We start from the raw sequence: 55,394 nt of genomic DNA, 5'->3' as shown, positions 1-55,394 counted from the left end.
GAGACGGCACGCTGTTCGAGGTTGGTCTTCACGCGGTTCTCGTAGCCGGCGTAGGTGTGGATGACGTACCACTCGCCGGGCAGGGAGCGCAGTTCCTCGCGCAGGGCGGTGACGGGGTCGACCGGCTCCGGCTCCTCCGCGGGCTCCTCGGCTTCGGCCTCGTCGGAGGCGGCCAGGTCGGCGGCGTCGGTGTCTTCGCCGGACTCGTCCTCGGCGTCCTCGCCGGACTCGTCCTCCGCGTGGAGGGCGGTCTCCTCGGCGGGCTCACCCGGTTCGGCTTCCGCAGCCTCGAACTCGTCTGCCTCGTCCGCGCCCTCGACGATGTCGAGTTCGTCATCCACGGACTCGTCCGGCTCGACGGCCTCGTTCACGTTCGGGTCAGACACGGTGGCTGCTTCTTCCTCGTTACATGGGGGTGGAACACGCGAAAGGGGCGCCGGTGACGGCGCCCTTCGCTTCTGGCTCAGCCGAAGACGTACTTGGCGGCGTGATTGAGCCCATAGTCGATCACGGTGACCAGGCCGATCATGATGACGACGAAGACGATCACCACGGTCGTGTACGTCGTCAGCTGATTGCGCGTGGGCCATACGACCTTGCGGAGCTCCGCGACCACCTGACGGTAGAAGAGCGCGAGGCGCTTCAGCGGGCCCTTCTTCGCGCGCTTGCCGCCCTTGCGAGTCTTCTTCGACTCCGGCGCCTCATCCTGGGCATCAGGCATGTCGATGGAGCCCACGGCGTCCGTCACTCGTCCTCACCTGATTCCGGGTCGTGGCCGTGCCGCGCCCGGTCAGAGCCGCACGGCGGTGCATTACTGTACGTGCATGCGCACACATCCTGGCGGAGGAGTGTGTGTAGCAGGGCCGGAGGGACTTGAACCCCCAACCGCTGGTTTTGGAGACCAGTGCTCTACCAATTGAGCTACGACCCTTTGTGTGTCCACCAACGTACCGCATCCGACCGGGTGCACGGTGTGCACCGGCTGAGCGCAGCCCGCTGAAGGCCAACGAGGTGAGAGTGTACGTGGTCCGGGGCCGGGCGTCGAACAGAAAGCGCCCGTACGGGCCTTGCTCGCGGAAGATCGCCCAGCACGGGCGGCGAATCCGGACGGTTGTTCAGTTGTTGTTCAGTCTGTGAAACCCGCGTGCCGTGGGTGTTTCCGGTCTGAAACGATGGGCCCATGAGCGCTGCAACCCCTCCCACCGAGCGCCGGGTCTCCGCCCGAGTCGGCGCGATCTCCGAGTCCGCCACTCTCGCCGTGGATGCCAAGGCCAAGGCCCTGAAGGCCGCCGGGCGGCCGGTGATCGGCTTCGGCGCCGGTGAACCGGACTTCCCGACCCCGGACTACATCGTCGAAGCGGCGATCGAGGCCTGCAAGAACCCCAAGTACCACCGCTACACCCCGGCCGGTGGTCTGCCCGAGCTGAAGGCCGCGATCGCCGCGAAGACCCTGCGCGACTCGGACTACGAGGTCGACCCGGCGCAGATCCTCGTCACCAACGGCGGCAAGCAGGCCATCTACGAGGCGTTCGCCGCGATCCTCGACCCGGGCGACGAGGTCATCGTCCCGGCGCCGTACTGGACGACGTACCCGGAGTCGATCCGGCTGGCCGGCGGCGTGCCCGTCGAGGTCGTCGCGGACGAGACGACCGGCTACCGCGTCTCGGTGGAGCAGCTGGAGGCGGCCCGCACGGACAAGACGAAGGTCGTCCTGTTCGTCTCCCCCTCCAACCCGACCGGCGCGGTCTACAGCGCCGAGGACGCCGAGGCGCTCGGCCGCTGGGCCGTCGAGCACGGCCTGTGGGTGCTGACCGACGAGATCTACGAGCACCTGGTCTACGGCGACGCCACGTTCACCTCGCTGCCCGCGATCCTGCCGGAGCTGCGGGACAAGTGCATCGTGGTCAACGGCGTCGCGAAGACGTACGCCATGACCGGCTGGCGGGTCGGCTGGATCATCGGCCCGAAGGACGTCGTCAAGGCGGCGACGAACCTGCAGTCGCACGCCACCTCGAACGTCTCCAACGTGGCGCAGGCGGCCGCCATCGCCGCGGTCTCCGGCGACCTGGAGGCGGTCGCGACGATGCGTGAGGCCTTCGACCGCCGCCGCAAGACGATCGTGCGCATGCTCAACGAGATCGAGGGCGTGCTGTGCCCGGTCCCCGAGGGCGCGTTCTACGCCTACCCCTCGGTGAAGGCGCTGATCGGCAAGGAGATCAGGGGCAGGCGTCCGCAGAACACGGTGGAACTCGCCGCGCTGATCCTCGAGGAGGTCGAGGTCGCGGTCGTCCCGGGTGAGGCGTTCGGCACGCCGGGCTACCTGCGGCTGTCGTACGCCCTGGGTGACGAGGACCTCGTCGAGGGCGTGAGCCGGATCCAGAAGCTGCTGGCGGAGGCCACGGACTGAGGCCGCGCACCGCGCCCGGAGAGCGGGCCGCCTCCCTCGGGAGGCGGCCCGCTTCTTCGTGTCTTCGTGCGAGCAAGACCACGATCGGGGAAAGCGCTACCGGGACGGCGGGCCGGTACGGCAGGATTCCGGAATGGAGCGTGTACGTGAACGTGATGTCTCTGAGCTGCCCAAAGCCCATCTGCACCTGCACTTCACCGGGTCGATGCGTGCCACCACCGTGCTGGAACTGGCCGACAAACACGGTGTGCGCCTGCCCGACGCCCTGACCGGGGCGCTGACCAGCGGGGAGCCACCGAAGCTGCGGGCGACGGACGAGCGGGGCTGGTTCCGCTTCCAGCGCCTGTACGACGCGGCCCGTTCGTGCGTGCGGGAGCCGGACGACATCCGGCGCCTGGTGCGCGAGGCCGCGGAGGAGGACGTCAGGGACGGCTCCGGCTGGCTGGAGATCCAGGTGGACCCGACGTCGTACGCGCCGCGTCTGGGCGGTCTGATCCCGGCGCTGGAGATCATCCTGGACGCGGTGCGGACCACGTCCCGCGAGACGGGCCTCGGGATGCGGGTGGTGGTCGCCGCGAACCGTATGAAGCACCCGCTGGACGCCCGGACCCTGGCCCGCCTCGCCGTCCGCTACGCCGATCAGGGAGTGGTCGGCTTCGGCCTGTCGAACGACGAACGCCGGGGCATGGCGAGGGACTTCGACCGTGCCTTCGCCATCGCCCGCGAGGCCGGCCTGCTGTCGGCGCCGCACGGCGGTGAGCTGAACGGTCCGGCGTCCGTGCGGGACTGCCTGGACGACCTGGGCGCGGACCGGCTGGGCCACGGCGTACGGGCGGCGGAGGATCCACGCCTCCTGAAGCGGCTGGCTGACCGGGGTGTGACCTGCGAGGTCTGCCCGGCCTCGAACGTGGCCCTCGGCGTGTACGAGAAGCCGGCCGACGTTCCCCTGCGGACGTTGTTCGACGCCGGGGTGCCGATGGCGCTCGGCGCCGACGACCCGCTGCTGTTCGGCTCCCGCCTGGCGGCCCAGTACGAGATCGCCCGCCACCATCACGCGTTCACGGATGCGGAACTCGCGGAGCTGGCCCGTCAGTCGATCCGGGCGTCGGCCGCGCCGAAGGAGACGCGGGAGAAGCTGCTGGCGGGCGTGGACGACTGGCTGGCCTCGTAGGGCCTCACCGGCTAGAGGCTGACGCCGACCGTCACCGGCTCGTTGACCAGCGTGATGCCGAAAGCCTCGCGCACCCCGGCGACGACCTCGCGGGCCAGCGCGAGCAGGTCCTCGGTGCTGGCCGCGCCGCGGTTGGTGAGGGCGAGGGTGTGCTTGGTGGAGATGCGGGCGGGTCCGGTGCCGTAGCCCTTGGTGAAGCCGGCCTTGTCGATCAGCCAGGCCGCGGAGGTCTTGGTGCGGCCCTCCCCCGCCGGGTACGCCGGCGGCTGCGTCTCCGCGCCGAGCCGCTCCCGCACGCGCGCGCGGAAGGCGGCGAACTCCTCGTCGCTGAGGACCGGGTTGGTGAAGAAGGACCCCGCCGACCAGGTGTCGTGGTCCTCCGGGTCGAGGACCATGCCCTTCCCGGAGCGCAGTTTCAGGACGGTCTCGCGGGCCTTGTCGAGGGGCACGCGGTCGCCGGGCTCCACGCCGAGGGCGCGGGCGGTCTCGGCGTACTTGAGCGGGGCCGACAGTCCGTCCGCGTCCGCCAGTTCGAAGCGGACCCGCAGGACGACGTACCGCTCGGGGTGGGCCTTGAAGCGGCTGTGGCGGTAGGAGAAGGCGCACTCGGCGTTCGTGAGGGTGACCGTGTCGCGGGCCGCGCGGTCGTAGGCGACGACCTCGGTGATCGTCGACGCGACCTCCTGGCCGTACGCCCCCACGTTCTGGATGGGGGTCGCGCCCGCCGAGCCCGGGATGCCGGCCAGGCACTCCAGGCCCGCGAGCCCGGCCTCCACGGTGCGGGCGACGGCGTCGGTCCACACCTCGCCGGCGGCCAGCTCCAGCCGCGTGCCGTCCAGGGCGAAGCCCGTGGTGGCGATCACGAGCGCGGTGCCCTGGAAGCCCTTGTCCCCGATGACCAGGTTGGAACCACCGCCGATGAGCAGCAGCGGGGTGCCGCTGTCGTCGGCCTCGCGGACGGCGGCGATCACCTCGGCGTCGGTCCGCGCGGTGACCAGCCGGGTGGCGGGGCCGCCCAGCCGGAAGGTGGTCAGCGGGGCGAGGGGAGCGTCGTGGAGTTCCAGCACGGGCCCAAGACTACGAGACGGCACCGACAGCGCGGCTCCCACGGACCACGCCGAACGGCCCGGCCACGGGGGCCGAGCCGTTTCGGTGGGGTGCGGGCGGTGGGGCGGGGGCTGTGGGCGGTGGGGCGGGGGCTGTGGTCGGTGGGGGTGGGGGCTGTGGTCGGTGGGGGTGGGGTGTGCGGGGTGGGGGGTGCCGGTGGCTCCGTGTCCGGTGGCTCCGTGTCCGGGGGTGGTGCCGGGTCAGTGGGAGACGGTTTCGGGGACCGGGGCCGAGTCCCGCACCGCGGTCGGCTTCCCGGCCGGGTCACCGGGACGGCGGGCCGGAATGAGCAGCGCCGCGAGTCCACCGAGTGCCACGACCGCGGAACCGGTCATCAGCGCGGGGCGCAGTCCGTCGACGAAGGACTGGCCGCTCTCGTAGCCGCCCTGCGCGGAGAAGATGGAGGACATGACGGCGATGCCGAGCGCGCCGCCCACCTCGCGCAGCGCGTTGTTGGCGCCGGAGGCGATGCCCTGCTCCTTGGGCAGCACGCTGGACATCACCAGGTTGGCGGCCGGGGCGAAGTAGAGGCCCATTCCGACACCGCTGATGATCAGACCGGGGAGCTGGATCGCGTAGGAGGCGTCGGCGGTGACCACGGCGGCCATGTAGCCGAGGCCGACGGCCTGGAGGAAGAGCCCGGTGGCGACGACGGGACGGCCACCGACGCGGTCGGAGAGGATGCCGGCGACCGGCGCGACGAGCATCGGCATGCCCGTCCAGGGCAGCATCCGCAGGCCCGCCTCGGTGGGCGAGTAGCCGAGCACGCCCTGCATGTACTGGCTGAGCAGGAAGATGGAGCCGAACATCCCGAGGAACATCAGCAGGCTCGCCACGTTGATCCCGGTGAAGGCCCGCGAGCGGAACAGCCGCATCGGCAGCATGGGGTTCTTGGCGCGGACGCTGTAGAGCACGAAGCCGACGAGCAGCGCCGCTCCGGCGAACAGGCCGGTCAGCACCATGGGGCTGGTCCAGCCGTCGGCGGGCCCGCGGACCAGGCCGTAGACGATGCCGAAGAGGCCGCCGCTGGCGAGCAGGGTGCCCGGGACGTCGAGCCGGGCACCGGTGCCGTAGGACTCGGCGAGACGCAGCCGGGCCAGCGGCAGCAGGGCGAGGCCCAGCGGAACGTTCAGCCAGAAGATCCAGTGCCAGGAGACGTGTTCGGTGAGCGTGCCGCCGATCAGCGGTCCGGAGGCCACCGCGAGTCCGTTGACGGCACCCCAGATGCCGTACGCCATCCCGCGCTTGGCGGCGGGCACGGCCGCCGTCAGGAGGGTCAGCGTCAACGGCATCATGATCGCGGCGCCGACGCCCTGGACCGCACGGGCGACGATGAGTGCGTCGATTCCGGTCGCCATGGCCGCGGCGGCGGAGGCGCCGGTGAAGACGGTGATCCCGGCGAGGAAGAGCCGCCGTCGGCCGAACCGGTCACCGAGCGCCGCGCCGAACATCAGCAGGACGGCGAAGGTGAGCGTGTAGGCGCTCACGGTCCATTCCAGGTCGTCGAGCGCTCCGCCGAGGTCCTTGCGGATGGAGGGCAGGGCGGTGGTGACGACGAGGTTGTCGAGGGCCGCCATGAACCCGGCGACGCTGGTGATGACGAGGGCCCAGACGGCTCCCCCGCGACGTTCGGTCTGCTGTGACATCGCTCCCCCAGAGAGTGATTCGGGATCTTGGTTAGTTATTGATGACTAAGTTTCGCGGTCAGAGTGAGGGTGGGAATCGCCCTCTCGCCCGGCTCCGCACCCGGTCGGACTCCGGTCTCCGGGCTCCGCTCCTACGCTTCGAGTCGCCCCGTGGTCCGCGCCGAGGGGTAGAGCCCCTCCCAGACCCGGTGTCCGGGCGGGAACCCCATGCCCACCAGGCAGTTGATGAGCATGCCGTACGCGAGGAAGGTCGTCGTCTCGTTCACGTCGGCCCCGAGGGGCAGGTGGACGGTGTCCCACAGCCGCATCCAGCCGGCCCGCACCGTCTCGCCGAACTCCCGGTCCCCGGCCTGCTCGGCGGCGGCCACGGCCACGTACATCTGCATCTGCATCATCAGCCGCTCGGGGTGCTCCGCGATGACCGTGGTGTAGGCGTTGGCCATGGCGTGCAGGGCCTCCTCCCCATGAAGCCCCTCGGACGCCTCCTCGAACGTGCGGATGGTGTCCTCCACGCACCGCTCGGCGGCCGCCAGGAAGATCGCCTTCTTGCCCGGGAAGAGGCGGAAGAGATACGGCTGCGAGACTCCGACGCGCTTGGCGATCGCGTCGGTGGACGTCCCGTAGTACCCGCCGCGGGCGAACTCGCTCTGCGCCGCGCGGATGACGCTCTCGCGCCGTTCCTCTGCGCTCATCCTGACCATGCGGCTAAGTTAGTACTCAATCACTAACTCCGTCAAGAGTTGATGCGCCGTGATGAGGGCGCCGGTGTTTGATGCCGTTCGGCGTCATCCGCCCGTCCGCTGCGGCGAGAGCGGGCGGACCGCCCGGCGGGGTTGGACGCGGGGCCTTGGGCGACGAGTTTCGGACGGTCGGAGATGGGGCTTCGGGCGACGAACCTCGGACGGTCGGACGCGGGGCCTCGGGCGACGAGCTTCGGACGTCGGAGATGGGTTCGGACGACAAGCCTCAGGCGACGGACGTGGGGTTCGAACGACAAGCCTCGGACGTCGGACGCGGGCCCTCGGGCGACGAGCTTCGGACGTGGGGCCTCGGACCGACGGGCCTCGGAGGGCCTCGGTTCGCCCAGACGGAACCCCCGCCTCACCCCAGACGTTCGGGCCGGTAGGGGGCGCAAAGCAGGTAAGGAGCGCCCCACCATGGAGGACGCCCCTTACTACCCCGCACGGCTTCACCCTGCGCCGGCTCAGGCCAGCCGTACGACCGCCCGGGACATGCCCAGCACCTTCTGCCCGGCGCTGGTCGCCGTGAGGTCCACGCGGACCGTGTTGTCGTCGAGCTTGACGGCGACCTTGCCGCTGACCTCGATCGTGGCGCCCTCGTCGTCGTTGGGGACGACCACGGGCTTGGTGAAGCGGACGCCGTACTCGACGACCGCGGCCGGGTCGCCGACCCAGTCGGTGACCACGCGGATCGCCTCCGCCATGGTGAACATGCCGTGCGCGATGACGTCCGGCAGTCCGACCTCCTTGGCGAACTTCTCGTTCCAGTGGATCGGGTTGAAGTCCCCGGAGGCGCCCGCGTACCGGACGAGCGTGGCGCGTGTCACGGAGAAGGTCCGCGCGGGCAGCTCGGTGCCGACCTCGACGTCGTCGTAAGCGATCTTCGCTGTCATCTGCTCACGCCTCCACGGCCGCGCGGGCCACCAGCTTGGTCCAGGCGGTCACGACGTGCTCGCCGGCCTCGTCGTGGACCTCACCGCGGATGTCCAGGATGTCGTTGCCCGCCATGGACTTGATCGCCTCGATGGTCGAGGTGACCGTCAGCCGGTCCCCCGCGCGCACCGGACGGGTGTAGGCGAACTTCTGGTCGCCGTGCACCACGCGGCTGTAGTCCAGGCCCAGCTGCGGGTCCTCGACGACCTGCCCGGCGGCCTTGAAACTGATCGAGAAGACGAAGGTCGGCGGAGCGACGACGTCGGGGTGTCCGAGCGCCTTGGCGGCCTCGGGGTCCGTGTACGCCGGGTTGGCGTCACCCACCGCCTCCGCGAACTCGCGGATCTTCTCCCGGCCCACCTCGTAGGGCTCGGTGGGCGGGTAGGTCCGCCCCACGAAGGACTGGTCGAGCGCCATGGCTCGGCACCTCCTGCTGTCTCCGGTGGCCGACCCGTACCTGAGGTCTGCCGTGATGGAACTGCCGTGATCGACGTGTAGTCGGTCGGAACCGGTCGGTAACCGGCACCGAAACGACATGAGGCCGCCCCCCGACTGGGGGGGCGGCCTCATGTACGAGCCTGAATTATCGCGTTTCGCGGTGCGCGGTGTGCGCATTGCAACGCGGGCAGTGCTTCTTCATCTCCAGTCGGTCCGGGTTGTTACGCCGGTTCTTCTTGGTGATGTAGTTCCGCTCCTTGCACTCCACGCAGGCCAGCGTGATCTTCGGGCGGACGTCGGTGGCAGCCACGTGAGTGCTCCTTGACGAACGGATGGGACAGGGTTCAACGCATGAAGAGTAGCCGATCGAAGGACCGACCCCGCAATCGGCTACTGTCAGTAGCGGTGACCGGACTTGAACCGGTGACACAGCGATTATGAGCCGCTTGCTCTACCGACTGAGCTACACCGCTGTGATGCGGTCGGTTCCCGTCTCGCGACGGGAACCTCACACACCAGAGCCCCAATACGGAATCGAACCGTAGACCTTCTCCTTACCATGGAGACGCTCTACCGACTGAGCTATTGGGGCGAGCGATGAAGACATTACACGCTCGGCCGCCGTTCGCCCAAATCCGTTTCGGGGCCGCCGCCGGGGCCCGTTCCACGGACGTTCCCGGGCACCCCGTACGCCTCTCACGCAGCTCACGTCACGGTGGGCCACATCAGTACGACTATTGATCTCCTCCCGGAACGGGCCGGGTCGTCACCCTAGGCTCGACTCACTCTGCGTGATCTTGCGTCCCCCTGCGAGCAGTCCCCGAGCCCTGGAGCGCGATGCCCGACAACCAGCCGCAGCCGCCCCGTTGGTCACCGGACCCGTCCTCGTCCACCTCGGGGGGACCGGGCGCGCCCAGAGCGGTTGGTTCCTCGGGATCGTCGGGCGCGTGCGGGGCACCGGGTTCCGCCGGCCGGGCGGACGGGGCGGCCCTGCTGCTGTGCGGCGCCCGGCTCACCGACGGCCGGCGGGTGGACGTACGGCTGGGCGGCGGGCGCATCGAGGCGGTCGGCACGGCCGGCAGCCTGGCGGCGGGCGGAGCACGGGGGCGCGGCACGCGCGTGGACCTCACCGGCTACCTCCTGGTCCCCGCCCCGGCGGAGCCGCACGCCCACAGCGACACCGCGCTCGCCGCCGACGACGGGCCGGTCTCCTACGACGCCGAGGACGTCCAGCGCCGGGCCACCGAGGCCGCTCTGCTGCAACTCGCCCACGGCGCGACCGCGTTGCGGGCCCACGTACGCGTCGGCGACGTCCAGGGCCTGGGCACGCTCGCCGCCGTACTGCGGGCCGGGCGTTCGCTGCGCGGGCTCACCGAACTCACGGCCGTCGCGATGCCGAGGGTGCTGACCGGAGTGGCCGGGGCCGACGGGCTCGCCATGCTGCGGGAGGCGGTGAAGATGGGCGCCGCCGTGGTGGGCGGCTGCCCCGACGCGGACCCCGATCCGACGGGATACGTGGAGGCCGTCCTGGAGGTCGCGTCCGAGCACGGCTGCCCCGTCGACCTGCACACCGACGGCACCGACCCGGCCCGCATCGCCCGGATCGCCGCGATGGCCGGCGGCCTGCGGCCCGGCGTGACGCTCGGCCCCTGCGGCGGCCTCGGGCGGGTGCCCGCCGAGGTCGCGGCACGGACCGCGGACCAGCTCGCGGCGGCCGGGGTCGCGGTCGTGTGCCTGCCCCAGGGCGGCTGCGGCGCCGTCGACCGCCGCGGCACGGCTCCGGTACGGCTGCTGCGTACGGCCGGAGTGCGCGTCGCCGCCGGCAGCGGCGCCCTGCGCGACACGTCTAACCCGGTGGGCCGGGGTGACCCGTTCGAGGCGGCCTACCTGCTGTCCTCCCGCCACGGACTGCGCCCCGAGGACGCGTACGACACGGTGAGTTCGTCGGCCCGGACCGTGCTGGGGCTGCCCGAGGTACGCGTCGAGGCCGGTTTCCCGGCCGAACTTCTCGCGGTGCGCGGCGACGGACTGGCGAGCGCGCTGTCCCTGGCCTACAGCAGGATCGTCGTCCACCAGGGGCGGGTGGTGGCGCGGACGAGTGCGGTACGGGAGTACTGCGGCTCGGCCACAGCGGCGGAGTCGGGCCTGCCACGGCAGGGGCGCGGCGAGGTCTCCTGAACGGGGCCGAGCGGGGGCGGCGCGGGCCCGAGCGGGGGCGGCGCGGGCCCGGGTGGGGGCGGCGCGGGCCCGGGTGGGGGCGGCGCGGGCCCGGGTGGGGGCGGCGCAGGCCCGGGTGGGGGCGGCACGGGCCCGGGTGGGGGCGGCGCGGGCCCGGGTGGGGGCGGCGCAGGCCCGGGTGGGGGCGGCGCAGGCGCGAACCGCCGCGTGGGCGAAGTGTCGGGGTTGGTCGGCAGGCCGTGGTCGACCCGTTGCGGCGCTGTGGTCGACCCGTTGTCGGGCCGTCGTGAGGCCGTCGTCGGGCCGTCGTGAGGCCGTCGTGAGGCCGTCGTGAGGCCGTCGTCGGGCCGCCCTCGGGCCGTCGTCGAGGCGCGGGAGGGCGAAGGCGGCCTCCCGGACACGTCCGGAGCCGTGCGGCGGGCGGGGCCGTCCGGGCGTACGGTCGGAGGCATGCGCATTGTCATCGCTGGTGGACATGGTCAGATCGCGCTGCGGCTGGAGCGCCTGCTCGCCGCACGCGGATACGAGGTCGCGGGCTTCATCCGCAAGGCCGAACAGAGCGACGACCTGCGGGAGGCCGGCGCCGAACCGGTCCTGCTCGACCTGGAGTCGGCCTCGACCGAGGAGGTCGCGGCGCATCTGCGCGGCGCCGACGCCGCCGTCTTCGCGGCCGGCGCGGGCCCGGGCAGCGGGACCTCCCGCAAGGAGACGGTGGACCGCGACGCGGCGATCCTCTTCGCGGACGCGGCGGTCCGGGCTGGCGTACGCCGTCATGTGGTCGTGTCGTCCATGGGTGCCGATCCCGCGCACGAGGGTGACGAGGTCTTCGACGTCTACCTGCGCGCCAAGGGCGAGGCCGACGCTTACGTCAGCGGCCTCGACTCCCTCGACTGGACGATCCTGCGCCCGGGTTCACTGACGAACGACGCCGGCACCGGTCTCGTACGCCTCGAAGCGCACACCGGCCGCGGAGCCGTCCCGCGCGACGACGTGGCCGCCGTACTGGCCGAGTTGGTGGACACCACGGCGACGGCCGGCCTGACCCTGGAACTGGTCGGCGGATCGACGCCCGTCTCGGTCGCGGTCAAGTCGGTGGCGGGAAACTGACCTGACGTCACGGGCACCTCAGAAGAGGGACAGTTGCCCGGGGAACTCCGCGACCACATACCCGTCCAACGACGGCTGGACCGCCCCGAGTTCCGCCAGCCTGCGCGAACCGGGGCACGAGACGAGCTCCCCGCTCCCGCGCGCGCCGGGCGGGTCATGACGCGCGAACCGCCCGGCCACGACGGCGATTTCACGACGGCATTCCGGACAGCGTCTACGACGAGTGACCATGAGGCCAGTGTGCCTCGGGCGGGGGCGCACCCGGCGAGGTCGCGGCGGGGTGCGGGGAAACCGGGGGCGACGCCCCCCGTCGCGCTGCCGGGTGGCGCCCCGACGGCGGGTGTGCGGGGCGTTCGGGCGGGCAGCCGTGGAGGCCGGTCCCGACGGCAGCCGTGGAGGCCGTTGACGGCGGGCGTGCGGGGCGTCCGCCAGGACCTGTCCGGTCGATCGCGTCTGCCGGGCACCGTCCCTCCTACCGTCCGACCGTGAGCGCCCATCGAACGGGGGACGGAGCGGTTACGAAAACCGTGCCGCGTCCGCGGGCAGTCTTCAGGTTCAGCTCGTTGTAGGCACTACTGACTTCTCCTGCGACACATTCCAGGGGGAAGCTCAGGCCGACGGGTTTCACGGAGACGGTCAGCGTGCCCCGCCCCAGGCAGTTCACGGAAACGGAAAGCGTCCCAGCCTTGATTCCATCCGGAATATCAATTTCCCGATTTCCTTGAGCGTTAGCAACTCGGGCCAAAGCATCTCCGTTCAGGGGAACCGGAGCTTTGGTCACGGTCTCCCCCGGAATGTGCTCGGACCGACCGGACGCCTCCTTGCTCGCCGACACCGAAGCGACAGGAAGGGGACTCCTATGCGCCGTCGGGCTGCCGTTGCCCTGGTCGCTGGTGCAACCGGTGAGAACGACCGCCGCGACCGCGCCGGCTACCGCGACAAACCTCAGCTTTCCCACAGGGACCAGCCCGCCTTCATGGCTGGCTGACAACTGTGCACTTCGTCGAAGTCGTGCGGTTTCGGTGGGGCATGTAACTCTCACCCGTGACCTTCAATCGGTAGACGCCATACCTGGCGTTCGTGGTCGTGTGCGCCGGAGTGTCGACCGAAACCGTGGTGCCGGGCTTGGCCTTGCCGGTCACCTCAGAGGTGAAGGTCGATTTCGCGGTTCGGGAGGTGCCGTTGCCGAGTCATCATCTACAGCCGTCACGGACGGTGAGGGCGTCGGGGTCCCGTCAGCCGCGAATGCGGGACCGGTAAGTGCCGTGCACAGCAAGAGCGACGTCAAGACAAGAAGGACAGCACGCCGTACAGGTATATTCACAAAAAGCCCATCCGGTGAGGACTGCCCTCTCGGTGGTTCTGATAGATGGACCCTATGTCAGGGGCATGGCGGTACCTGAGATTCCGCTGATCTTCTGAGGTGGACTTGAGGTATCCGTTACCGACGCTGCCCACCTGACGTCCTCGGCGGGCGAGGCGTGAAAGCGTCTGCCCCGTCTCAAACCGCAAACGGAAAACGAGTCGGAGCCGTCGTACGGTCCGTGGATCCGTGATCGGTGACTGCGCCGCTCGCTGCGCAAGCCAGCCGGAGACTCGTGGTCCGCCGTTAGCAGCGTCGCCCTCCCGGACCGTACGAACGCATGCAAGCCCTGATCTAAAGGGCTGCCCCGCAATTCCTGGTGGATCAGCGCGCGGCGTCGGATGCGGTGCATCACAAGGCGGCGGGTCGTCCTCATACTGGGCGTATTCGGGCGATCCGACAACGCGGCGAGGTGCCGTAACTGTCGTCGTGCGCCCGCCGGGAATTGCGGGACAACCTGAGGTGGTACCGCTGGAGAGCCTCGTTCGTCGTCCGCGTCCAGCCGGACCGAAGCGGGCACCCCGCACGAGATACGAGGGGCCCGCTTCCGGTGGGCCCCGCTGGGGCTCCGGGAAAGAGCAGGCTGTTCGCCGTGCACGCCTTGCCGCGGCGGATCTCACCGCGGCCGCGGCCGGTGGCGTGGGTGCGGCCCTGCAGCGGGATCTGCTTCCGGGGAAGGCATTTGAGCTGCTTGTGAAGCCTCTTCTGGTTCCCTGTCGCGATCACGATGCACTGCGCGCCCCGGCCGAGCAGGTAGCCGGCGTGCTCGCGCTGGGTGTGGATGGCGTCGAGGGTCACGACCACGCCCGCCAGATCGGCGAGGGTCTCCGGCAGAGGCTGGAAGCAGGTGTCGCGGATCGCGAGGGTCGGGCACCTCGGCCAGACGCTCCCGCAGGCCCGGGATCTCCCCGGGTACGGCCCCGGCATGCTCGCGGAGTTGGTCAAACGCGAGCGGGATCGGCAGTGACGCGGCGGCAGGCACGGTTCATTCGTCCGCGGTGTCCTCGGCCTCCCAGCGAAGCAGATCGCCTGGCTGGCACTTGAGCACCTCGCAGAGCGCGGCGAGCGTCGCAAAGCGCACGGCCTTGGCGCGGCCGTTCTTGAGTACCGCCAGGTTGGCGGGCGTGATCCCTACGCGGTCTGCGAGTTCGCCCACGGACATCTTCCGCCTGGCCAGCATCACGTCGATGTCGACGGCGATCGGCATCAGATCACCTCGTCCAACTCGGCCTGCATCTGCGTCGCTTCGACGTCGCGGGCGACGGCCTGGGCGAGCAGCATCCGCAGCACGAGCACGATGAGTGCGACTCCCAGGATGGCCACGCCGATCCCGCCCATGATGAGGGTGACGCCCGGGTCGTCCCGCTGGCCGGGCGCGTTCACGGCCGTGACCGCGAACCACACGAGAGCAGCGGCAACGATCGCGCCGATGATGACGTCCACGTACCGGAAGGCGGCGTGGGAGAACACGGTTCCGCGTCGCACCATCGTCACCAGTCGCCATACGCAGACCAGGGCGACCTGGGCCGTCCCGATGCCCAGGATCGTGATCACGCGCAGCGGGGTCAGGGGGAGCGACCCGTCCTCCGGGTCGCTCCCGCTGACCAACGCCCACACCATCAGTGCCTGTACGAACACGGTGCCGGTGAGCACCACCACGAGCACGGCACGCAGCGCGCGCACTGTCAGCTTTCCCATGACCCATCCTCCATCGAGCTACGATGGGAATCTATCGAATCTCGATAGGTGAAGCAAGGGCAGGGTCGGGGGCGGGCGACGGTTTCACACCATGGCGGGATGCCGGCGCCCCCTCCCGCGGCTTGGCGCGACGTGAAGGTTTTCGATCTTGCCGAAGTCGACCTCGCCCAGCCACACATCGGACGCCATACGACTACGCCGAAGCCTTGCGCCATCGGGTGCCGAGAGCACGCCGGCGCTCCCTCGGTCGGGCGGCGAGGAAACGGAGGGCAGAGCTGGACACGTCGACGCCGGACAGGCGGACAGGCATGCGAAGCCCCTGGTGGAGACGGTTCTCCTGGTCGAAGACCCATCTACCAGGGGCTACATCCGCCTGTCAGGTCAATTGCCCAGCCGACGCAGGAGGTTGGAAAGGCTCAGTGCCTTCCGTTCTCAGTCGGGAGCTGGCCAGACGCAGGCCGAGGACGGCCTGGACGAGGCTCATGATCCGGGCGGTCGAGCATCACAGCTCGCAGCGGCTGACAACGTGCACTTTGACCGCACGTCATCCCTGCCAGCCGTCGGCCACCGAAGGGGCCAGCGCAATGGCCTGGGCGCGGCCCGCGCGGGCGGCAGCCGGTCGGCGCGTGTCGTCCGTCATGTTGCGGCCCATGATGCGGCGCGCAGCGCGGTCCGGGGACAGCACGATGACACGCGCCCCCTCGTCGGACAGTTCCGCGGCCTGCTGCGAGGCGCTCGGATGCGGCCCCACCGCCTGGGGGATCGGCACGACCGCCAGCACCCGGCGGTACCCGCGTGCGAGCTGGAGGTTGGCAGTCGAACGACTGCCACCATCCATCCAGCGCCGACCCGCTACGGTAACCGGCGGCCATACGACGGGCACGGCGCAGCTCGCCGCGACCGCTTCGAGGAGGGTCACTCCCGCGTGTGAGTCGAACAGCTCAAGTTGTCCGGTCTGCGCGTCGACTGCAGTGATCCGCAGCTCCCCCTCGGGCCAGTCGCGGACGTCGCCCAGAAGCGCGCCGACCGTATCGAACACGTCCGACTCCGGTCCGGTCCGGGTGCGTAGCGCTGCCCGGGCGAGGCGTTCGATGGACCGCTGGGGATCGCGGGAGCCGAGCGCCGCCCAGAGGAAGCGCGCCGTCTGGCGCGCCGTCACCGGCAGATGGACCGCGTCTGCTCCGGAGAGCTGGCGCTCGTACAGATCTGCAGCCGGGATGCCGGCCAAGAGCCGGGATCCGAAGACGGCACCGGCGGAGGTGCCAATCACCACGTCGGCGCTGCGGTGATCGATCCCGGCCTCGGAGAGCCCGGCGAGCACCCCTGCCAACCAGGCTCCACCCACCGGTCCGCCGCCCCCGAGCACGAGTGCGGTGTCGGACACGCTTCTCCCTCCCCGTGAACGACCGCGGACGTCCCGTCCGCAGAAACGAAACGGGGAGTGATCCCCGTTTACTCGCTTGACGATAGCATCCGTACCGGGGAGCACTCCCCGGTACGGAGGGCGGGAAGAGGGAGACATGATGGGCGACCGTCCGCCGGTAGGACGCCGCGATGCGCTGCGCAACCGGAAGCTGCTGACCGACAAGGCTCGCGAGGTCTTCGCCGAACAGGGCCTGAATGCCCCACTTGATGAGATCGCCCGGCGGGCGGGCGTCGGCAACGCCACTCTCTATCGCCATTTCCCGACCCGTGCCGCGCTCGTCGATGAGGTCTTCCGGGATGCACTCACCGAGACCACAGCGGCGGGAGAGCGGGCACGAACCGCCGAAGACGCATGGATGGGACTGACGGAGTACCTACAAACAGTGTTCGCCGGTCTGGCCGCAGACCGCGGCACCAACGACCTCATGACCACGAACCTGGAAGGCGTCACCTCCCTGGAGGCGATCCACGACCACAACCGCACAACAATCCAAGGACTGCTCCGGCGCGGCCAGGAGCAAGGCACCATTCGGGCAGACCTCACCGCCGAGGACCTGCTCCTCACCCTGGCAGCGCTGGGCCGGGCCGTTCCCGCGCTCACCACGGTCACCCCGGATGCTTGGCTCCGCCCACTCGCCCTGCTCCTCGACGGCCTTCGCGCCCACCCGGCCACGCCCCCGCTGCCCGCGCCGGCCCTCACTTCCGCCCAGCTCCGCAAGGTGCTGCTCAATCTGAGTCCGTACAGGCAGCGTTGAGCGGTTCCTGGCTCACACGGCTGTCCTGGTAGACCACTCCTTCACCAGGAACGTACTCGTCTCGACATCGCGATCGAGTTGGAAAAGGCTCAGCGTCACCTTCCGGAAACGGGGGGATGCCCACCCTGCGGCAAGGAGTCGTCCGGGCTGAACGTGGTGGGACCGACGGCGGCACGGCACACGAGATGCGCCATCTCAAGGCCCGCGCCAAGAAGGACTCCCGTCCAGGGCCTCTCCCGCCGCACTTCGTCCGCATGCTGCGGTGTCACAGGAATGTGCGGTGCCAGGGCTCTAACGGGGCGGCCAGCGGCGGTGACTCTGATATGCGTCAGCACCTTCGTTGAGTCGCCACGCCTAGTACTCCAGCGGTGTTCATGATCTTCATGGTTGAACGGATTGCCGCCGGTAGTAGCTGACCTGGATCGGGCTCGGTGGCGGCGTCGCCAGTGGGACCAGTCGAGAAGTCCGCAACGCGAATCAGCCCTGGAGCACAGTGAAGTGACCCGTCTCCGGGTCAGCCAGGGTGCCTGCTCAGGGCGTAGGCGATCTTCGCCAGTTGAGACCTCTTGGCTTTGGACGAGTAGGCGTACAGAAAGGGCCACTGGGGTCCGTCGAAAGTGGTCGGCGCCCACCCCATCTGCCGGGCAAGCCCTGAGCCCAACTGGTACGCCCCCGCCGCCATACCGGCGATACTCAGGGCGTTCCCGGGAGCCAGTACGAAGTCCACCGCCCCCGCCGCCAGGGCGATGCTGCCCACAGCCGTAGCCATAGGACGCTCACGCAGCTCGCTCAGAGGGCTGTGGAATCGTGCCGGGCTCACCGTGCGGCGCAGCTCGCGGATGATCAGGCCGTCGAGTTCACGCCGGGGATGGTGCCGGTACCGCTCGCAGACGTCCGCGATCCACCGGACCAGCTCCTGGCGGCCCCGCCCCCGGAGGAACGTGTCGAGATCGCGTGGGCCGGCATGGACGTCGAGGAGGCGCAGAACGTCGAGCAGTTGTACCGCCAGTTCGGCTGCCATATTCCGGGAAGGTGCTGTAGGGGCCTGCACTGGAGCGCCGTCAGCTGTTCGAGCCCGGGTGATCAGCCGGACGAAACGCCGGTCTGCCTGGCTGAGCAGCAGTGGGGCCCTGGCGCCCGAGAGTTCGAAGGCGGCGCCGTGATTGTAGGCAACGCGCAGGATCAGTTTGGCGACGTTGAAGGGCGCGCCGTCGGTGTACCGCCTCGCGGTCTCGAGCGTTCCTTCGGGGATACGACGTGCGGCGCCCGCACCGCGGTAGGCGTTGTACCAGTACGCGACCTGCCCCGGATCACGTGCCAGCCGCTCCGCCGCCAGCTCCTCACCGCGTTCGGGTGGCGCCGCGAGCACCCTGCGCTCGCTCTCCGGCAGCCCCTCGTCGTTGCGGAGGATGGACAGCAGCGCCCCGTCGATCTCGTTGTCCCAGCGGGCGTCCTCCCACGGATGCCCATCCCGGTGAGCACGGTCGGTCAGCCAGGGTTCGCGGGCCTGAACACGGATGAACCCCTGCTCGACGTAACGGACGAAGTGTTTCGCTGGGATCTGAGTTGCGTGGCGGATCAGCACGCTGGACGGGGCCCACAGATTGAGGGGCTGGCTGAGCGCGAGCAGGCTGTGGAGGTTCTGGTACCCCGGCTCGCCGTACTCGCTGATGTGACAGAAGGTCGGGAAGACCGAGCCTGCCGCACCGGGCGTACCAGCCGCGGCGGTCATGCGGCCGGGGCGCGGTGTGGGGTCGCGTCCACCCACTCGGCCATGCGCGTGGCGTCACTTAATTCCCGCCGCCGGAGGTGCTCCACGTCCGTGTTTCGCATGTATCCCCCTCGTATCCACCGGTGTTGGGGCCCACCTCGTGTTGAGAATACGCTGGCGGAGGGGTTTGGGGAGTAGTTGGCACTCCGGCGGCAGATCGTGATCCCGCCCGGGTCGAACCCCGGCGGTTAGTCGGGCGATTGGTGCTGCGACTGCTGTCGGACCTGCCGTGCAAGAACTGTTGGAAGATCGCGGAGTGGGCCGAGGATACGACCGCATGGCATGCAGTATCTGCAGTGCCGCGCGGCCTGGGACGCCGAGGCGATCCGCGCCGATGTGCGCGAGTACGTCGTGAAGAACCCCCTGGTGCACCTTCTGCCAGGCGGCCCGCGTACCCTGCTGAGCTGGTTGCCCTCGCGATCACCTCGGGGATTCGCCCACTGCCGTTCGCCCACCTGAGCATCGGAGGTTGGAGTACGCAGACGGCCGACGCTGCCGGCAGGGCGGAGCGCCAGCTTCCCGACCTGGCCCACGTGTGGCCCGAAAAACCCTGACCAGCTCCGAGATCCACGCGTCACAGCGTGAGACAAGTCACCCTGCTTCGATTCCGCTCGAAAGATCACACCGGAACATGAAGAGACCCCCTCCATACCGCGTTTCCGCAGTTGAGAGGGGGTCTTCCCCAGTGTGGCGGCGCCAGGATTCGAACCTGGGAAGGCTAAGCCGGCAGATTTACAGTCTGCTCCCTTTGGCCGCTCGGGCACACCGCCGGGGGTTGCTGCCCATCGAACCGACTTTCGGCGGTGCTCCGTGGCAACGACGTAAACGATACCCGATACGGAGGGGTGCTTCGCCACCTGATTGATCTGCGCTCGGAGGACCGTGGGTGGCTAGGCTTGTCCGGATGCGGCCCGGGCTACGCCGGGCTCGGCGGTCGCCCCCAGGTACGCCGATTCGCACCCGATACGCACCCCGATACAAGGAGCCACAGGACATGGCCGACTCCAGTTTCGACATCGTCTCGAAGGTCGAGCGGCAGGAGGTCGACAACGCCCTCAACCAGGCCGCCAAGGAGATCTCACAGCGCTACGACTTCAAGGGCGTGGGCGCCTCGATCTCCTGGTCCGGCGAGAAGATCCTCATGGAGGCGAACTCCGAGGACCGGGTGAACGCTGTCCTCGACGTCTTCCAGTCCAAGCTGATCAAGCGCGGCATCTCGCTGAAGGCGCTGGACGCGGGCGAGCCGCAGCTCTCCGGCAAGGAGTACAAGATCTTCGCGTCCATCGAGGAAGGCATCTCCCAGGAGAACGCGAAGAAGGTCGCGAAGATCATCCGCGATGAGGGCCCCAAGGGCGTGAAGGCTCAGGTGCAGGGCGACGAGCTGCGGGTCACCTCCAAGAGCCGCGACGACCTGCAGGCCATCATCGCCCTGCTGAAGGGCAAGGACTTCGAGTTCGCCCTGCAGTTCGTGAACTACCGGTAGCCGGTGGTTCACGCCGGCGCGCGTACGAGGAAGGGTGGGCACCCGGCGATCCGCCGGCGGGTGCCCACCCTTCTTGCCTGCCGGCCGCAGCGGAGAAGATTCCCCCCTCGGTCGCGCTCAGGCGTGCTGGGCCGCGAACGAGGACCGGTTTCTCAGTCGCGTGAGTTGCCGAACAGGAGGCGGTAGGCGATCAGGAGGACGAGTGAGCCACCGATCGCAGCCGCCCAGGTGGCACCGTCGTAGAAGTGCTTGCTGACCGGGTGGTCCAGCCAGCGGGCCGAGATCCAGCCGCCGATGAACGCGCCCGCGACACCGATGAGAGTGGTTCCGATGAAGCCACCGGGGTCCCGGCCGGGCAGCAGCACCTTGGCGATGGCTCCGGCGAGCAGTCCCAGGATGATCCAGCTGATGATGCTCATGCGGTGAACCTGCCCTCTCGTGCTGTGCCCGCACTGTCCGGGCGCTGTGATTTCGGTCCGGACAGGCCGTGCCCGTGGCTCGGGCGCCCTGCTCGTCGCGCGTGCGCACCGTCGCTCGCGCGCTTGTTCGTGTCGTGTCGAGGAAGAGGACGTCGGGCCGACACCCGGCGGTTGCACCGGTCAGTAGGGTGCGGCGCATGAGTCTCTCGGGCGCCGGACTGCGGCGCACGCTGGGCGTCGGCGACGCCGTCGTCATCGGGCTCGGCTCGATGATCGGGGCCGGGATCTTCGCCGCGCTGGGGCCGGCGGCGCGCGCGGCCGGCTCCGGGCTGCTGCTCGGGCTCGCGCTGGCCGCCGTGGTCGCCTACTGCAACGCCACGTCGTCGGCCCGGCTGGCCGCTCTGTACCCGGCTTCGGGCGGCACCTATGTGTACGGGCGCGAGCGGCTCGGCGCGTTCTGGGGTTATCTGGCGGGCTGGTCGTTCGTGGTGGGCAAGACGGCCTCCTGCGCGGCCATGGCACTGACCGTGGGCGCCTACGTGTGGCCCGGTCAGGCGCACGCGGTGGCGGTCGCCTCGGTCGTGGCCCTGACCGCGGTGAACTACGGCGGTATTCAGAAGTCCGCCTGGGTGACCCGGGCGATCGTGGCGGTCGTCCTGGCTGTCCTCGCTTCCGTGGTCGTGGTCTGTCTGGGGTCCGGGGCCTCCGACGCCGGGCGGCTGGACGGCGGAGCCTCGGGAGGTGCGGACGGGGTGCTGCAGGCGGCCGGTCTGCTGTTCTTCGCGTTCGCCGGATACGCGCGCATCGCGACCCTGGGCGAGGAGGTGCGGGATCCGGCGCGCACCATCCCGCGCGCGATCCCGCTGGCGCTCGGGATCACGCTGGTGGTGTACGCGTGTGTGTCGGTGGCTGTCCTTTCCGTGCTGGGGGCCGGGGGTCTCGGTGGTGCGGAGGCGCCGCTGGCCGAGGCGGTGCGGGCGGCCGGGGCGCCCTGGCTCGTGCCGGTGGTGCGGGTGGGTGCGGCGGTGGCCGCGCTGGGCTCGCTGCTGGCTCTGATTCTTGGTGTGTCACGGACCACGCTGGCCATGGCGCGGGACCGGCATCTGCCGGGTGCGCTGGCCGTCGTCCATCCGCGGTTCCAGGTGCCGTACCGGGCGGAGCTCGCGGTCGGCGCGGTGGTCGCGGTTCTGTCGGCCACTGTGGACGTGCGGGGCGCGATCGGGTTCTCCTCCTTCGGTGTGCTGGCGTACTACGCGGTGGCCAACGCCTCGGCCTGGACGCTCGGGTCCGCTCCGGCGGTCCGGGTGGTGGCGGCGGTGGGGTTGTCGGGGTGTGTCGTGCTGGCGTTCGCGCTGCCGGAGGCTTCGGTGGCCGCCGGTGTGGGAGTACTGGTGCTGGGCGGGATCGCGTACGGGGTGCGGTGGCTGCTGGGGCGGCAGGGCGGCGGCGCTGGGCCCGCTGCCGGTCGCTAGACGGCCGGCCGGCGGGCGGACGGCAGTCGGTAGGCGGGCAGCATCGGCAGGCGGGCGGACGGTAGACGGTCAGTCGGTAGGCCGACGGGCGGTGGGCGGCCGGTCGGCGGGCCGACGGTCAGTAGGTAGCCAGTTGGTAGGCCGACGGCCGGTAGAGGGCCGGTCGGCAGGTGGGAAGGATGCGGCGGCCCCTCAGGGAATTCGTCCCTCAGACGGGCTGTGCAGCGGCTGCGGGTATGCGGAACTCCGCTCCGGCGTCCCGCCGTACGCCCAGTGTTGTCGGCAACTGCTCGATCTCGGTCATGGATTCATCATGCGGGACTGCGCCGACCGGCAGGCCGGCCTGTGGACAACCGTCGTGCTGTGGAAAACCAGGCTGTGGAAAACCTCTGGGTTGTGGACAAGCAGCGTCTGCCGCAGGGGCGCCGTAGGCAGGAAGGTGGGCCGTGACGGCGAGAGTCGGCGGTCAGCGGGTCGCGAACGGCTCGTCCGTGCGGACGATTTCGCGGCCCAGCGGGAGCAACGACACCGGCAGCAGCTTGAAGTTGGCGATGCCGAACGGGATACCGATGATCGTGAGGCACAGGGCGATGCCCGTGACGATGTGGGCGAGCGCCAGCCACCAGCCCGCCAGGACCAGCCACAGGACGTTGCCCACACAGGAGGGGGCGCCGGCGTCGCGGCGCTCGACCGTCGTGTACCCGAAGGGCCACAGGGCGTAGACGCCGATACGGAATGCGGCGATGCCGAAGGGGATGCCGATGACCGTGAGGCACAGCAGCAAGCCGGCGGCCAGGTATCCGAGGAACAGCCAGAAGCCGCTCAGGACGAGCCAGATGACGTTCAGGATGGTTTTCACTGGGGTCGACCTGCCATTTTCTCGAGGCGGGCGATACGCTCCGCCATCGGCGGGTGCGTCGAGAACATCTTGGAGATGCCCTGGCCCGGGCGGAACGGATTCGCGATCATCATGTGACTCGCCGTCTCGATCCGTGGCTCCGGGGGCAGGGGGAGTTGCTTGGTGCCGTGTTCGAGCTTGCGCAGGGCGCCGGCCAGGGCGAGCGGGTCGCCGGTGAGCTGGGCGCCGGAGGCATCGGCCTCGTACTCCCGGGAGCGGCTGATGGCCATGCGGATGAGGCCGGCGGCGAGCGGGCCGAGGATCATGACGAGCAGCATGCCGAGGAGGCCGGGGCCGTCGTCGTCGTCCGAGCGGCCGACCGGGATCAGCCAGGCGAAGTTGACCAGGAACATGATCACTGAGGCGAGAGCACCGGCGACCGACGAGATCAGGATGTCGCGGTTGTAGACGTGGCTGAGTTCGTGGCCGATGACGCCGCGCAGTTCGCGTTCGTCAAGGAGTCGCAGGATGCCTTCGGTGCAGCACACGGCGGCGTTGCGCGGGTTGCGGCCGGTCGCGAAGGCGTTGGGGGCCTCGGTCGGGGAGATGTAGAGGCGGGGCATGGGCTGACGGGCCTGGGTGGAGAGTTCGCGGACCATGCGGTACAGGGCCGGGGCTTCGAACTCGCTGACCGGTCGCGCGCGCATCGCGCGTAGAGCCAGCTTGTCGCTGTTCCAGTACGCGTACGCGTTGGTGCCCAGGGCGACCAGGACCGCGATGATGAGCCCCACGCGGCCGAAGAAGCTGCCGATGAGGATAATGAGTGCGGACAGTCCCCCGAGGAGTACTGCGGTCCTGAGCCCGTTGTGCCGGCGGTGCACGGTACGCCCTCCAAGTGGTGCGGCAGGGGGACCCTTTGCCTGCTGATCCTGTTCGTCGATCTCCGTCTGCCACCGGTGCCGTGGTGTCACGTCCAGTGGACTCTCCCGTACCGGTCAACGCGAGGCGGGGACCACTAGTTCCCTTGTGCGTACGGCGGCGCGCGTCGTCCGTCCGGGTGACGGCGGCGGCGTGAGGCACGCGCGCGTGGCGCTTCGGGTGCCCCCACGCGCGTGCCGACAGCACCGGGGGCGGGGAGCCGTGCCCGGGTCGGGTGGGCCGGGGGGTCAGAAGAGTCCGGTGTCGGCGAAGCGCAGGGCGAGCTGGGGCGCTCCGGAGAGGGCGACGCCGAGGAACGCGGTCAGGGTGATCGCGGCCGTGAGGGGGGCGGGGACGCGGTGCCGGACGGGTTCGCCCTCCGGGGCCCGGAACAGCAGGGCCGTCCACTGGAGGTAGTAGAAGAGGGCGATCACGACGTTGACGGCCATGACCACGGCGAGCCAGCCGAGGCCCGCGTCGACGGCGGCGGAGAAGACGGTGACCTTGGCGAAGAGGCCGATGATGCCCGGTGGCAGTCCGGCGAGGCAGAGCAGGAAGAAGGCCAGGAGGAGGGCCGCGAGGGGGTTGGAGGCGTAGAGGCCGCGGTAGTCGGCGATGCGGTTGAGGGTCCTCGTACGGCCCACCAGGGCGGCCACGGCGAAGGCGCCGAGGTTCACGCAGGCGTACATGAGGGCGTAGGCGACGGTGGAGCCGATCGACTTCTCGGCGTCCTCGGAGTACCCGGCGGCGGCGATGGGGACCAGCAGGTAGCCGGCCTGGCCGACGGAGGACCAGGCGAGGAGGCGTACCGCGCTGTACGCGCGCGTGGCCTGTTGGCGCAGGGCGCCGACGTTGCCGACGGTCATGGTCAGGGCGGCCAGCGCCGCGAGTGCCGGTCCCCAGACGTCGGCGTACGACGGGAGCGCGACGACGGTGACGAGGATCAGGCCGGAGAAGCCGACCGCCTTGCCGACGACCGACAGGTAGGCGGCGATCGGCAGGGGCGCCCCCGCGTAGGTGTCGGGCACCCAGAAGTGGAAGGGCACGGCGGCCGTCTTGAAGGCGAAGCCGATCAGGGTGAGGACGACGCCGGTCTGGGTGAGGGTGTGCAGCTGCCCGTCGACGTGCTGGATGCGGTCGGCGATGCGGGTGAGGTAGAGGGTGCCGGTGGCGGCGTACACGAAGCTGATGCCCATGAGACTGACCGCGGTGGCGGTGACCGAGGAGAGGAAGAACTTCAGGGCCGCCTCGGAGGACCTGCGGTCCCCCTGCCTCAGGCCGACGAGGGCGAAGGCGGGCAGGGAGGCGACTTCCAGGGCGACGACGAGCGTGGCGAGGTCGCGGGAGGCGGGCAGGAGGGCGGCGCCGGCCGCCGAGGAGAGCAGCAGGAACCAGTACTCCCCTTCGGGCAGCCGCTTGTCGTCGTCCTTGAGGGTGGTGACCGACAGCAGGGCGGCGAGGAGGGCGCCGCCGAGGACCAGGAGCTGGATGACGAGGGTGAAACGGTCCGCCGTGTAACTGCACACGTCGGCTTCGCCGTTCGCGCAGAAAGTGCTGCGGTCGCCGTCCAGGAGGGGCAGCAGCAGGAGCGCGGAGCCGGCGAGGCCCGCGACGGACACCCAGCCGAGGACGGCCTTGGCGGCCTTTCCGACGAACAGGTCGGCGACGAGGACGACGAGTCCGACGGCCGCCGTGACGGTGGGCGGCGCGATGGCGAGCCAGTCGACGGACTGGACGACGGAGCTCATCGGGTGCCTCCTGCGAGAAGTTGCTGCACGGCCGGGTCGGTCAGCCCGAGCAGTGCCCTGGGCCACAGGCCGGCGACGACGGTGAGCACGACGAGCGGGGTCCAGGCCGCGAGCTCGTAGGCGTGGACGTCGGCGATCGTCGGGCCTTCCTGGGGGGCGGCGCCCATGCACACGCGGCGCACCACCACGAGCATGTACGCGGCGGTGAGCAGGGTGCCGAACGCGCCGATCGCCATGAAGGTCAGGAAGGCGGGGCGGCTGAGGGCGGCCGCGGGGTTGAACGCGCCGAACAGCGCCAGCATCTCGCCCCAGAATCCGGCGAGGCCGGGCAGGCCGAGGGAGGCGACCGCGGCGAACGCGAGCAGGCCGCCGAGACGCGGGCTCCTGCCGTACAGGGCGGCGCCGGTCTTGTCGGCGAGGGTGTCGAGGTCGGTGGTGCCGGTGCGGTCCTTGAGGGCGCCGACCAGGAAGAAGAGGAGGCCGGTGATGAGTCCGTGGGCGATGTTGGCGAACAGGGCCCCGTTGACGCCGGTAGGGGTCATGGTGGCGATGCCGAGCAGGACGAAGCCCATGTGGCCTACCGAGGAGTAGGCGATGAGGCGTTTGAGGTCGCCCTTCGCCCCCTGTTTGGCCAGGGCCAGGCAGGCCAGCGATCCGTAGATGATGCCGACGACGGCGAAGGCGGCCAGGTAGGGCGCGAAGGTGCGGAAGCCGTCCGGCGCCACCGGGAGGAGGATCCGGACGAACCCGTACGTTCCCATTTTCAGCAGGACGCCGGCGAGCAGGACCGAGCCGACCGTCGGGGCGGCGGTGTGGGCGTCGGGCAGCCAGCTGTGCAGGGGCCACATCGGGGTCTTGACTGCGAGGCCGATCCCGATCGCCAGAACGGCCGTGACCTGCACGGATGTGGTCAGCGAGGAGCCGTTGTCAGTGGCGAGTGCCACCATGTCGAATGTGCCCGCCTTGATTCCGATCAGGAGCAGGCCGAGCAGCATGACGACGGAGCCGAGCAGGGTGAAGAGGATGAACTTCCAGGCGGCCTGAGTTCGTTGGGCACCGCCCCAGCGGGCGATGAGGAAGTACATCGGGATGAGGACCGTCTCGAAGGCGAGGAAGAAGAGGAGCAGGTCGAGGACGGCGAAGGTGGCGAGGGTGCCGGACTCGAGGACGAGCACGAGAGCGACGAACGCCTTGGGGGACGGGCCCGAGGGCGTCTTGAAGTAGGAGTAGAGCGCGCAGAGGAAGGTCAGCAGCGCGGTCAGGACCAGAAGGGGGAGGGAAATGCCGTCGGTGCCCAGGTGGATGCGCACGTCGAGTGCGGGGATCCAGCTGATGTCGGTCGTGGCCTGCATCTTCGACGGATGGTCGTGGTCGAAGCCGAGCGCGAGGACGATCGCCGCGATGAGGACCACGCCGGTGACGGTCACTCCGTGCCGCAGCACGGCCTGCTCGGGCGACTTCCCCTTCAGTCCGGGCGGGGCCGGCAGGAGAGCGGCGACCGCCCCCAGGAGCGGGCCGACCACGATGAACGCCAGAAGAAACTGCATCACGGACTCGTTGATATCGATCACGCCTGCTCACGCTCCGGTGGCGACGAGGACGGCGGCGACCGCGAGGACGACGGTGCCGGCGAGCAGCGCGCTCACATAGGTCTGCACATTGCCTGTCTGGGCCCGTCGTACGGCGGCGCCGAGCCAGCGGGGCAGGGCGCCCGCGCCGCGCACGTAGGTGTCGACGACCTCGCGGTCGAGGAACCGGACCAGTGTCGCCGCGGCCTGTACCGGGCGGACGAAGACGGTCGAGTACACGGCGTCCAGGTGGAAGCCGGCGGCCGCGTGCCGGTGCAGCGGGCCGAGCAGGAGGCGGCCGGGGTCGGCCGGGTCGGGGGCGTACGCCACGTCTCCGTAGGCCGGTTCGTGGCTGGCGATGGCCTCGGCCTCGACCAGTCCGGCGTCACCCTCCGGGTGGGCCGCGACGGCGCCCAGGGGGACGCGGGCCGCGGCGGCACGGGTGTGGCGCCAGGCTCCGTAGGCGACGATCCCGCCGATCAGGGCCACACCCGTACCAAGGACGGAGGTGGTGAGGGCGGGGGTCAGGTCGCGGCCGTCGAACCAGTCGGGGAGCGTGCGGTAGGCGAACCCGCCGAAGGCGAGGGACGGGACGGCGAGCACCCACAGCACCACGGTCATGGTGAGGGGCTGGCGGCCGTGGTCGGGGACTTCGGTGCCCTGACCGCGGAAGGTGAGCAGCCACAGGCGGGTCGCGTACGCGGCCGTGAGGAGCGCGGCGACGAGGCCGGCGACCAGCACGGTCCAGCCGGCCGCGCCGGGTGCGTGTTCGGTGTGTCCGGTGGCCACGTGCTCGGCGGCCCCGAGGACGGACTCCTTGGAGAAGAAGCCGCTGAACGGGGGGATCGCGGCGAGCGCGAGGAGCGCCACGGTCATCGTCCAGTAGGCGTCGGGGACGCGGTCGGAGAGGTGACGCATGCGGGACATCGCGGCGAGCGAGTTGGTGCCGGTGGCGTGGATGATCACGCCGGCGGCGAGGAACAGCAGGGCCTTGAAGGCGCCGTGGGACAGGAGGTGGAAGACGGCGGCGCCGCGGTCGCCGACGGCGAGGGCACCGGTCATGTAGCCGAGCTGGCCGATCGTCGAGTAGGCGAGGACCCGCTTGATGTCGTCCTGGGCGAGCGCGGCGAGTCCCGAGCCGACCATCGTGACGGCCGCCATGACCGCGAGGACGATCATCGCCGCTGAGGAGGACTGGAAGACGGGGAGGAGGCGGGCGACGAAGTAGACGCCGGCGGCGACCATGGTCGCCGCGTGGATCAGCGCGGAGACGGGGGTGGGGCCCGCCATCGCGTCGGGCAGCCAGGTGTGCAGCGGGAACTGCGCCGACTTGCCCGCCACGCCGGCCAGGAGCAGCAGGACGACGGGCGTCGGGTGGTCGAGGCCACCGCTCGCGACGGTGCTCAGCACCTTCGTGATGCGGAACGAGCCGGCGTCGGTGGCGAGGGCGAACAGGCCGATGAGGAAGGGGACGTCGCCGAGTTTGGTGACCAGGAACGCCTTGATGGAGGCGGCGCGGGCCTCCGGGGTCTCCCAGTAGTGGCCGACCAGGAAGTACGAGCAGATGCCCATGATCTCCCAGCCGACCAGCAGCACGATCAGGTCGCCGGAGTACACGACGAGCAGCATCGCGGAGGTGAAGAGGGAGACGAGAGCGGCGTACGAGGGGTAGCGCGGGTCGTCGCGCAGGTAGCCCGTCGAGTAGATCTGCACGCAGGTGGCGACGAACCCGACCACGACGGCGACGAGGGCGGCGAAGCCGTCGATGTGCAGGGCGAGTTCGATCGGGACCGAACCGGTGGGCGTGAGTTCGGTGGCGGAGTCGATGGCCTGGTCGCCGCCCTGGCGGACGGCGACCACCACGGCCAGCGCGAACGCTCCGAGGGCCGGCAGGACGGCGAGGGGGCGGACGAAGCCGGGGGCCGTGCGGCCCAGGAGCAGGCCGGCCACGGCGCCCAGGAAGGGCAGGAGGGGGACGAGGACGGCGAGGGTGGTCGTGGTCACGCGGTGGCCTCAGCCTTCTCGGCGGTCGTCCCGGTCTCGGCGTCGCCGTCGGCCGCGTCCGACTCGTGGCCCTCGGCGGTTTCGCGGAGCCGGTCGATGTCCGCGGTGCCACGGGTGCGGTGCACGGCGAGGACGATCGCCAGACCGATGCCGATCTCCGCGGCGGCGATGGCGATGGTGAACAGCGTCAGCGCCTGACCGGAGTGGAGGGTTTCGTCGGCGGCCTTGCTGAGCCAGACGTCGAAGGCGACCAGGTTCAGGTTGACGGCGTTGAGCATCAGCTCGACCGACATCAGGACCAGGATCGCGTTGCGGCGGGCGAGGACGCCGTACAGGCCGGTACAGAACAGAAGGGCGGCGAGCACGGCGGGATAGACGAGGTGCATCAGCGTGCCCCTTCGTTGTCGGCTTTGCCTGTCCCGTCGGGAGGGGAGGTCCGCTGGGTGGGACCGGTCGCTGCGGTGCTGGTCCCGGTGGAGCCGCTGGGGCCGGTGGAGCCGCTGGGGCCGGTCGCTGCGGTGTCGGTCGCTGCTGCGCCACGCCCGGTGGTGCCGGTGGTGCCGGTCCCGGCGTTCCCGGCCGTCCCGGCGGTGCCGGTCGATGCGGTGCCCCGCCCGGTGGGGCCGGTTCCTGGGGTGCCGGCCGCTCGGCCGGCGTGGCCGGTCGGGGCGGGGGGCGCCGCTCGCTCGGTGCTGCCGGTTCGGGCCGTGGCGGGGGTTCGCTCGGTGCTGCCGGTTCGGGCCGTGGCGGGGGTTCGCTCGGTCCTGCCGCTCCGCGTGGCGGCCGGGGGCTCTGGGGTGCGGCCGGCCGGGACGGACGTGGGGGGCGCGGTGTCCTTGTCGGCCTTTCGGGACAGGACGATCGCGCCGACCAGGGCGGCGAGGAGGAGGACGGAGAGAGCCTCGAAGGGGAGGACCCAGTTCTGGAAGAGGCTCGCACCGGTGACCTCGGTGGAGCCTGCGGCGGGGCCGTCCAGGTCGATCCAGGTCGTGCGGAAGGCGTCGGCCACGACCCAGACCAGGGCGGCCGCGGCGGCCAGGGCCACGGTGAGGGCGGCCCAGCGGTTGGCGGAGTCGGCGTCCGGGGAGCGGCCGATGGGGGCCTTGGTGAGCATCAGCCCGAACAGGAGGAGGACGACGACGGAACCGACGTAGATGAGGACCTGCACCCAGGCGATGAACTCCGCGGTGAGGAGGAGGTATTCGACGGCGAGACCACCGAGAGCGACCACCAGCCACAGGGCGGCGTGCACCAGTTGCCGGGTGGTGACGGTGACGAGCGCGGCGCCGAAGGTGACCAGACCGACGAGGAGGAAGGCGATCTCGACGCCGGTCGGGGAGAGGAAGCCGTGACCGGTGTCCGCGGCGAGGTGGCCGGCGGTCGCTGCGAGGGTCATGCCCCGTCCTCCTGTCGCGGCTGGTCGGTCTGCTGCTTCGCATCGCCTGCCGGCCGGGGGGACGGCTCGGCCCCGCGGGCCGGCTCGTCGGCGTGCGGGGTGGTGCCTGCGGAGGGTACGGGCGGTGCGGTCGGGACGGCCTGGGCCGCGGCGAGCTTTTCGGCGGCCTTGCGGGCGCTGGCGATCTCCTTCGGTTCCTCCGCGCCGGGGTCGAGGGCGGGCGGGGCCGGGACCGTCCACATCCACTCGCGAAGCTTGTCGCGCTCGTGGGTGAGTTCGCGGATGTCGGTCTCGGCGTACTCGAACTCCGGGGACCAGAACAGGGCGTCGAAAGGACAGACCTCGATGCAGATACCGCAGTACATGCACAGGGAGAAGTCGATGGCGAAGCGGTCGAGGACGTTGCGGCTGCGTTCGCGGCCACCGGGGGCGGCGGGCGGGACCGTCTCCTTGTGGGAGTCGATGTAGATGCACCAGTCCGGGCACTCGCGGGCGCACAGCATGCAGACCGTGCAGTTCTCCTCGAACAGGCCGATGACGCCGCGGGTGCGGGGCGGGAGGTCGGGCTGGACGTCCGGGTACTGCTCGGTGACGGTCTTCCTCGTCATCGTGCGGAGGGTGACGGCCAGGCCCTTGGCGAGGCCGGCGCCGGGGAGGGGTGCCATCAGGAGATCACCACCTTGACGATGCCGGTGAGGGCGATCTGGGCGAGGGACAGCGGGACGAGGAGGGTCCAGGAGAGTTTCTGCAGCTGGTCCTCGCGGAGCCGGGGGTAGGTGACGCGCAGCCAGATGACGACGAAGGCGAGGACGGCCGCCTTCAGCAGGGTCCAGACCCAGCCGAGGCCGTCGGCGCCCCAGGGGCCGTGCCAGCCGCCCAGGAAGAGGACGGTGGTCAGACCGCAGAGGACCACGATTCCGGCGTACTCGGCGAGGAGGAACAGGGCGAAGCGCAGACCGGTGTATTCGGTGTAGGCGCCGAAGATGATCTCCGAGTCGGCGACCGGCATGTCGAAGGGCGGACGCTGGAGTTCGGCGAGGCCGGCGACGAAGAAGACGAGGGCGCCGACGATCTGCCAGGGCAGCCACCACCACTCGAAGGCGTCGAGGATGCCGGGCAGCGACACCGTGCCGGCCGCCATGGCGACGGAGGCGGCGGCGAGGAGCATCGGGAGTTCGTAGGCGAGGAGCTGGGCGGCGGTGCGGAGGCCGCCGAGGAGGGAGAACTTGTTGGCGGAGGCCCAGCCGGCCATGAGCGAGCCGAGCACGCCCACGCCCATCACGGCCAGCACGAAGAAGATGCCGGCGTCGACGACCTGGCCGACGGCACCCTCCTCCGGGCCGATGGGGATGGCGAGGAGGACCAGGAGGTACGGGAGGAGGGCCACGGCGGGGGCGAGCTGGAAGACACGGCGGTCCGCGTCCGCGGGTACGACGTCTTCCTTCTGCGCGAACTTCACGCCGTCGGCGACGAGTTGGGCCCAGCCGTGGAAGCCGCCCGCGTACATCGGGCCGAGGCGGCCCTGCATGTGGGCCATCACCTTGTGCTCGGTCTGACCGACGATCAGCGGGAAGGTGAGGAAGACGACGAAGACGATCAGGAGACGCAGGGCGACGTCGAGAGCGTCGTTCACTGCGGGCCTCCTGCGGGGTCTTCGGGGGCTTCGGGGGTGGGGGTAGGCGTGGGGGCGGGGCCGGACTCCGGCTCCGGTTCGGCTTTGGGCCTCTGCTTGTCTTCCGCCCCGTGGTCCGGCTCCGACTCCGGCTTTGGCTTCGGTTCCGACCGAGGCTCCGACTCCGGCTTCGGCTCCGAATCTGGCTCACCCTCCGGCCCCCGCTCGACCTCCGGCCCCCGCTCGACCTCCGGCTCCCGCTCGACCTCCGGCTCCCGCTCGACCTCCGGCTTGGGCGCGACCTCCGGCTTCTGCTCGGCGTGGGCCGGGCGGGCGTGGTGCCAGGGGGCGTCCGCACTGCGCGGGGCCGTGGGCGAGCCCGTCTCCGAGGCCGTCCCTGAGGCCGGCGAAGTCGTCGCGTCGGTCGCAGGAGAAGGTGCCCCGTCCGTCGCAGGAGAAGGTGCCGACTGACTGACCGATCCCTGCGATGCCGAACGCGCGCGCCGCGGCGTGCTCGGCGCACCCGGCGTGCTCGGCGCATCGGGCGTGCTCGGCGCACCCGGCGTGCCCGACGCACCCCGCGAACTCGACACACCCGGCGAACTCGGCGCACCCGGCGTGACCGGCGCACCCGGCCCCCGCGAGGTCGCTGTGTCCGTCGCCGCCGCAGGTGGCGTCGTCTGGCTGGCCGAGCCCTCCGAGGCCGAACGGGCTCGGCGGGGTGGGCGTTCGCCGGCGGGGCGGGTGGTGGCGCGGGCGGGGCGGGTGGGGGCCGGGGGGAGCTGGCCCTTGAGGGGGCCCCACTCGTTGGGGTCGGGGACGCCCGGGGGAAGCATCTGGCGGCGCTTGGGCCCGCCGTGTTCGGACTCGCCGGGTTCCTTCGCGCCGGGCCATGCCTTGGCGACGCGAGCGGCCAGGACGAAGTCCTTGCGCAGGGGGTGGCCCTCGAAGCCCTCGGGGAGCAGGAGGTGGTCCAGCGCCGGGTGGCCCTCGAAGACGACGCCGAACATTTCGTGGGTCTCGCGTTCGTGCCAGGCGGCGCCCGCGTAGACGTCCACGGCGGAGGCGAGGACCGGCGTCTCGTGGGGGACCGTCGTGCGCAGCAGGAGCCGTCGTACGGGGGACAGCGCGACCACGTGGGCGGCGACGCGGAATCCGGTGCCGGGTTCGTCGACGGCGCTCAGCCAGTCGAAGTAGGTGCAGGACAGCTCGTCGCGGGCGGTGCGCAGCGCGGTGGTCCAGGCGGCGGGCGGTACGTCGACGGTGAGGACCTCGTACGACTCCTCGGCGGTGGCCTCGGTGCCGAACAGGTCAGCCGTGGGGGCCGGGAGCCAGCCGGTCGTGGTCATCGCGCATCCCCCTCCGGACCGGACTCGACCGAACCCGACCCAGCCGAACCGGACCCGGCCGAACCCGACCCAGCCGAACCCAACCCAGCCGAGCCGGACCCGACCGGACCGGACTCGACCGAACCCGACCCAGCCGAACCGGATCCGACCGGACCGGACCCCACCGGACCCGACCCGACCGAACCCGACCCGACCGAACCGGACCCGGCGGCCGGCGGCGTGACGAGGCCGCTCTGGAGGGCGGCGGCCGAGGGACGTGCCGTGCCGGACGCGTACCGCTCCCCCAGCGACTCGCGGGCGATCTTCTCCTGGAGTTTCAGGATGCCCTGGAGGAGCGCCTCGGGCCGGGGCGGGCAGCCGGGGACGTACACGTCCACGGGGATGATCTGGTCGACGCCCTTCGTGACGGAGTACGAGTCCCAGTACGGGCCGCCGCAGTTGGAGCAGGCGCCGAAGGAGATGACGTACTTCGGTTCGGGCATCTGCTCGTAGAGCCGCTTCACGGCGGGCGCCATCTTGTCGGTGACCGTGCCGGAGACGACCATCAGGTCGGCCTGGCGCGGGCCTGGCGCGAAGGGGATGACACCGAGGCGGATGAAGTCGTGGCGGGCCATCGACGCGGCGATGAACTCGATCGCGCAGCAGGCGAGGCCGAAGTTGAAGACCCACAGCGAGTAGCGGCGGCCCCAGTTGAGGACCACCTTCATAGGCTCGGGGGCGAGGCGGGAGAGCGCGCCCAGCCGCTTCGGCTCCGGCAGGTACACGGGCTCGGGGGAAGCCGCTTGCGGGTTCACGTCCATTCCAGGACGCCCTTCTTGTAGGCGTACAGCAGGCCGACGGCCAGGAAGCCGAGGAAGACGAACATCTCGACGAGGGTGGCGGCGCCGTAACCGGGCGCGGCGAAGACCGTGGCCCAGGGGAAGAGGAAGATCGAGTCGACGGCGAAGACGACGTAGAGGAAGGCGTAGACGTAGTAGCGGACCTGGGTGTGGGCCCAGCCCTCGCCGACGGGGTCGACCCCGCACTCGTACGTCAGGAGTTTCTCGGGGGTGGGTACGACGGGGCGCAGCAGGCGTCCCGCTCCGAAGGCGACGGCGACGAACAGCACGCCGACGACGGCGAGCAGTCCGACGACCGAGTAGGACTGGAAGTAGTCCGCCGCCACGACGACGGTCGGTTCCGGCACGTCCGTCCCTCGCTCCCTGACCTAGTGACCCGACTTGTATGACTTGTGCCCTGTGACGTTGCCCTGTGACGTGTGCCCTGTCACCGGGTCCCCCTGCGACCGGGTGACCTGCTTGTCGACGATCTGTACGCACGGGAGTCTAGGGCCTGCTAAAGAGACGGTAAGCAGGTCGTCACGCGCGGACATGCCCGGGGTGGGGTTTTCCCCAGGGCATCGCGGCGGTCCACCTCATGGCGCGGGGGCCCGTCAGGCGGCACGCTGACCCATATGACCGAACGCCTCCCGTCCGCCGACAGCAGCCCGTTCCCGCCCGCTGACAGCAGCCCGTTCCCGCCCGCCGACAGCAGCCCGTTCCCGCCCACGGACAGCGACCACCTCCCGCCCACGGACACCGACCGCCTTCCGCCCGCGGACAGCGACGGCTTCCCCGCGACGGCCGCCGACCGTCTGCTGCCCCTGGACGACGACGCTCGTCTGCCGCCCGGATACCGGGACGGCCCGCCACCCGTCCGTTTCGCCTACGACCGGCACACCTGGAAGGAGATCGCCCACCTCCTGGCGAACCTCCCGGCCTCGCTGCTCGGGTTCGTCTACGTCATGACGGTCCTGGTGACCGGTGCGTCGCTGACCGTCACGGTGATCGGGTTCCCGCTGCTCGCGGCCGGTCTGATGGGTGCGCGGCTGATGGGCAGGCTGGAGCGGAAACGCGCCCGGGCGCTGCTCGGGGTGCGGGTGGACGAGCCGAGTCCGCTGCCCCTGGGCGGCACCAGGGGACTTCTCCCGAGGCTGTGGATGGCGCTGAAGGACCCGGTGGGCTGGCGCACGGTGCTCTACGACTTCATTCGGCTGCCGTGGGGCATCCTCACCTTCACCATCACGCTGACCTCGCTGTTCGTGCTGTGGCCGGTGCTGCCGTTCATCGCGCGGGGGCTCACCAACGCGGACCGGGCGATGGTGCGCGGTCTCCTGTCGCCCTCCGACGAGCTGGAGCGGCGGATCGCCGAGCTGGAGTCGGACCGGGGTGTCGTGGTCGACACGGCCGCCGCCGACCTGCGGCGCATCGAGCGTGATCTGCACGACGGGGCGCAGGCCCGGCTGGTCAACCTGGCGATGGGGCTCGGTCTGGCGAAGGAGAAGCTGCTGGAGGGCCAGGCCGACGACACGGTGGCGCTGATGGTCGAGGAGGCGCACGGCGAGGTGAAGCTCGCGCTTCAGGAGCTGCGGGATCTCGCCCGGGGCATCCATCCCGCCGTACTCACGGACCGCGGCCTCGACGCCGCGCTGTCCTCGGTCGCCTCGCGCTGCACGGTGCCGGTGAAGGTGACGGCGGACCTGGACGCGAGGCCGGCCGCGGCCATCGAGGGCATCGCGTACTTCACCGTCTCGGAGCTGCTGCAGAACATCAGCAAGCACAGCGGGGCGAGGTCGGCGTCGGTCGACGTGTGGCGGACGGAGGACCGGCTGCTCCTCCAGGTGTGGGACGACGGCCGGGGCGGTGCGCGGCTGGACGGCGGTACCGGCATGCGGGGTCTGGCGGACCGGCTGGGCGCGGTCGACGGGCTGTTCGTCGTGGACTCGCCGCCGGGCGGCCCGACGACGGTGACGGCGGAGCTGCCCTGGCGTGACCGGAGCGCCGAGGTCGCGCGCGGGCGGTAGGGGCGCCCAGGGTGGGGAAAACCCCCCGCCCGAGAGGCCGACGGACTCCATGGTCCGCGGACCTGCCCTCCAGCAGGCTGGAGATACGACAGCGACAGGACGGCCGCCGGACGAGCGGACTCCCGGGACGAGCAGAACGGACGACGTCGATGGCCACCGAGTACGGACACGGCTACGGACAGGGCTTGGGCCCGGACTACGGCCAGGACCACCAGCCGGAATTCGGGGCCGGCCTCGGTCAGGGCTACGGGCCCGGCGGACGGGGCCGCCCGGGCAGGGGGCTCCGCGGCAGACTGCCGGCCGGGCTGCGGGCGCCGGTCGAGGCGCGCGGTATGCGGGAGTTCGCCTATGTGCTGCTGGGCCTGCCGGTCGGCATCCTGATGTTCACGTACGCCGTCACCATGGTCTCGGTCGGTGCGGGTCTGCTGGTGACGTTCCTCGGGATACCGGTGCTCGCGGCGGGGCTGGCCGGCTGCCGGGGCTTCGGCGCGCTGGAGCGGGCCAGGGCGCGCGGGCTGCTGGGGCTGGAGGTGGCCGACCCGGAGCCGCTGCGGACGAAGCGGAACGGCGCCCTGGGCTGGATGGGGGCCGTCCTCAAGAGCGGCGCCTCGTGGCGGACCGTGCTGTACGCGGTGCTCCAGTTCCCGTGGGCGGTGTTCTCCTTCGCGGTCGCGGTGATCTTCTGGGTGTACGGCTGGGCGCTGCTGACGTATCCGCTGTGGTTCTGGCTGTTCCCGATGTACGGCGGGCAGGGCGGCCTCCAGCTGTACGGCGACGAGCAGCACCGCGTCTTCCTCGACAACCCGTTCGAGATCACGGTGACCGCCCTGGTGGGACTGCTGTTCACGCTGGCCTCGCCGTGGATCGTGCGGGCGCTGACGACGGTGGACCGGCTGATGGTGCACGGGCTGCTGGGGCCGACGCGGCTGTCGGCGCGGGTGGTGGAACTGGAGTCGGACCGGGGCGTGGTGGTCGACACGGCGGCGGCCGACCTGCGGCGCATCGAGCGTGACCTGCACGACGGGGCGCAGGCCCGGCTGGTGGCGCTGGCCATGGATCTGGGGCTGGCGAAGGAGAAGCTGACGGAGGACCCGCAGGCGGCGGCGCGGATGGTGGGCGCGGCGCACGGTGAGGTGAAGACGGCGTTGAAGGAGCTGCGGGACCTGGCCCGGGGCATCCATCCCGCCGTACTGACGGACCGCGGCCTCGACGCCGCCCTGTCCTCGGTCGCCTCGCGCTGCACGGTGCCGGTGCGGGTGGAGGTGGACCTCACGGAGCGGCCGGCGGCGGCGATCGAGGGCATCGCGTACTTCACGGTGTCGGAGCTGCTGCAGAACATCAGCAAGCACAGCGGGGCGGGGTCGGCGTCGGTCGACGTGTGGCGGGTCGAGGACCGGCTGATGCTGCAGGTCGAGGACGACGGCCGGGGCGGTGCGGACGCCTCCGCCGGGTCCGGGCTGGCGGGCCTGGCCGGACGCCTGGACGCGGTCGACGGCATCCTGGTGGTGGACTCGCCCGCCGGGGGGCCGACCAGGGTCACGGCGGAGCTGCCCTGGCGGCGGTGAGCGACATCGGCTGGCGGCACGGGCGGGCGGGACCGGCTGGCGGCACCGGTGGGCGGGACCGGCGGACGCCGGCTCGGAGACGGAGGCGGCGGGGTCGATCCGTCTGACCGGCCCCGCCGCCACGCTGCCCGGAACGCGGATCCGAACCCGGACCCCACCCCGGACCCGCCTCCCGCCTCCCGCCACCGGGCCCACCCCCCCTCCTCCTCCCACCCCGCCCCACCCTCCGCCTCCCACCCCGCCCCACCCCTCGGCTCCCGGTGATCGACAACAAGCCGTCCGGCGGCCGAAACCGACTGCTCCGGCCCCGATTCCCGCCGCCCGGGCGCGGCCGGTTCCGAATGCTGGAATGCTGGACCAGTCGTGCGGGCGGTCCGGGAGCTACGTGTTCCGGGACCCCCGGAGTCTGGCTGTGGGGGTCCGAAGGTCGTGGAGGACAGGGTGCGGGTGGTCATCGCCGAGGATTCGGTGCTGCTGAGGGAGGGCCTGACCCGGTTGCTGACGGACCGCGGGCACGACGTCGTCGCCGGGGTGGGCGACGGGGACGCGCTGGTCAAGACGATCACGGAGCTGGACGCGCAGGGAGAGTTGCCGGACGTCGTGGTCGCCGACGTACGGATGCCGCCGACGCACACCGACGAAGGGGTGCGGGCGGCGGTGCAGTTGCGCAAGGCGCATCCGGGACTCGGGGTGCTGGTGCTGTCGCAGTACGTGGAGGAGCGGTACGCCACCGAGCTGCTGGCCGGTTCCAGCCGAGGCGTCGGCTATCTGCTCAAGGACCGGGTGGCCGAGGTACGCGAGTTCGTCGACGCGGTGGTGCGGGTGGCGCAGGGCGGTACGGCCCTGGACCCGGAGGTGGTCGCGCAGTTGCTCGGCCGCAGCCGCAAGCAGGACGTGCTCGCGGGGCTCACCCCGAGGGAGCGGGAAGTACTGGGGCTGATGGCGGAGGGGCGGACGAACTCGGCGGTCGCGCGGCAGCTGGTGGTGAGCGACGGCGCGGTCGAGAAGCACGTCAGCAACATCTTCCTGAAGCTCGGACTGTCCCCGAGCGACGGGGATCACCGGCGTGTGCTGGCGGTGCTCACCTATCTGAACACCTGACGGAGCCCCCGCCCACACTGAAGGCGGCGCCGCCGCCTGCCGAGGCCGCCTCGGCCCCGCTCCCGAACCGGCCCGGTTCCCGCTCCCGAACCGGCCCGGCTCCCGCTCCCGAACCGGCCCGGTTCCGGCTCCCGAACCACCCCGCCTCGGGCCCGCTCCCGAACGCCACGGTTCCCGCTCAGGAACCGCCCTGTTCCCGCTCCCGGTCCGCTCTGGACCCACCCTCGGTTCCTCCTGGTTCCATCCTCGGTTCCCTCCTCGGTTCCGCCTCGCTTCCTCCTCGGTTCCGCCTCGATCCGCCCGCCCCGAGAACCGCGCGACACTCCCGGGGCGTCCTTGCGCAAGCACCGGTGGGCAGGCAAATCCCGACAAGTCAGGGTGGTCGGCCGTCTCACACGCAGGTCCATCATGCGAATGACCCCGGGAAGGGGACCCTTACGGACGTAGGGTTGATCCTGGGAGCGCCTGCGGGTAGGCCGCTCCCAGACAGCCGCCTCGAGGGAGGTCCAGTTCAGTGACCAGCCAGGTCAGTAGCCCAGCGGAGCAGGCAGACGGAACCGTAGTAGGAGAGCAGCGCACGGAGGCCGGCGTGAAGGACGTCCGCCGTCTCGACCGGGTGATCATTCGTTTCGCGGGGGACTCGGGTGACGGCATGCAGCTCACCGGTGACCGCTTCACCTCGGAGACGGCGTCCTTCGGCAACGACCTGTCCACCCTGCCGAACTTCCCGGCGGAGATCCGGGCCCCTGCGGGCACTCTGCCGGGCGTGTCCTCCTTCCAGCTCCACTTCGCCGACCACGACATCCTCACGCCGGGTGATGCGCCCAATGTGCTGGTCGCCATGAACCCGGCGGCCCTGAAGGCGAACATCGCCGACGTGCCGCGCGGCGCGGAGATCATCGTCAACACGGACGAGTTCACCAGACGGGCGATGCAGAAGGTGGGGTACGCGGCCTCGCCGCTGGAGGACGGGTCCCTCGACGGTTACCACCTCCACCCGGTCCCCCTGACCGCCCTGACCGTCGAGGCACTCAAGGAATTCGACCTCACCCGCAAAGAGGCCGAGCGCAGCAAGAACATGTTCGCGCTCGGCCTCTTGTCGTGGATGTACCACCGGCCGACCGAGGGCACCGAGAGGTTCCTGCGGCGCAAGTTCGCCAAGAAGCCCGACATCGCCGCCGCCAACCTCGCCGCGTTCCGCGCGGGCTGGAACTTCGGGGAGACGACGGAGGACTTCGCGGTCTCCTACGAGATCGCCCCGGCGACGAAGGCCTTCCCGGTCGGCACCTACCGCAACATCTCCGGGAACCTGGCCCTGTCCTACGGGCTGGTCGCCGCGTCCCGGCAGGCGGACCTGCCGCTGTTCCTCGGCTCGTACCCGATCACGCCGGCCTCGGACATCCTGCACGAGTTGAGCCGGCACAAGAACTTCGGTGTGCGGACCTTCCAGGCAGAGGACGAGATCGCGGGGATCGGCGCGGCGCTGGGCGCGGCCTTCGGCGGCTCGCTGGCCGTGACCACCACCAGCGGTCCGGGGGTGGCCCTGAAGTCGGAGACCATCGGGCTCGCGGTCTCCCTCGAACTGCCGCTGCTGGTGATCGACATCCAGCGGGGCGGGCCGTCCACGGGCCTGCCGACCAAGACCGAGCAGGCGGACCTGCTCCAGGCGATGTTCGGCCGCAACGGCGAGGCGCCGGTGCCGATCGTGGCGCCGTGCACGCCCGCCGACTGCTTCGACGCGGCCATGGAGGCGGCACGGATCGCGCTGACGTACCGCACGCCGGTGATGCTGCTGTCCGACGGTTACCTGGCCAACGGCTCGGAGCCCTGGCGCATCCCGGAGGTCGACGAACTCCCGGACCTGCGCGTGCAGTTCACCCGGGGACCCAACCACACCCTGGAGGACGGCAGCGAGGTCTTCTGGCCGTACAAGCGTGATCCGCTGACGCTGGCCCGGCCGTGGGCGATCCCGGGCACGCCGGGCCTGGAGCACCGGATCGGCGGGATCGAGAAGGAGGACGGCACGGGCAACATCTCCTACGCGCCCGCCAACCACGACTTCATGGTCCGCGTCCGTCAGGCGAAGATCGACGGCATCGAGGTGCCGGACGTGGCGGTCGACGACCCGCAGGAGGCCCGCACCCTGGTCCTGGGCTGGGGCTCGACGTACGGCCCGATCACGGCGGCGGTACGGCGGCTGCGGACGGCCGGCGAGTCGATCGCGCAGGCCCATCTGCGCCACCTCAACCCGTTCCCGAAGAACCTCGGCAGCGTCCTGAAGCGCTACGACAAGGTGGTGATCCCGGAGATGAACCTCGGTCAGCTCGCCACCCTGGTCCGGGCGAAGTACCTGGTCGACGCGCACTCCCACAACCAGGTCAACGGGATGCCGTTCAAGGCCGAACAGCTCGCCACGGCTCTCAAGGAGGCCATCGATGGCTGAGACGTCCACACCGGCCCCGGGCGGGATCGAGGCGCTCGGCCTGGTGCCCAAGGCCGAGGCCGTGCAGTCCATGAAGGACTTCAAGTCCGACCAGGAAGTGCGCTGGTGCCCCGGCTGCGGTGACTACGCGATCCTCGCGGCGGTCCAGGGGTTCATGCCGGAGCTGGGGCTGGCGAAGGAGAACATCGTCTTCGTCTCCGGCATCGGCTGCTCCTCCCGTTTCCCGTACTACATGAACACGTACGGCATGCACTCCATCCACGGCCGCGCGCCCGCGATCGCGACCGGGCTCGCCGCCAGCCGGCGGGACCTGAGCGTGTGGGTGGTCACGGGTGACGGCGACGCGCTGTCGATCGGCGGCAACCACCTGATCCACGCCCTGCGGCGCAACGTGAACCTCAAGATCCTGCTGTTCAACAACCGGATCTACGGCCTCACGAAGGGCCAGTACTCCCCCACCTCCGAGGTCGGCAAGATCACCAAGTCGACGCCGATGGGTTCGCTCGACGCGCCCTTCAACCCGGTGTCGCTGGCGATCGGCGCGGAGGCGTCCTTCGTCGCCCGCACGGTGGACTCCGACCGCAAGCACCTGACGGAGGTTTTGCGGCAGGCGGCCGCCCACCCCGGCACCGCGCTGATCGAGATCTACCAGAACTGCAACATCTTCAACGACGGCGCGTTCGACGCGCTGAAGGACCGGCAGCAGGCCGAGGAGGCGGTGATCCGCCTGGAGCACGGGCAGCCGATCCGCTTCGGGGCGAACGCGTCGCGCGGTGTCGTGCGGGACGCGGTGACCGGTGACCTGCGGGTGGTCACGGTGACGCCGCAGAACGAGGCGCAGATCCTGGTGCACGACGCGCACGCGGCCTCTGCGACCACGGCGTTCGCGCTGTCGCGGCTGGCCGACCCGGACACCCTGCACCACACGCCGATCGGTGTGCTGCGGTCCGTGCGACGGCCCGTCTACGACACGCAGATGGCCGAGCAGCTGGACGCGGCCGTCGAGCAGCACGGCAAGGGCGATCTGGCCGCACTGCTGGCGGGCGGGGACACCTGGACGGTCGTCGGCTGAGGTCCGATGCGGTTCACGAGGCCCGGGAGGCACGCTCCCGGGCCTCGTCGTATGCCCGGCGGGACCTCTCGACGTCGGCCATCCGCTCGTGCGTCCACGTGGCCAGGCCCCGCACCTGCCGGGCCGCTTCGCGCCCCAGGTCCGTGAGCGAGTAGTCGACCCGAGGCGGGATCACCGGCTTGGCGTCGCGGTGCACGAGCCCGTCGCGTTCGAGGGTCTGGAGGGTCTGGGTCAGCATCTTCTCGCTGACCCGGCCGATCGCCCGGCGCAGCTCGCTGAAGCGGTAGGGACGCTCCAGCAGCTCGATCAGCACCAGGACGCCCCAGCGTGACGTGACGTGCTCCAGGACCAGACGGTGGGGGCACATCGCCTCGGCGGTGACGTGGGGGCGGGTGGGCTTCGGGGGCTGCGGGTCGCTGCTTACTGTCACGCAAGTACCTTACTTCAAAGTGGGTACTTTCCGAGAGTTAGCGCATGCCCTAGGGTTAGCGACATCGCACCTCACAAGGAGTTCTGATCATGAGCATTGTCGTCACCGGAGCCACCGGCCACCTCGGACGCCTCGTCGTGGAACAGCTGCTGGAGAAGGTCCCGGCGGAGCAGATCACGGCCGTCGTGCGCGACGAGTCGAAGGCGGCCGGCCTCGCCGCCCGGGGCGTGCGGCTCGCGGTCGCCGACTACAACGCTCCCGAGACCTTCCAGGGCCTCTTCTCGGCCGGCGACAGGGTCCTGCTGATCTCGGGCAACGAGTTCGACAAGGGCCGGGTCGGCCAGCACAAGGTCGTCCTCGACGCCGCCCGGGCCGCCGGGGTCGCGCTCCTCGCCTACACCAGCGCACCCGGCACCCTGACCGCCGCGCTGGCCGACGACCACCGGGGCACCGAGGAGGCGATCGTGGCCTCCGGCCTGCCGTACACCCTGCTGCGCAACGGCTGGTACAACGAGAACTACACCGAGAACCTCGCCCCCGTCCTCCAGTACGGCGCCGTCGTCCAGGCCGCCGGCGACGGCCGGATCGCCTCCGCCTCCCGTGCCGACTACGCGGCCGCGGCCGCCGCGGTACTGGCCGGCGAGGGCCACGAGAACAAGACGTACGAGCTGGGCGGCGACACCGCCTGGAGCTTCGCCGAGTACGCGGCCGAGCTGAGCCGGCAGACCGGCAAGGAGATCGTCTACAACGCGGTCCCCGTCGACGCCTACGTCGGCATCCTGACCGGCGCCGGACTGCCCGAGCCGTTCGCCGTGACCCTGGCGGGTGTCGACGCGTCCATCGAGAAGGGCGAGCTGGCCGGCGTCACCGGGGACCTGTCCCGGCTGGCCGGGCGCCCGACCACGCCGATCGCCGAATCCGTCGCGGCCGCGCTCAAGGGCTGAACTCCCCCGCGCCGGGTCTCCGCGCCGGACTCCCCCGCGCCGTACTCCCGGCCGCGCCCGGAGCGCCCCACCCCGCCTGTCATGACCGTATGCCGATACGGGCATGACAGGCGGGGCTTCTCGGCGTTACCTTCTTGCTGGCTGCACGGGAGCAGCCTGGTGAGTGAGGAGGGCCCCGTGACCGGCAAGGCGACGGGTGAGCGGCGCACAGGTCTGCTGAACGGTTTCGCCGCGTACGGCATGTGGGGGCTGGTCCCCCTCTTCTGGCCGCTGCTGAAACCCTCCGGGGCGATGGAGATCCTCGCCCACCGGATGGTGTGGTCCCTCGCGTTCGTCGCGGTGGCCCTGGTCCTGGTACGGCGCTGGGCCTGGGCCGGCGAACTGCTGCGGCAGCCGCGCAGGCTCGCGCTGGTCACCGTGGCCGCGGCCGTCATCACCGTGAACTGGGGCGTCTACATCTGGGCTGTGAACTCGGGTCACGTGGTCGAGGCCTCGCTCGGCTACTTCATCAATCCCCTGGTCACCATCGCGATGGGCGTGCTGCTGCTGAAGGAACGGCTCCGGCCCGTGCAGTGGGTGGCGGTCGGGATCGGCTTCACCGCGGTCCTCGTGCTGACCATCGGCTACGGGCAGCCGCCGTGGATCTCGCTCACCCTCGCGTTCTCCTTCGCCACCTACGGCCTGGTGAAGAAGAAGGTCGACCTCGGGGGCGTCGAGTCGCTGGCCGCCGAGACCGCGATCCAGTTCCTGCCCGCGCTCGGCTATCTGCTGTGGCTGTCCGCGCACGGGGACGCCACGTTCACCGGTGCCGGGCCGGGACACGCGGCGCTGCTCGCCGCGACCGGCGTCGTCACCGCACTCCCCCTCGTCTGCTTCGGCGCGGCCGCGATCCGCGTGCCCCTGTCCACGCTGGGACTGTTGCAGTACCTGGCCCCGGTCTTCCAGTTCCTCCTCGGCGTCCTCTACTTCCACGAGGAGATGCCGGCCGAGCGGTGGGCCGGCTTCGCGCTGGTCTGGCTGGCCCTGGCGCTCCTGACCGCCGACGCGTGGCGCTCCGCGCACAGAGCACGCGCGGCCTTCGGCACGGCCTTGCCGGCACCGGTACCGCTGACCGCCGACGCGGCCGCGAGTACGGGCACCACCGGTACGGGCGCCGGTACGGGCGTGGACGCCGGTGCGGGTACAGCCGGCGTGGACGCCTGACACTGGGGCGAGGGCGCCGGCTCGTCCGGCGTCCGGCGGCCATGGGCTCGGCCCCCGGCTCCGGCCGGCCGCCGGGTACGGGCGCCGGTGCCGGCGTGGACGCCTGACACTGGGGCGAGGGCGCCGGCTCGTCCGGCGTCCGGCGGCCATGGGCTCGGCCCCGGCTCCGGCCGGCCGCCGATCCGTCAGGTAAGGACAGGCGCGTACGGCGACTTCCGGCCCTTACGGGGTGGAAGCGGGCCGCGAAGTCCGGTGGCGTCGGCGATTTTGTCGCCTTGACGCTCGCGGAAGCGCTATGAGTGGTCGGCATGACACAGACACCCGCCCCCGAGCCCGCCGCGGTACCCGCGCCCCTGCACTGGAAGCTGGTCGTGGACGCCGCCGACCCGCACGCCCAGGCCGATTTCTGGGCCGCCGCACTCCACTACGAGGCCGAGGACAACAGCGCGCTCGTCGAGCGGCTGCTGGCGCTCGGCGCGCTGCCCGGCGCGGCCACCGTCGAGTTCCACGGCCGGGTGGCCTTCCGGGACCTGATCGCCGTACGGCACCCCGAGGACCCGTACGACAGGGACAGCGGGACAGGACTGGGGCGGCGGCTGCTGTTCCAGCGGGTGCCGGAGCCGAAGACGGTGAAGAACCGGCTGCATCTCGACCTGCACCCCGGTGCCGGGCTGCGCGCGGCGGAGGTCGGGCGACTGGAGCGGCTGGGGGCGAGCGTCCTGCGGCGGGTGACGGAGCCGGCCGGGGAGTGGGTCGTGATGACGGACCCGGAGGACAACGAGTTCTGCGTGCACTAAGGGCGGCCAACCCCGGGTTTCGCTATGCGAACTCCCTGTCCTGATAGCGCTCTTGACGTTCGATCAGTCCCAGCTTCACCATCCTGGCACCCCATTCACTGTGGAATCCCCCATGATTCCCAAGGAATTCGGAGCCCCCACATGAAGCTCTCCGTTCCCGGGCGTACGGCGGCTGCCGGCGCCGTCGCGGCCGTCACCCTGCTGGCCGGCGGGTCCATGGCCACCGCGGCGCCCGCGCCCGAGTCCGCCGTGGCCGCCGCGCCCGACATCCCGGTCGCGAACGTCAAGGCGCATCTGGCGCAGTTGCAGTCCATAGCCACCGCCAACGGCGGCAACCGGGCGCACGGCCGGACCGGCTACAAGGCCTCGCTCGACTACGTGAAGGCCAAGCTGGACGCGGCCGGATTCACCACCACCGTCCAGCAGTTCACGTCCTCCAGCCGCACCGGCTACAACCTCATAGCCGACTGGCCCGGCGGTGACACCAACCAGGTGGTCATGACGGGCTCCCACCTCGACAGTGTCACCGCCGGTCCCGGCATCAACGACAACGGGAGCGGTTCCGCGGCGATCCTGGAGACCGCCCTCGCCGTGTCCCGCACCGCCTACCACCCCACCAAGCACCTGAGATTCGCCTGGTGGGGAGCGGAGGAGCTGGGCATGGTCGGCTCCCGCTCCTACGTCAACGGGCTGTCCACCGCGAACCGGGCGAAGATCAGTGACTACCTGAACTTCGACATGATCGGCTCACCGAATCCCGGTTACTTCGTCTACGACGACGACCCGGCGATCGAGAAGACGTTCAAGGACTACTTCACCGGCCTCGGCATCGCCACCGAGCCGGAGACCGAGGGCGACGGCCGCTCGGACCACGCCCCCTTCAAGAACGCAGGCATCGCCGTCGGCGGGCTGTTCAGCGGTGCCGACTACATCAAGACGGCGGCGCAGGCCGCCAAGTGGGGCGGTACGGCGGGCAAGGCGTTCGACGCCTGCTACCACCGGTCCTGCGACACCGCGTCCAACATCAACGACACCGCGCTCGACCGGCACGGCGACGCCATCGCCAACGCCGTGTGGCAGCTGTCGTCCTAGGCACCGGTCCGAAGCTCCGGCCGGGCTCCCAGCGGAGCGCCGGCCGGAGCGCCGGTCAGAGCTCCGGCCGGAAGGCCGAGTTCCGGTCAGAACCGCTTCTCGCCTTCGGCTCGGCTCAACTCCCGTCCGTGTTCTCCGCCTTGCGGGCGCGGTCGGCCAGGCGGGTCATCCGGGTGCGGGCCGAGTCCAGTTGCGCGAGGTCGTCGGCGGCCGGACCGTCCTGCGCCGCGAGTTCGCCCCACAGGGCGATCAGGTCGACGCCCAGGTTGAGGCCCTGCACCGGATTGCGTACGGCGCGCCAGGCGGTGGCCGCGCTCTGCACGTTGCCGTACGCCCCCTCCGCGTCCCCGGTGCTCCGGCGCTGCCGGGCGAGGTCGAGTGAGAGGTGGAGGGAGCGGACCGGGTCGTCCGCCAGGTAGGCGATGTAGGCGTCGAGTTCGCGCAGCCGGAGCACTTCGGGATGGGCCGGTCCCAGCGTCCCCGACGCCTCCGCCACGGTCTGCTGGGCGAGCGCCGAGGCCGTGTCGATCCGGCCCGACCTGACGGCCTCGTTGATCCGCGCGACCGGCTCCGCGAGCAGCGGGGGCGCGGTGCCGTCGGCGGCGGGCAGCGGCTCGTCCCCGAGTACGGCTTCGGCCACGGCGTCGAAGCCCCTGGCGGGCGTCGGCTTGGGGTCGGGTTCGCGTGCGGAGCCCCGGGCGGGGCCGGACGCGGTGCCCGGGTAGGACGAGCGGGCAGGGACCTGGGGCGCGGCGGGGACCTTGGGCGCGGCGGTGATCGGTGCCGGCGCCGGCTGGGCGGCCGGGGTGTGGTCCGGGCCCGGGATCGGCTGCGGTGCGGGCGGCCACTCCGGGTGGGTGGCGCGGGTGGTCGAGGCGGGGGCCGGGGCCGTGGTGGCGGGGCGCGGGTACGAGGACGGGCCCGGTGCGTGGTTCGGCTCCGGATACGGGACCGGTCCCTCGGCGGGATTCGGCTCGGCGTGGAGGGCCCGCCCGGGGTACGCGGTCCGCTGCGGATACGGGTTCGGCGCCCGGTAGGCGCCCTGGTCGGGGGCGGGACCGTCCGCCGGTTCGGGTGACGTCGGTGGCTCGGGCCAGTGGTCGGTGCGGGCTGCCCGCGACGCGTCCATCACCGGTGGCGGGCCGAACTGCCCGGTCGGCGCGGTGACCGTACCGGGCACGGGCCGCCCGCCCGGCTCCGGCGGCGCCGCGGGCGCGGGTCCGGACACCGGCTCCGGTACCAGCGGCGCCGCGGGCACCTGCTGCGAGGTGCGCGGTGGGGCCTCCGGTGTGTCCGCCGGGGTCAGCGCGACCGGCTCGGCGGTGAACTGGCTGGAGCCGTCCGGATCCACTCGAAGGGAGACGACGTAACCGATGCGTTCGTCGTGAACGGTGGCGAGGACGGGGTGTCCGGCGGCGAACGCGATGCGGTGCAGCTGGGCGAGGACGGCGTGCTGGAGTTCCTCGCCGGGTGCCGCGACGACCGGTACGCCACCGACCGACGCGCCGTCGGCGCCCGGCCCGGCGGCGGTGACCCGCACGTCGATGGGCGCCGCCTCCCCGGCGGCCGGGCTGGCGGCGCCCTGCTGGTCCCGCTTCTTGTCGCGGCTGAGTCGAGACATCGGTTCCCTCACTCGGATGCGTCGGGGAGTCGCCGTAGAGCGCGCTCGGATTCCATGGTGCTCCCTCCCGCCACCGGGTTGTGTTCCCCCGGCGTCGAGATCGGTGCGTACGCGTCCTGTGAGTCTCTCCGCTCACTCACGGTTCCCAGGTCACTGTGGCGTCACAGGCTCGTTCCAGGAACCTCCGCGCGGGCGGCTACGCGGTGATGTCCTTCGCCGTGAACCGGGCCCAGGCCGCCGACCCGAACACCGCCGCGTACAGGGCCTGGACGCCGAGGTTCTTCACCAGGTCGTCCCAGTAGACGGGGTCACGCATCAGGTCCGCGAAGGACAGCCAGTAGTGGGAGAAGAAGTACGGCTGGAGGGCGTGCAGCTGCGGGAACTGGTCGAGGATCTGCACGGTGATCAGCAGGCCCACCGTGGTCGCCATGGCCGCGACGCCGCTGTTGGTCAGCGTGGAGACGAACAGGCCGAGGGCCGCCACCCCGATCAGTGACGCGGCGACGACGAGGGCGATCAGCAGGGCCCGGCCGAGGCCGTCGGCGAAGCCGATCCGGGTGCCGGAGATGGTGGTCAGGTCGCCGAGCGGGAACAGCAGCGCGCCGACGGTCAGCGCGGAGAGCGCCACCACCAGCGTGGCGACCAGGCAGAAGGTCAGCACGGTCGCGTACTTGGTGAGCAGGAGGCGGGTGCGGCCCGCGGGGGCGACCAGGAGGTAGCGCAGGGTGCCCGCGTTGGCCTCGCCGGCGATGGCGTCACCCGCGACGACGCCGATCGCCATCGGCAGGAAGAACGGGAGCGTCGCGGCCAGCGCGGTGAAGACGAGGAACAGGCCGTTGTTGGTGATCTGCGAGATGAACGCCGGTCCCTCGCCGCCTCCGCCGGCCGACGAGCCGTCGCTCGTCTCGATCTTCACGGCGATCCCGACCAGGACGGGCACGGCGGCCAGCACCGCCAGCAGGGCGAGGGTGCGCCAGCGGCGGAAGGTCGTCAGCAGTTCGCTGCGCAGCAGTCCGAGCGTCCACAACGGGCCGGGCCTGCGGCCCGCCGCCTCGGCCGCGACGGGCGGGTCCTGCCCCTCGCGCGTCTCGCGCGTCACGTCAGCCCGCGACATCGAAGCCCTCCCCGGTCAGGGCGACGAACGCGTCCTCCAGCGAGGCGCGTTCGACGCCGAAGCCGCGGACGCGGACGCCGGCGGCCACCAGCGCGGAGTTCAGGTCGGCCGGATCACGGTCCGGCGGGTCGGCGGTCACCCGGCCGTCGCCGACGACGACGTCGGCGGCGCCCTGTTCCTTCAGCACCCGGGCCGCGTCCCCGGTGTCGGGCGTGGTGACGACGAGCCGGCCGCGGGTGCCCGCCGCCAGGTCCGCGACCGGACCCTGGGTGACCAGCCGTCCCCGGGTCATGACCGCGGCGTGGGTGCAGACCTGCTCGATCTCGTCGAGCAGGTGGGAGGAGAGGAAGACGGTCGTGCCGTCCGAGGCGAGTTCGCGGACCAGGGAGCGGATCTCCCGCATGCCCTGCGGGTCGAGGCCGTTGGTCGGCTCGTCGAGCACGAGGAGCCTGCGCGGCTGGAGCAGTGCCGCGGCGAGCCCCAGGCGCTGCTTCATGCCCAGGGAGTACGCCTTCGCCTTCTTGCCCGCGGCCGCCGCGAGGCCCACGCGGTCCAGCGCCGAGGCGACGCGGGCGCGCCGGGTGCGGGGGTCGGCGGTCGGGTCGGCGGAGTCGTAGCGCGTCAGGTTGTCGCGGCCGGAGAGGAAGCCGTAGAGCGCGGGGCCCTCGATGAGCGCGCCGACGTGGGGCAGGACGGCGCGGGTGGAGCGGGGCATGGGGCGGCCCAGGACGCGGGCCGTGCCCGAGGTGGGCTCGATCAGGCCCATGAGCATGCGGATGGTGGTGGTCTTGCCGGAGCCGTTGGGGCCGAGGAAGCCGAAGACGCTGCCCGCCGGGACGGTCAGGTCGAGACCGTCGACGGCGAGCTGCCCGCCGCGGTAGCGCTTGGTGAGCGCGCGGGTGGCGATCACGCTGTCGCCCGCGCCCTCGGTGTCCGGCTCCGTGACGGACGGTGCGTCCATCGGCTCCCTCGTTCCGTCGTACGCCCCCGGTGGGTGCGTACGGTGTCTACTTCCCGGCGTCGGCCGCCTTCACCAGTGCGTCCCTGGTGACCGCGCCGACGTAGAGCTTGCCGTCGTCCGTGGCCAGGGCGTTGACCAGGCGGGTGGAGAAGACGGTGCCCGAGCCGAACTTGCCGGTCACGTGGTCGCCGAGCGAGCCGAGGAAGCCGCCGAGGTCGCCGCCGGCGGAGGAGCCCGTCGGCAGTTTCCCGCCGCCCGTGTCGAACGTGGCGACCGAGTTCCAGCCCTCGCCGATGACCTTCAGGCCGTCCAGGCCCTTGCCCTCGGACAGGCCCCCCGCGGACTTCCCGCCGCCGGGGACGTGCGCGGGTCCGCCGGGGGCGGCCTTGTCGCCCTCGGTGACCTTGGCGCCCTTGGGCGGGGTGAAGTCGAAGGTGGACGCGGCCGGCCTGGCGAAGCTGACCTGCGTGAAGCCCGCGTCTACCACGGCCGCGCCACCGGCGGCCGGGGTCAGCGTGAACTTCAGCGGCAGGCCGGTCTTCGCGTCCACGGCCACGCTGATCGCGCCGACGGTCGAGCCGGACTGCCTCGGCTTGATCACCAGACGGTAGGCGTCCCGGCCGGCGACCTGCGCGGTGCCGTCGACGGCGACCGAGGTGGTGTCGTCGACCGACTTGAGGGCCTCGTCGGTGAGGTCCTTGGGCGTGGCGGGGACCTTCTGCTTCTGCCGCGCGCCGGCGCTGTCGGGCGCGGTGGCGTGGTAGACCTCGTCGGACTTGCTGTCGTAGCCCCAGACGTCCTTGCCGTCGTGGATCAGGCTGTACTCGGCGGCGTTCTCCAGGACCGACAGCTTCTGCCGGTCGGGGCCGTCGGCCGCGACGCGCAGGGTGTGCGTGCCGGCGGCGAGTTCCGTCAGTTTCGCCGACGGGTCGGCGGCCGAACCGCCGTCGCCCTGCCGCGTGGCGCCGGAGAGCAGCCCGCTCTCCAGGCCGCCGAGGTCGGGCAGTCCCAGATCGGTGGTGATCTTCACCGTGCCGGACAGCTGCTGCACGTCCGACGCGGCGATCTTCTCGATGAGTTGCTGTGCGCTGATCTTCGGCAGGCTGGGGTCGCCGGAATCGGCGAGAGCGGGCACGAGCCCGATGGTCGCCGCCGCCACCCCCACCACGGTGACCGGGACGATGTACCGGGCGGCCTTGCGGCGACCCGCGCGCAGGTCGTCGGCCTCTCCGGCGTTCGCGCTGTCCTCGGATTCGTACGGTGCCATGTGTGCCTTACCTCCGTCGTCGGCGGCGGCTGCCTGTTGCTCGTCTCGTCCTCGCACTCGTCCCACCCTGAGCCGCCATTCTCACCCGAATCGGTGAGGAGTGGTGATGTCCGTGGTGTCCATCTGACCAAATCGGCCGCGCTGATGCGTCAGCCCCCGGACTCAACTCCGCGTACGCCTGGGGTATGACGCGAGAGGGCGGTGCCTCCCCCGACCCGTAGGGGTTGGGAGGAGACACCGCCCTGAGGCGACTGCCGCGGGAGGCGGGGCGGGGCGGCTAGCCCGCCCGGTGGACCACCGCGTCGCACAGCTCCAGCAGCGCCGCCTTCGCGTCGCACTCCCGCAGCGGGGCCAGCGCCGCGCGGGCCTCCTGGGCGTAGCGCACGGTGTCCTTGCGGGCCTGCTCCAGCGCGGGATGGGCGCGGAGCCCGGCCAGTGCCTCGGCGTGCCGCTCGTCGTCGGTCAGGTCGGAGTCGAGGAGCTCGCACAGGGCGAGGTCCTCGGCGAGGCCCAGCCGGGCCGCCCGCTCGCGCAGCCGCAGCACCGGCATGGTCGGGATGCCCTCGCGCAGGTCCGTGCCCGGGGTCTTGCCCGACTCGTGGGAGTCGGAGGCGATGTCCAGCACGTCGTCCGCCAGCTGGAAGGCGACCCCGAGCCGCTCGCCGTACTGGGTGAGCACGTCGACGACCGTCTCGTCGGCGCCCGACATCATGGCGCCGAAACGGCAGGACACGGCCACCAGTGAGCCCGTCTTGCCGCCGAGGACGTCGAGGTAGTGCTCGACCGGGTCGCGCCCGTCGGTCGGACCGGCCGTCTCCAGGATCTGGCCGGTCACCAGGCGCTCGAACGCCTCCGCCTGGACCCGGACCGCCTCGGGCCCGAGGTCGGCCAGGATGTGCGAGGCCCGGGCGAACAGGAAGTCACCGGTGAGGACGGCGACCGAGTTGCCCCAGCGGGCGTTCGCGCTGGGCACCCCGCGCCGCACGTCGGCCTCGTCCATGACGTCGTCGTGGTACAGCGTCGCCAGGTGGGTCAGCTCCACCACGACCGCGGACGGCACGATCCCCGGCGCGTACCGGTCACCGAACTGCGCGGCGAGCATCACGAGCAGTGGCCGGAAACGTTTGCCGCCCGCGCGCACCAGGTGCTGGGCGGCCTCCGTGATGAAGGGGACCTCGCTCTTGGTGGCTTCGAGCAGCCCCTCCTCGACGGCCGCCATCCCGGCCTGGACATCGGCTTCCAGAGCCTGGTCCCGCACGCTCAGCCCGAACGGCCCGACGACGGTCACGAGGGGTCTCCTGTCTGCTGGTGTCCACTGGCGATCACACGGTTTGTCGATAGGTCGCTGCGCTCACTCAAGTCAGCGTATCCGGTCACGTTTCGATCACCGATAGCGCCCACGGTTCCAGGCCAGGCGGTATGGGATCACGACCGGAATGTTTTTGATCACTCGATAAGGACTGATATCTGTCGGGTTAGCTGAAATTAGTCGCATCTGTCACCAATCGCGACGGCCGCCGGGCCCATCGGCCCGCGCGGCCGGAAACACTCTGCGGCCCCTCGCCTGCAGTATCCCCACGCCCCTGAGCACGGGACGGCCCACCAGGCCCCGCGTGTCCCCCTCCCGGGGCCCCGCGCCATCGCCGCCGACTCCCCCGCGTCGCCCGTCACCTTCACCTCCCCTACGGTCGCCCACCCCGGCACACCGGAATCGCGTACGGGGGCGATGGGCCAGGGGCGCCGCGCCGGGGGTCCCGTTCCACCTCGGGGGCCCTTTCACCTGGAGGCCCCCTTCCAGTGCCGGGCCGCCCGATGGTTCCGGCACCGGAAGGTGACCCCCAGCGCCGGGCCGCCCGACAGCCCTGCGCGCCGGCCCCGCAGCCGGATCCGCGCACCGGCCCGCACGCCGACCGCACCGACCCACCCACCCACCCACCCACGCGCACCCGCCCGACAGGACAGCCCCAGCCATCCCTCCCCCGCACTCACGGAAGTGGATTTCCCCGGCGGCCGGTTGACCACGAGTTAGCCCTATTGCCCGAATTGCGCGACTTGTTCGCGCCCGTGAGTTGGGTCACGCACACCCGGACCCCCTCCCGCGCCACCGTCGCCCGTACCGCCTTGAAGTGAAAGCGAGTTGAGAGTTGGCATCCGCAAAGGATCAAGTACCCCATACGCCCCAGACCAAGGTCAAACGCTCGAATGGCGATTCCGGCACTTGTTCCGGACATGTGCTCTCGCATACGTTCCCGGCCTGTCGGGTGGACGCCTAATCCTGCCGCCGCCCGAACCGAGACCCATCGACGAAGACACCGCACGGCAGGAGCGGGGGACCCAGGTAAGTCGCCGCACCGGAAGTTCCAGGACAAACCGGTACGGCTGGGGGTGAAGTCACGTCCGTCAGGGCGTGGCCGGGCAGCTCCCGCCCGAACCCGACAGCTCACCTCGCAGGCGCCGGAGAGGACACAGTCATGCCCGCTGCCGCTCAGCACCGACGTACCAGAACCGCCCGTCTCGCCCGCAGGCTCGCCGTCATCGGCACCGGAGCCGCCGTACTGGCCCTCCCGGTCATCGGCGCGAGCACCGCCTCCGCCGCCACCCCGACGGTGACCACCGCCTCCACGCTGGGGTACGCCAACAACCTGGACGGCTGGATCCGTGCCTCGCTGACCGTCATGGCCCAGCACGGCATTCCGGGGTCGTACAACGGCATCTACCGCAACGTCATCCGCGAGTCCTCCGGCAACCCCTACGCCATCAACCTGTGGGACTCCAACGCGGCCGCGGGCATCCCGTCCAAGGGCCTGCTCCAGGTCATCGACCCGACGTTCCGGGCCTACCACGTCGCCGGTACCTCGTGGAACTCCTACGACCCGGTCGCGAACATCACCGCCGCCTGCAACTACGCGGCCGCGCGGTACGGCTCGATCGACAACGTCTTCGGGGCGTACTGAGCACTGCCCGTGAGGGCCGGCGCCCCGGCGCCGGGGCGCCGGTGCCGCCGGCCTCCGGTCCGATCGGCGGATCAGACCGGCCGCCAGGCCCTCCGGGGCCCGGGGAAGAGACGTTCGAGGACGACGGCCACGCCGTCGTCCTCGTTCGACGTGGTGACCTCGTCGGCCACCGACCGCAGTTCGGGGTGGGCGTTGGCCATCGCCACCCCGCGGGCCGCCCAGTCGAACATGGGGATGTCGTTGGGCATGTCACCGAAGGCGATGGTCCGGTCCGGGCCGAGGCCCAGGTGTTCCGCCGCCAGGGCGAGACCGGTGGCCTTGGTGACGCCGCATGGCTGGAGTTCGACGGTGCCGGGTCCGGACATGGTGACCGTGGCCAGGGAACCGGCCACCGACCGCGCCGTCGCCGCCAACTCGTCGTCGCTCAGGTAGGGGTGGCGCA

49 protein-coding genes, 4 tRNA genes, 3 pseudogenes and 1 riboswitch (2 of these 57 only partly in view) are annotated in these 55,394 nt (G+C 71.1%); of the genes and pseudogenes, 18 read left to right on the top strand and 38 right to left on the bottom strand.

All coding sequences use genetic code 11. The features are described from left to right. The 3 genes from nusG to AC07AZ_RS06785 all read right to left on the bottom strand — a co-directional run. On the bottom strand, positions 1-386 hold the start of the coding sequence (gene nusG / locus AC07AZ_RS06795) for a transcription termination/antitermination protein NusG (RefSeq protein WP_478844543.1). The gene continues 496 nt to the left of window position 1, outside the view; the window shows 386 of its 882 coding nt (coding positions 1-386); it begins with the start codon at positions 384-386; its stop codon lies off the left edge, out of view. A 77-nt stretch (positions 387-463) separates the two neighbouring features. Next, positions 464-748 (bottom strand): preprotein translocase subunit SecE, encoded by a 285-nt coding sequence (secE, locus tag AC07AZ_RS06790; protein ID WP_356033267.1) that lies wholly within the window; start codon positions 746-748, stop codon positions 464-466. A 110-nt stretch (positions 749-858) separates the two neighbouring features. Further along, positions 859-931 (bottom strand) — tRNA-Trp (locus tag AC07AZ_RS06785). Between the two features lie 249 nt (positions 932-1,180). Here AC07AZ_RS06785 and AC07AZ_RS06780 point away from each other — a divergent pair. Both AC07AZ_RS06780 and AC07AZ_RS06775 read left to right on the top strand, forming a co-directional pair. After that, positions 1,181-2,407, top strand: coding sequence for a pyridoxal phosphate-dependent aminotransferase (locus AC07AZ_RS06780; RefSeq protein WP_478844541.1), 1,227 nt, complete (start codon positions 1,181-1,183; stop codon positions 2,405-2,407). Positions 2,408-2,540: 133 nt separating this feature from the next. Next, the gene (locus tag AC07AZ_RS06775) at positions 2,541-3,578 is read left to right on the top strand and encodes an adenosine deaminase (RefSeq protein ID WP_478844539.1); all 1,038 of its coding nucleotides are present in this window, start codon (positions 2,541-2,543) and stop codon (positions 3,576-3,578) included. An 11-nt stretch (positions 3,579-3,589) separates the two neighbouring features. Here AC07AZ_RS06775 and AC07AZ_RS06770 read toward each other — a convergent pair whose 3' ends face one another. The 8 genes from AC07AZ_RS06770 to AC07AZ_RS06735 all read right to left on the bottom strand — a co-directional run bounded on the left by AC07AZ_RS06770 (position 3,590) and on the right by AC07AZ_RS06735 (position 9,034). Then, entirely contained in the window at positions 3,590-4,645 is a 1,056-nt protein-coding gene (locus AC07AZ_RS06770; protein ID WP_478844537.1) for a UDP-N-acetylmuramate dehydrogenase, read from the bottom strand. Between the two features lie 240 nt (positions 4,646-4,885). Beyond that, positions 4,886-6,331: an MFS transporter gene (locus AC07AZ_RS06765; RefSeq protein ID WP_478844535.1), complete on the bottom strand. Its 1,446-nt coding sequence runs from the start codon at positions 6,329-6,331 to the stop codon at positions 4,886-4,888. A gap of 131 nt (positions 6,332-6,462) precedes the next feature. Continuing rightward, positions 6,463-7,032, bottom strand: coding sequence for a TetR/AcrR family transcriptional regulator (locus AC07AZ_RS06760; RefSeq protein ID WP_478844533.1), 570 nt, complete (start codon positions 7,030-7,032; stop codon positions 6,463-6,465). A gap of 503 nt (positions 7,033-7,535) precedes the next feature. Next, on the bottom strand, positions 7,536-7,964 hold the full coding sequence (locus AC07AZ_RS06755; protein WP_478844531.1) for a MaoC family dehydratase: 429 nt from the start codon (positions 7,962-7,964) through the stop codon (positions 7,536-7,538). Positions 7,965-7,968: 4 nt separating this feature from the next. Continuing rightward, positions 7,969-8,421, bottom strand: coding sequence for an FAS1-like dehydratase domain-containing protein (locus AC07AZ_RS06750; RefSeq protein ID WP_478844529.1), 453 nt, complete (start codon positions 8,419-8,421; stop codon positions 7,969-7,971). A 166-nt stretch (positions 8,422-8,587) separates the two neighbouring features. Further along, positions 8,588-8,752: a 50S ribosomal protein L33 gene (gene rpmG / locus AC07AZ_RS06745; protein WP_003948671.1), complete on the bottom strand. Its 165-nt coding sequence runs from the start codon at positions 8,750-8,752 to the stop codon at positions 8,588-8,590. Positions 8,753-8,842: 90 nt separating this feature from the next. Then, positions 8,843-8,915 (bottom strand) — tRNA-Met (locus AC07AZ_RS06740). 46 nt (positions 8,916-8,961) lie between these two features. Continuing rightward, positions 8,962-9,034 (bottom strand) — tRNA-Thr (locus AC07AZ_RS06735). Between the two features lie 245 nt (positions 9,035-9,279). On the opposite strand from AC07AZ_RS06735, the gene AC07AZ_RS06730 reads away from it, so the two are divergent. Next, positions 9,280-10,620: an amidohydrolase family protein gene (locus AC07AZ_RS06730; protein ID WP_478844527.1), complete on the top strand. Its 1,341-nt coding sequence runs from the start codon at positions 9,280-9,282 to the stop codon at positions 10,618-10,620. Positions 10,621-11,070: 450 nt separating this feature from the next. Next, positions 11,071-11,727 carry an SDR family oxidoreductase gene (locus AC07AZ_RS06725; RefSeq protein ID WP_478844525.1) on the top strand — a complete coding sequence of 219 codons (657 nt, stop codon included), beginning with the start codon at positions 11,071-11,073 and terminating at the stop codon, positions 11,725-11,727. Between the two features lie 18 nt (positions 11,728-11,745). Here AC07AZ_RS06725 and AC07AZ_RS06720 read toward each other — a convergent pair whose 3' ends face one another. The 5 genes and pseudogenes from AC07AZ_RS06720 to AC07AZ_RS06700 form a co-directional block, all read right to left on the bottom strand. After that, the gene (locus AC07AZ_RS06720; RefSeq protein WP_478844523.1) at positions 11,746-11,958 is read right to left on the bottom strand and encodes a hypothetical protein; all 213 of its coding nucleotides are present in this window, start codon (positions 11,956-11,958) and stop codon (positions 11,746-11,748) included. A 2,117-nt stretch (positions 11,959-14,075) separates the two neighbouring features. Then, positions 14,076-14,297 carry a helix-turn-helix domain-containing protein gene (locus AC07AZ_RS06715; protein WP_478844521.1) on the bottom strand — a complete coding sequence of 74 codons (222 nt, stop codon included), beginning with the start codon at positions 14,295-14,297 and terminating at the stop codon, positions 14,076-14,078. Continuing rightward, positions 14,297-14,788, bottom strand: a complete 492-nt coding sequence (locus AC07AZ_RS06710; RefSeq protein ID WP_478844519.1) for a DUF2975 domain-containing protein — start codon at positions 14,786-14,788, stop codon at positions 14,297-14,299. Before AC07AZ_RS06710 ends, AC07AZ_RS06715 begins: the two co-directional genes overlap by 1 nt. A 196-nt stretch (positions 14,789-14,984) precedes the next feature. Then, positions 14,985-15,098: pseudogene (locus tag AC07AZ_RS06705) on the bottom strand (IS5/IS1182 family transposase); the annotation flags it as partial. A gap of 234 nt (positions 15,099-15,332) precedes the next feature. Next, the gene (locus AC07AZ_RS06700) at positions 15,333-16,172 is read right to left on the bottom strand and encodes a patatin-like phospholipase family protein (protein WP_478844517.1); all 840 of its coding nucleotides are present in this window, start codon (positions 16,170-16,172) and stop codon (positions 15,333-15,335) included. 139 nt (positions 16,173-16,311) lie between these two features. Here AC07AZ_RS06700 and AC07AZ_RS06695 point away from each other — a divergent pair, with 139 nt between their 5' ends. Next, positions 16,312-16,968, top strand: coding sequence for a TetR/AcrR family transcriptional regulator (locus AC07AZ_RS06695; RefSeq protein ID WP_478844852.1), 657 nt, complete (start codon positions 16,312-16,314; stop codon positions 16,966-16,968). Between the two features lie 514 nt (positions 16,969-17,482). On the opposite strand, the gene AC07AZ_RS06690 is transcribed toward AC07AZ_RS06695, so the two are convergent. Continuing rightward, complete coding sequence (locus AC07AZ_RS06690; protein ID WP_478844515.1) at positions 17,483-18,700, bottom strand: hypothetical protein; 1,218 nt, start codon at positions 18,698-18,700, stop codon at positions 17,483-17,485. Positions 18,701-18,939: 239 nt separating this feature from the next. Here AC07AZ_RS06690 and AC07AZ_RS06685 point away from each other — a divergent pair. Beyond that, positions 18,940-19,096, top strand: a pseudogene (locus AC07AZ_RS06685) (IS701 family transposase); the annotation flags it as partial. A 331-nt stretch (positions 19,097-19,427) separates the two neighbouring features. Here AC07AZ_RS06685 and AC07AZ_RS06680 read toward each other — a convergent pair. Continuing rightward, positions 19,428-19,509, bottom strand: a tRNA-Tyr gene (locus tag AC07AZ_RS06680). Between the two features lie 224 nt (positions 19,510-19,733). Here AC07AZ_RS06680 and AC07AZ_RS06675 point away from each other — a divergent pair. Further along, entirely contained in the window at positions 19,734-20,222 is a 489-nt protein-coding gene (locus tag AC07AZ_RS06675; RefSeq protein WP_356033349.1) for a YajQ family cyclic di-GMP-binding protein, read from the top strand. A gap of 152 nt (positions 20,223-20,374) precedes the next feature. Here AC07AZ_RS06675 and AC07AZ_RS06670 read toward each other — a convergent pair whose 3' ends face one another. Beyond that, positions 20,375-20,641, bottom strand: coding sequence for a GlsB/YeaQ/YmgE family stress response membrane protein (locus tag AC07AZ_RS06670; protein ID WP_478844513.1), 267 nt, complete (start codon positions 20,639-20,641; stop codon positions 20,375-20,377). Positions 20,642-20,838: 197 nt separating this feature from the next. On the opposite strand from AC07AZ_RS06670, the gene AC07AZ_RS06665 reads away from it, so the two are divergent. Beyond that, positions 20,839-22,113, top strand: a complete 1,275-nt coding sequence (locus AC07AZ_RS06665) for an APC family permease (RefSeq protein WP_478844511.1) — start codon at positions 20,839-20,841, stop codon at positions 22,111-22,113. 466 nt (positions 22,114-22,579) lie between these two features. Here AC07AZ_RS06665 and AC07AZ_RS06660 read toward each other — a convergent pair whose 3' ends face one another. The 12 genes and pseudogenes from AC07AZ_RS06660 to AC07AZ_RS06605 form a co-directional block, all read right to left on the bottom strand. Then, a complete protein-coding gene (locus AC07AZ_RS06660) occupies positions 22,580-22,972 on the bottom strand; it encodes a YccF domain-containing protein (protein WP_478844509.1) in 393 nt (130 codons plus the stop codon). Then, complete coding sequence (gene htpX / locus AC07AZ_RS06655; RefSeq protein WP_478844507.1) at positions 22,969-23,832, bottom strand: zinc metalloprotease HtpX; 864 nt, start codon at positions 23,830-23,832, stop codon at positions 22,969-22,971. The genes AC07AZ_RS06660 and htpX overlap by 4 nt, the downstream gene beginning before the upstream one ends. Positions 23,833-24,117: 285 nt before the next feature. Then, complete coding sequence (locus AC07AZ_RS06650; RefSeq protein ID WP_478844505.1) at positions 24,118-25,617, bottom strand: NADH-quinone oxidoreductase subunit N; 1,500 nt, start codon at positions 25,615-25,617, stop codon at positions 24,118-24,120. Then, positions 25,614-27,188 (bottom strand): complex I subunit 4 family protein, encoded by a 1,575-nt coding sequence (locus AC07AZ_RS06645; protein WP_478844503.1) that lies wholly within the window; start codon positions 27,186-27,188, stop codon positions 25,614-25,616. Before AC07AZ_RS06645 ends, AC07AZ_RS06650 begins: the two co-directional genes overlap by 4 nt. Positions 27,189-27,194: 6 nt before the next feature. Beyond that, complete coding sequence (locus AC07AZ_RS06640) at positions 27,195-29,189, bottom strand: NADH-quinone oxidoreductase subunit 5 family protein (RefSeq protein ID WP_478844501.1); 1,995 nt, start codon at positions 29,187-29,189, stop codon at positions 27,195-27,197. Next, positions 29,186-29,575, bottom strand: coding sequence for an NADH-quinone oxidoreductase subunit NuoK (gene nuoK / locus AC07AZ_RS06635; RefSeq protein WP_478844499.1), 390 nt, complete (start codon positions 29,573-29,575; stop codon positions 29,186-29,188). The genes AC07AZ_RS06640 and nuoK overlap by 4 nt, the downstream gene beginning before the upstream one ends. A 451-nt stretch (positions 29,576-30,026) precedes the next feature. After that, a pseudogene (locus AC07AZ_RS06630) lies at positions 30,027-30,585 on the bottom strand (NADH-quinone oxidoreductase subunit J family protein); the annotation flags it as partial. Then, positions 30,582-31,250 (bottom strand): NuoI/complex I 23 kDa subunit family protein, encoded by a 669-nt coding sequence (locus AC07AZ_RS06625; protein WP_478844497.1) that lies wholly within the window; start codon positions 31,248-31,250, stop codon positions 30,582-30,584. The pseudogene AC07AZ_RS06630 and the gene AC07AZ_RS06625, both read right to left, overlap by 4 nt. Further along, positions 31,250-32,218: a complex I subunit 1/NuoH family protein gene (locus AC07AZ_RS06620; RefSeq protein ID WP_478844495.1), complete on the bottom strand. Its 969-nt coding sequence runs from the start codon at positions 32,216-32,218 to the stop codon at positions 31,250-31,252. Before AC07AZ_RS06620 ends, AC07AZ_RS06625 begins: the two co-directional genes overlap by 1 nt. After that, positions 32,215-33,546, bottom strand: a complete 1,332-nt coding sequence (locus tag AC07AZ_RS06615) for an NADH-quinone oxidoreductase subunit C (protein WP_478844493.1) — start codon at positions 33,544-33,546, stop codon at positions 32,215-32,217. The genes AC07AZ_RS06620 and AC07AZ_RS06615 overlap by 4 nt, the downstream gene beginning before the upstream one ends. Then, positions 33,543-34,346 carry an NADH-quinone oxidoreductase subunit B gene (locus AC07AZ_RS06610; protein ID WP_478844491.1) on the bottom strand — a complete coding sequence of 268 codons (804 nt, stop codon included), beginning with the start codon at positions 34,344-34,346 and terminating at the stop codon, positions 33,543-33,545. Before AC07AZ_RS06610 ends, AC07AZ_RS06615 begins: the two co-directional genes overlap by 4 nt. Next, positions 34,337-34,732, bottom strand: a complete 396-nt coding sequence (locus AC07AZ_RS06605) for an NADH-quinone oxidoreductase subunit A (protein WP_356033386.1) — start codon at positions 34,730-34,732, stop codon at positions 34,337-34,339. The genes AC07AZ_RS06610 and AC07AZ_RS06605 overlap by 10 nt, the downstream gene beginning before the upstream one ends. A 267-nt stretch (positions 34,733-34,999) precedes the next feature. Here AC07AZ_RS06605 and AC07AZ_RS06600 point away from each other — a divergent pair, with 267 nt between their 5' ends. From AC07AZ_RS06600 to AC07AZ_RS06580, 5 genes are all read left to right on the top strand, one after another. Continuing rightward, positions 35,000-36,388, top strand: coding sequence for a sensor histidine kinase (locus AC07AZ_RS06600; RefSeq protein WP_478844489.1), 1,389 nt, complete (start codon positions 35,000-35,002; stop codon positions 36,386-36,388). 149 nt (positions 36,389-36,537) lie between these two features. After that, a complete protein-coding gene (locus tag AC07AZ_RS06595) occupies positions 36,538-37,953 on the top strand; it encodes a sensor histidine kinase (RefSeq protein WP_478844487.1) in 1,416 nt (471 codons plus the stop codon). 441 nt (positions 37,954-38,394) lie between these two features. Further along, positions 38,395-39,054 (top strand): response regulator, encoded by a 660-nt coding sequence (locus AC07AZ_RS06590; RefSeq protein WP_478844850.1) that lies wholly within the window; start codon positions 38,395-38,397, stop codon positions 39,052-39,054. A gap of 514 nt (positions 39,055-39,568) precedes the next feature. Beyond that, positions 39,569-41,497 (top strand): 2-oxoacid:acceptor oxidoreductase subunit alpha, encoded by a 1,929-nt coding sequence (locus tag AC07AZ_RS06585; protein WP_478844485.1) that lies wholly within the window; start codon positions 39,569-39,571, stop codon positions 41,495-41,497. Then, the gene (locus AC07AZ_RS06580; RefSeq protein ID WP_478844483.1) at positions 41,490-42,569 is read left to right on the top strand and encodes a 2-oxoacid:ferredoxin oxidoreductase subunit beta; all 1,080 of its coding nucleotides are present in this window, start codon (positions 41,490-41,492) and stop codon (positions 42,567-42,569) included. The genes AC07AZ_RS06585 and AC07AZ_RS06580 overlap by 8 nt, the downstream gene beginning before the upstream one ends. Positions 42,570-42,582: 13 nt before the next feature. Here the strand turns inward: AC07AZ_RS06580 and AC07AZ_RS06575 are convergent, their stop codons facing one another. Further along, on the bottom strand, positions 42,583-42,936 hold the full coding sequence (locus AC07AZ_RS06575; protein WP_478844848.1) for a winged helix-turn-helix transcriptional regulator: 354 nt from the start codon (positions 42,934-42,936) through the stop codon (positions 42,583-42,585). Between the two features lie 152 nt (positions 42,937-43,088). Between AC07AZ_RS06575 and AC07AZ_RS06570 the strand changes: the two genes are divergently transcribed. The 4 genes from AC07AZ_RS06570 (at position 43,089) to AC07AZ_RS06555 (ending at position 47,035) form a co-directional block, all read left to right on the top strand. After that, positions 43,089-43,943, top strand: coding sequence for an SDR family oxidoreductase (locus AC07AZ_RS06570; protein WP_478844481.1), 855 nt, complete (start codon positions 43,089-43,091; stop codon positions 43,941-43,943). A 177-nt stretch (positions 43,944-44,120) separates the two neighbouring features. Further along, positions 44,121-45,146: an EamA family transporter RarD gene (gene rarD / locus AC07AZ_RS06565; protein ID WP_478844479.1), complete on the top strand. Its 1,026-nt coding sequence runs from the start codon at positions 44,121-44,123 to the stop codon at positions 45,144-45,146. Positions 45,147-45,454: 308 nt separating this feature from the next. Then, positions 45,455-45,943 carry a VOC family protein gene (locus tag AC07AZ_RS06560; RefSeq protein WP_478844477.1) on the top strand — a complete coding sequence of 163 codons (489 nt, stop codon included), beginning with the start codon at positions 45,455-45,457 and terminating at the stop codon, positions 45,941-45,943. Positions 45,944-46,084: 141 nt separating this feature from the next. After that, the gene (locus tag AC07AZ_RS06555; RefSeq protein WP_478844475.1) at positions 46,085-47,035 is read left to right on the top strand and encodes a M28 family metallopeptidase; all 951 of its coding nucleotides are present in this window, start codon (positions 46,085-46,087) and stop codon (positions 47,033-47,035) included. 115 nt (positions 47,036-47,150) lie between these two features. On the opposite strand, the gene AC07AZ_RS06550 is transcribed toward AC07AZ_RS06555, so the two are convergent. The 5 genes from AC07AZ_RS06550 to AC07AZ_RS06530 form a co-directional block, all read right to left on the bottom strand. After that, the gene (locus AC07AZ_RS06550; protein WP_478844473.1) at positions 47,151-48,656 is read right to left on the bottom strand and encodes a tetratricopeptide repeat protein; all 1,506 of its coding nucleotides are present in this window, start codon (positions 48,654-48,656) and stop codon (positions 47,151-47,153) included. A gap of 196 nt (positions 48,657-48,852) precedes the next feature. Next, the gene (locus tag AC07AZ_RS06545; protein WP_478844471.1) at positions 48,853-49,770 is read right to left on the bottom strand and encodes an ABC transporter permease; all 918 of its coding nucleotides are present in this window, start codon (positions 49,768-49,770) and stop codon (positions 48,853-48,855) included. After that, a complete protein-coding gene (locus tag AC07AZ_RS06540; protein WP_478844469.1) occupies positions 49,757-50,731 on the bottom strand; it encodes an ABC transporter ATP-binding protein in 975 nt (324 codons plus the stop codon). The genes AC07AZ_RS06545 and AC07AZ_RS06540 overlap by 14 nt, the downstream gene beginning before the upstream one ends. A 46-nt stretch (positions 50,732-50,777) precedes the next feature. Then, positions 50,778-51,998, bottom strand: a complete 1,221-nt coding sequence (locus AC07AZ_RS06535) for a LolA family protein (RefSeq protein ID WP_478844467.1) — start codon at positions 51,996-51,998, stop codon at positions 50,778-50,780. A 277-nt stretch (positions 51,999-52,275) separates the two neighbouring features. Continuing rightward, positions 52,276-53,286: a polyprenyl synthetase family protein gene (locus tag AC07AZ_RS06530; RefSeq protein WP_478844465.1), complete on the bottom strand. Its 1,011-nt coding sequence runs from the start codon at positions 53,284-53,286 to the stop codon at positions 52,276-52,278. A gap of 1,012 nt (positions 53,287-54,298) precedes the next feature. Continuing rightward, positions 54,299-54,467, top strand: a riboswitch (cyclic di-AMP (ydaO/yuaA leader). Positions 54,468-54,469: 2 nt separating this feature from the next. Between AC07AZ_RS06530 and AC07AZ_RS06525 the strand changes: the two genes are divergently transcribed. Then, positions 54,470-54,952, top strand: coding sequence for a transglycosylase SLT domain-containing protein (locus AC07AZ_RS06525; RefSeq protein ID WP_478844463.1), 483 nt, complete (start codon positions 54,470-54,472; stop codon positions 54,950-54,952). A 71-nt stretch (positions 54,953-55,023) separates the two neighbouring features. Here the strand turns inward: AC07AZ_RS06525 and AC07AZ_RS06520 are convergent, their stop codons facing one another. Next, positions 55,024-55,394 carry the final stretch of an HAD family hydrolase gene (locus AC07AZ_RS06520; RefSeq protein WP_478844461.1) on the bottom strand. 463 nt of this gene lie beyond the right edge of the window, so the window shows 371 of its 834 coding nt (coding positions 464-834); its start codon lies beyond the right edge, outside the window — the gene reads right to left on this strand; its stop codon occupies positions 55,024-55,026.

The organism is Streptomyces sp. NPDC043878 (assembly GCF_056435735.1).
The sequence above is the reverse complement of the archived record's forward strand: the minus strand, read 5'-3'. Positions and strand labels throughout refer to the sequence as shown.

Excerpts from the sequence above, each read along its gene's own strand:
- AC07AZ_RS06780 (WP_478844541.1), top strand. The coding sequence starts at position 1,181 with ATGAGCGCTGCAACCCCTCCCACCGAGCGCCGGGTCTCCGCCCGAGTC.
- AC07AZ_RS06775 (WP_478844539.1), top strand. The coding sequence starts at position 2,541 with ATGGAGCGTGTACGTGAACGTGATGTCTCTGAGCTGCCCAAAGCCCAT.
- AC07AZ_RS06765 (WP_478844535.1), bottom strand. The coding sequence starts at position 6,331 with ATGTCACAGCAGACCGAACGTCGCGGGGGAGCCGTCTGGGCCCTCGTC.
- AC07AZ_RS06760 (WP_478844533.1), bottom strand. The coding sequence starts at position 7,032 with ATGGTCAGGATGAGCGCAGAGGAACGGCGCGAGAGCGTCATCCGCGCG.
- AC07AZ_RS06755 (WP_478844531.1), bottom strand. The coding sequence starts at position 7,964 with ATGACAGCGAAGATCGCTTACGACGACGTCGAGGTCGGCACCGAGCTG.
- AC07AZ_RS06750 (WP_478844529.1), bottom strand. The coding sequence starts at position 8,421 with ATGGCGCTCGACCAGTCCTTCGTGGGGCGGACCTACCCGCCCACCGAG.
- AC07AZ_RS06730 (WP_478844527.1), top strand. The coding sequence starts at position 9,280 with ATGCCCGACAACCAGCCGCAGCCGCCCCGTTGGTCACCGGACCCGTCC.
- AC07AZ_RS06725 (WP_478844525.1), top strand. The coding sequence starts at position 11,071 with ATGCGCATTGTCATCGCTGGTGGACATGGTCAGATCGCGCTGCGGCTG.
- AC07AZ_RS06720 (WP_478844523.1), bottom strand. The coding sequence starts at position 11,958 with ATGGTCACTCGTCGTAGACGCTGTCCGGAATGCCGTCGTGAAATCGCC.
- AC07AZ_RS06715 (WP_478844521.1), bottom strand. The coding sequence starts at position 14,297 with ATGCCGATCGCCGTCGACATCGACGTGATGCTGGCCAGGCGGAAGATG.
- AC07AZ_RS06710 (WP_478844519.1), bottom strand. The coding sequence starts at position 14,788 with ATGGGAAAGCTGACAGTGCGCGCGCTGCGTGCCGTGCTCGTGGTGGTG.
- AC07AZ_RS06695 (WP_478844852.1), top strand. The coding sequence starts at position 16,312 with ATGGGCGACCGTCCGCCGGTAGGACGCCGCGATGCGCTGCGCAACCGG.
- AC07AZ_RS06690 (WP_478844515.1), bottom strand. The coding sequence starts at position 18,700 with ATGACCGCCGCGGCTGGTACGCCCGGTGCGGCAGGCTCGGTCTTCCCG.
- AC07AZ_RS06675 (WP_356033349.1), top strand. The coding sequence starts at position 19,734 with ATGGCCGACTCCAGTTTCGACATCGTCTCGAAGGTCGAGCGGCAGGAG.
- AC07AZ_RS06670 (WP_478844513.1), bottom strand. The coding sequence starts at position 20,641 with ATGAGCATCATCAGCTGGATCATCCTGGGACTGCTCGCCGGAGCCATC.
- AC07AZ_RS06665 (WP_478844511.1), top strand. The coding sequence starts at position 20,839 with ATGAGTCTCTCGGGCGCCGGACTGCGGCGCACGCTGGGCGTCGGCGAC.
- AC07AZ_RS06650 (WP_478844505.1), bottom strand. The coding sequence starts at position 25,617 with ATGAGCTCCGTCGTCCAGTCCGTCGACTGGCTCGCCATCGCGCCGCCC.
- nuoK (WP_478844499.1), bottom strand. The coding sequence starts at position 29,575 with ATGCACCTCGTCTATCCCGCCGTGCTCGCCGCCCTTCTGTTCTGTACC.
- AC07AZ_RS06625 (WP_478844497.1), bottom strand. The coding sequence starts at position 31,250 with ATGGCACCCCTCCCCGGCGCCGGCCTCGCCAAGGGCCTGGCCGTCACC.
- AC07AZ_RS06615 (WP_478844493.1), bottom strand. The coding sequence starts at position 33,546 with ATGACCACGACCGGCTGGCTCCCGGCCCCCACGGCTGACCTGTTCGGC.
- AC07AZ_RS06610 (WP_478844491.1), bottom strand. The coding sequence starts at position 34,346 with ATGGACGTGAACCCGCAAGCGGCTTCCCCCGAGCCCGTGTACCTGCCG.
- AC07AZ_RS06600 (WP_478844489.1), top strand. The coding sequence starts at position 35,000 with ATGACCGAACGCCTCCCGTCCGCCGACAGCAGCCCGTTCCCGCCCGCT.
- AC07AZ_RS06595 (WP_478844487.1), top strand. The coding sequence starts at position 36,538 with ATGGCCACCGAGTACGGACACGGCTACGGACAGGGCTTGGGCCCGGAC.
- AC07AZ_RS06580 (WP_478844483.1), top strand. The coding sequence starts at position 41,490 with ATGGCTGAGACGTCCACACCGGCCCCGGGCGGGATCGAGGCGCTCGGC.
- AC07AZ_RS06575 (WP_478844848.1), bottom strand. The coding sequence starts at position 42,936 with ATGTGCCCCCACCGTCTGGTCCTGGAGCACGTCACGTCACGCTGGGGC.
- AC07AZ_RS06570 (WP_478844481.1), top strand. The coding sequence starts at position 43,089 with ATGAGCATTGTCGTCACCGGAGCCACCGGCCACCTCGGACGCCTCGTC.
- AC07AZ_RS06560 (WP_478844477.1), top strand. The coding sequence starts at position 45,455 with ATGACACAGACACCCGCCCCCGAGCCCGCCGCGGTACCCGCGCCCCTG.
- AC07AZ_RS06555 (WP_478844475.1), top strand. The coding sequence starts at position 46,085 with ATGAAGCTCTCCGTTCCCGGGCGTACGGCGGCTGCCGGCGCCGTCGCG.
- AC07AZ_RS06550 (WP_478844473.1), bottom strand. The coding sequence starts at position 48,656 with ATGTCTCGACTCAGCCGCGACAAGAAGCGGGACCAGCAGGGCGCCGCC.
- AC07AZ_RS06545 (WP_478844471.1), bottom strand. The coding sequence starts at position 49,770 with ATGTCGCGGGCTGACGTGACGCGCGAGACGCGCGAGGGGCAGGACCCG.
- AC07AZ_RS06540 (WP_478844469.1), bottom strand. The coding sequence starts at position 50,731 with ATGGACGCACCGTCCGTCACGGAGCCGGACACCGAGGGCGCGGGCGAC.
- AC07AZ_RS06535 (WP_478844467.1), bottom strand. The coding sequence starts at position 51,998 with ATGGCACCGTACGAATCCGAGGACAGCGCGAACGCCGGAGAGGCCGAC.
- AC07AZ_RS06525 (WP_478844463.1), top strand. The coding sequence starts at position 54,470 with ATGCCCGCTGCCGCTCAGCACCGACGTACCAGAACCGCCCGTCTCGCC.